This is a genomic window from Thauera sp. ZXT1-4, from assembly GCF_052598215.2.
On record NZ_JBQWSN020000004.1, the window covers coordinates 56,987 to 114,048 of the forward strand.

General features: G+C 67.0%; 51 protein-coding genes and 1 riboswitch (2 of these 52 running past the window's edge). Of the genes, 25 read left to right on the plus strand and 26 right to left on the minus strand.

The features are described from left to right. Together queF and ACUH78_RS04880 are read right to left on the minus strand one after the other, a co-directional pair. Window positions 1-571, minus strand: the 5' portion of a protein-coding gene (queF, locus tag ACUH78_RS04875; protein WP_445332856.1) for an NADPH-dependent 7-cyano-7-deazaguanine reductase QueF. The gene continues 275 nt to the left of window position 1, outside the view; 571 of the gene's 846 nt are visible here — the first part of the coding sequence; its start codon is at window positions 569-571; its stop codon lies beyond the left edge, outside the window. Further along, a complete protein-coding gene (locus tag ACUH78_RS04880) occupies window positions 568-2,100 on the minus strand; it encodes a cobyric acid synthase (RefSeq protein ID WP_445332857.1) in 1,533 nt (510 codons plus the stop codon). The genes queF and ACUH78_RS04880 overlap by 4 nt, the downstream gene beginning before the upstream one ends. A gap of 81 nt (window positions 2,101-2,181) precedes the next feature. On the opposite strand from ACUH78_RS04880, the gene cbiB reads away from it, so the two are divergent. The 4 genes from cbiB to ACUH78_RS04900 all read left to right on the plus strand — a co-directional run bounded on the left by cbiB (window position 2,182) and on the right by ACUH78_RS04900 (window position 6,291). Then, window positions 2,182-3,156 carry an adenosylcobinamide-phosphate synthase CbiB gene (cbiB, locus tag ACUH78_RS04885; RefSeq protein ID WP_445332858.1) on the plus strand — a complete coding sequence of 325 codons (975 nt, stop codon included), beginning with the start codon at window positions 2,182-2,184 and terminating at the stop codon, window positions 3,154-3,156. Further along, complete coding sequence (cobD, locus tag ACUH78_RS04890) at window positions 3,149-4,138, plus strand: threonine-phosphate decarboxylase CobD (protein ID WP_445332859.1); 990 nt, start codon at window positions 3,149-3,151, stop codon at window positions 4,136-4,138. The genes cbiB and cobD overlap by 8 nt, the downstream gene beginning before the upstream one ends. A gap of 2 nt (window positions 4,139-4,140) precedes the next feature. After that, entirely contained in the window at window positions 4,141-5,070 is a 930-nt protein-coding gene (locus tag ACUH78_RS04895) for a cobalamin-binding protein (protein ID WP_435750896.1), read from the plus strand. Between the two features lie 174 nt (window positions 5,071-5,244). Then, window positions 5,245-6,291, plus strand: coding sequence for an MBL fold metallo-hydrolase (locus tag ACUH78_RS04900; protein ID WP_445332860.1), 1,047 nt, complete (start codon window positions 5,245-5,247; stop codon window positions 6,289-6,291). A 24-nt stretch (window positions 6,292-6,315) separates the two neighbouring features. On the opposite strand, the gene ACUH78_RS04905 is transcribed toward ACUH78_RS04900, so the two are convergent. Further along, window positions 6,316-7,464 carry a M48 family metallopeptidase gene (locus ACUH78_RS04905; protein ID WP_445332861.1) on the minus strand — a complete coding sequence of 383 codons (1,149 nt, stop codon included), beginning with the start codon at window positions 7,462-7,464 and terminating at the stop codon, window positions 6,316-6,318. 272 nt (window positions 7,465-7,736) lie between these two features. Between ACUH78_RS04905 and ACUH78_RS04910 the strand changes: the two genes are divergently transcribed. Then, complete coding sequence (locus tag ACUH78_RS04910; RefSeq protein WP_445332862.1) at window positions 7,737-9,188, plus strand: DEAD/DEAH box helicase; 1,452 nt, start codon at window positions 7,737-7,739, stop codon at window positions 9,186-9,188. 184 nt (window positions 9,189-9,372) lie between these two features. Then, window positions 9,373-10,671 carry an acetyl-CoA hydrolase/transferase family protein gene (locus ACUH78_RS04915; protein ID WP_445332863.1) on the plus strand — a complete coding sequence of 433 codons (1,299 nt, stop codon included), beginning with the start codon at window positions 9,373-9,375 and terminating at the stop codon, window positions 10,669-10,671. Window positions 10,672-10,729: 58 nt separating this feature from the next. Here the strand turns inward: ACUH78_RS04915 and ACUH78_RS04920 are convergent, their stop codons facing one another. From ACUH78_RS04920 to ACUH78_RS04930, 3 genes are all read right to left on the minus strand, one after another. After that, window positions 10,730-11,164 carry a CBS domain-containing protein gene (locus ACUH78_RS04920; RefSeq protein WP_418364561.1) on the minus strand — a complete coding sequence of 145 codons (435 nt, stop codon included), beginning with the start codon at window positions 11,162-11,164 and terminating at the stop codon, window positions 10,730-10,732. Between the two features lie 185 nt (window positions 11,165-11,349). Then, window positions 11,350-12,240 (minus strand): archaetidylserine decarboxylase, encoded by an 891-nt coding sequence (gene asd, locus ACUH78_RS04925; protein ID WP_418364560.1) that lies wholly within the window; start codon window positions 12,238-12,240, stop codon window positions 11,350-11,352. A 135-nt stretch (window positions 12,241-12,375) separates the two neighbouring features. After that, window positions 12,376-12,981: a LysE/ArgO family amino acid transporter gene (locus tag ACUH78_RS04930; protein WP_418364559.1), complete on the minus strand. Its 606-nt coding sequence runs from the start codon at window positions 12,979-12,981 to the stop codon at window positions 12,376-12,378. A gap of 155 nt (window positions 12,982-13,136) precedes the next feature. Here ACUH78_RS04930 and ACUH78_RS04935 point away from each other — a divergent pair, with 155 nt between their 5' ends. Next, window positions 13,137-14,036 carry a LysR family transcriptional regulator ArgP gene (locus tag ACUH78_RS04935; protein ID WP_418364558.1) on the plus strand — a complete coding sequence of 300 codons (900 nt, stop codon included), beginning with the start codon at window positions 13,137-13,139 and terminating at the stop codon, window positions 14,034-14,036. A gap of 33 nt (window positions 14,037-14,069) precedes the next feature. Here ACUH78_RS04935 and ACUH78_RS04940 read toward each other — a convergent pair whose 3' ends face one another. The 6 genes from ACUH78_RS04940 to ACUH78_RS04965 form a co-directional block, all read right to left on the minus strand. Next, window positions 14,070-15,419: a cobyrinic acid a,c-diamide synthase CobB gene (locus tag ACUH78_RS04940; protein WP_435750944.1), complete on the minus strand. Its 1,350-nt coding sequence runs from the start codon at window positions 15,417-15,419 to the stop codon at window positions 14,070-14,072. Between the two features lie 32 nt (window positions 15,420-15,451). Then, entirely contained in the window at window positions 15,452-16,300 is an 849-nt protein-coding gene (gene cobA, locus ACUH78_RS04945; RefSeq protein WP_418364556.1) for a uroporphyrinogen-III C-methyltransferase, read from the minus strand. Window positions 16,301-16,302: 2 nt separating this feature from the next. After that, on the minus strand, window positions 16,303-16,911 hold the full coding sequence (gene cobO, locus ACUH78_RS04950; RefSeq protein ID WP_435750945.1) for a cob(I)yrinic acid a,c-diamide adenosyltransferase: 609 nt from the start codon (window positions 16,909-16,911) through the stop codon (window positions 16,303-16,305). Window positions 16,912-17,065: 154 nt separating this feature from the next. Next, window positions 17,066-17,875, minus strand: coding sequence for an ABC transporter ATP-binding protein (locus tag ACUH78_RS04955; RefSeq protein WP_435750915.1), 810 nt, complete (start codon window positions 17,873-17,875; stop codon window positions 17,066-17,068). Further along, a complete protein-coding gene (locus tag ACUH78_RS04960; protein WP_445332864.1) occupies window positions 17,872-18,858 on the minus strand; it encodes a FecCD family ABC transporter permease in 987 nt (328 codons plus the stop codon). Before ACUH78_RS04960 ends, ACUH78_RS04955 begins: the two co-directional genes overlap by 4 nt. Window positions 18,859-18,909: 51 nt before the next feature. Further along, complete coding sequence (locus ACUH78_RS04965) at window positions 18,910-20,748, minus strand: TonB-dependent receptor domain-containing protein (RefSeq protein ID WP_445332865.1); 1,839 nt, start codon at window positions 20,746-20,748, stop codon at window positions 18,910-18,912. A gap of 132 nt (window positions 20,749-20,880) precedes the next feature. Continuing rightward, window positions 20,881-21,116, minus strand: a riboswitch (cobalamin riboswitch). A gap of 91 nt (window positions 21,117-21,207) precedes the next feature. Between ACUH78_RS04965 and cobU the strand changes: the two genes are divergently transcribed. The 10 genes from cobU (at window position 21,208) to ACUH78_RS05015 (ending at window position 30,362) form a co-directional block, all read left to right on the plus strand. Beyond that, complete coding sequence (gene cobU / locus ACUH78_RS04970; RefSeq protein WP_445332866.1) at window positions 21,208-21,756, plus strand: bifunctional adenosylcobinamide kinase/adenosylcobinamide-phosphate guanylyltransferase; 549 nt, start codon at window positions 21,208-21,210, stop codon at window positions 21,754-21,756. A gap of 107 nt (window positions 21,757-21,863) precedes the next feature. Beyond that, window positions 21,864-22,922, plus strand: a complete 1,059-nt coding sequence (cobT, locus tag ACUH78_RS04975; RefSeq protein ID WP_445332867.1) for a nicotinate-nucleotide--dimethylbenzimidazole phosphoribosyltransferase — start codon at window positions 21,864-21,866, stop codon at window positions 22,920-22,922. Window positions 22,923-22,958: 36 nt separating this feature from the next. After that, a complete protein-coding gene (locus tag ACUH78_RS04980) occupies window positions 22,959-23,738 on the plus strand; it encodes an adenosylcobinamide-GDP ribazoletransferase (RefSeq protein WP_445332868.1) in 780 nt (259 codons plus the stop codon). An 8-nt stretch (window positions 23,739-23,746) separates the two neighbouring features. Further along, on the plus strand, window positions 23,747-24,325 hold the full coding sequence (gene cobC, locus ACUH78_RS04985) for an alpha-ribazole phosphatase family protein (protein WP_445332869.1): 579 nt from the start codon (window positions 23,747-23,749) through the stop codon (window positions 24,323-24,325). 13 nt (window positions 24,326-24,338) lie between these two features. Further along, complete coding sequence (locus ACUH78_RS04990) at window positions 24,339-25,241, plus strand: mitochondrial fission ELM1 family protein (protein ID WP_445332870.1); 903 nt, start codon at window positions 24,339-24,341, stop codon at window positions 25,239-25,241. A gap of 88 nt (window positions 25,242-25,329) precedes the next feature. Next, window positions 25,330-26,484, plus strand: coding sequence for a glycosyltransferase family 4 protein (locus tag ACUH78_RS04995; RefSeq protein ID WP_445332871.1), 1,155 nt, complete (start codon window positions 25,330-25,332; stop codon window positions 26,482-26,484). After that, window positions 26,481-27,689 (plus strand): O-antigen ligase family protein, encoded by a 1,209-nt coding sequence (locus ACUH78_RS05000; protein WP_445332872.1) that lies wholly within the window; start codon window positions 26,481-26,483, stop codon window positions 27,687-27,689. Before ACUH78_RS04995 ends, ACUH78_RS05000 begins: the two co-directional genes overlap by 4 nt. After that, window positions 27,686-28,456 (plus strand): hypothetical protein, encoded by a 771-nt coding sequence (locus ACUH78_RS05005; protein WP_445332873.1) that lies wholly within the window; start codon window positions 27,686-27,688, stop codon window positions 28,454-28,456. Before ACUH78_RS05000 ends, ACUH78_RS05005 begins: the two co-directional genes overlap by 4 nt. After that, entirely contained in the window at window positions 28,453-29,280 is an 828-nt protein-coding gene (locus tag ACUH78_RS05010; RefSeq protein ID WP_445332874.1) for a glycosyltransferase family 25 protein, read from the plus strand. Before ACUH78_RS05005 ends, ACUH78_RS05010 begins: the two co-directional genes overlap by 4 nt. A gap of 20 nt (window positions 29,281-29,300) precedes the next feature. Continuing rightward, a complete protein-coding gene (locus ACUH78_RS05015; protein WP_445332875.1) occupies window positions 29,301-30,362 on the plus strand; it encodes a glycosyltransferase family 10 domain-containing protein in 1,062 nt (353 codons plus the stop codon). A gap of 6 nt (window positions 30,363-30,368) precedes the next feature. On the opposite strand, the gene ACUH78_RS05020 is transcribed toward ACUH78_RS05015, so the two are convergent. Continuing rightward, the gene (locus tag ACUH78_RS05020) at window positions 30,369-31,436 is read right to left on the minus strand and encodes a glycosyltransferase family 10 domain-containing protein (RefSeq protein WP_510497551.1); all 1,068 of its coding nucleotides are present in this window, start codon (window positions 31,434-31,436) and stop codon (window positions 30,369-30,371) included. Window positions 31,437-31,510: 74 nt separating this feature from the next. Here ACUH78_RS05020 and gmd point away from each other — a divergent pair, with 74 nt between their 5' ends. The 3 genes from gmd to ACUH78_RS05035 all read left to right on the plus strand — a co-directional run bounded on the left by gmd (window position 31,511) and on the right by ACUH78_RS05035 (window position 35,726). Next, on the plus strand, window positions 31,511-32,632 hold the full coding sequence (gene gmd / locus ACUH78_RS05025) for a GDP-mannose 4,6-dehydratase (protein ID WP_445332877.1): 1,122 nt from the start codon (window positions 31,511-31,513) through the stop codon (window positions 32,630-32,632). 59 nt (window positions 32,633-32,691) lie between these two features. Then, on the plus strand, window positions 32,692-33,660 hold the full coding sequence (gene fcl, locus ACUH78_RS05030; protein ID WP_445332878.1) for a GDP-L-fucose synthase: 969 nt from the start codon (window positions 32,692-32,694) through the stop codon (window positions 33,658-33,660). Window positions 33,661-33,728: 68 nt separating this feature from the next. Beyond that, window positions 33,729-35,726 carry an acyltransferase family protein gene (locus ACUH78_RS05035; RefSeq protein WP_445332879.1) on the plus strand — a complete coding sequence of 666 codons (1,998 nt, stop codon included), beginning with the start codon at window positions 33,729-33,731 and terminating at the stop codon, window positions 35,724-35,726. Window positions 35,727-35,778: 52 nt separating this feature from the next. Here ACUH78_RS05035 and ACUH78_RS05040 read toward each other — a convergent pair whose 3' ends face one another. Continuing rightward, window positions 35,779-36,183, minus strand: coding sequence for a divergent PAP2 family protein (locus tag ACUH78_RS05040; protein WP_445332880.1), 405 nt, complete (start codon window positions 36,181-36,183; stop codon window positions 35,779-35,781). A 2-nt stretch (window positions 36,184-36,185) separates the two neighbouring features. Next, window positions 36,186-37,010 (minus strand): decaprenyl-phosphate phosphoribosyltransferase, encoded by an 825-nt coding sequence (locus ACUH78_RS05045; protein WP_445332881.1) that lies wholly within the window; start codon window positions 37,008-37,010, stop codon window positions 36,186-36,188. 89 nt (window positions 37,011-37,099) lie between these two features. On the opposite strand from ACUH78_RS05045, the gene ACUH78_RS05050 reads away from it, so the two are divergent. From ACUH78_RS05050 to ACUH78_RS05060, 3 genes are read left to right on the plus strand one after another with little or no spacing between them, the layout of a single operon-like run. Continuing rightward, window positions 37,100-37,513, plus strand: a complete 414-nt coding sequence (locus ACUH78_RS05050) for a GtrA family protein (RefSeq protein ID WP_445332882.1) — start codon at window positions 37,100-37,102, stop codon at window positions 37,511-37,513. Then, window positions 37,510-38,811, plus strand: a complete 1,302-nt coding sequence (locus ACUH78_RS05055) for an FAD-binding oxidoreductase (RefSeq protein WP_445332883.1) — start codon at window positions 37,510-37,512, stop codon at window positions 38,809-38,811. Before ACUH78_RS05050 ends, ACUH78_RS05055 begins: the two co-directional genes overlap by 4 nt. Then, a complete protein-coding gene (locus ACUH78_RS05060; RefSeq protein WP_445332884.1) occupies window positions 38,812-39,564 on the plus strand; it encodes an SDR family NAD(P)-dependent oxidoreductase in 753 nt (250 codons plus the stop codon). On the opposite strand, the gene ACUH78_RS05065 is transcribed toward ACUH78_RS05060, so the two are convergent. After that, window positions 39,561-42,659 carry a glycosyltransferase gene (locus ACUH78_RS05065; protein ID WP_445332885.1) on the minus strand — a complete coding sequence of 1,033 codons (3,099 nt, stop codon included), beginning with the start codon at window positions 42,657-42,659 and terminating at the stop codon, window positions 39,561-39,563. The genes ACUH78_RS05060 and ACUH78_RS05065 overlap by 4 nt on opposite strands. Before the next feature lie 170 nt (window positions 42,660-42,829). Here ACUH78_RS05065 and ACUH78_RS05070 point away from each other — a divergent pair, with 170 nt between their 5' ends. Next, entirely contained in the window at window positions 42,830-45,280 is a 2,451-nt protein-coding gene (locus ACUH78_RS05070; protein WP_445332886.1) for a hypothetical protein, read from the plus strand. On the opposite strand, the gene ACUH78_RS05075 is transcribed toward ACUH78_RS05070, so the two are convergent. The 3 genes from ACUH78_RS05075 to ACUH78_RS05085 form a co-directional block, all read right to left on the minus strand. Continuing rightward, the gene (locus ACUH78_RS05075; protein WP_445332887.1) at window positions 45,277-45,804 is read right to left on the minus strand and encodes a hypothetical protein; all 528 of its coding nucleotides are present in this window, start codon (window positions 45,802-45,804) and stop codon (window positions 45,277-45,279) included. The genes ACUH78_RS05070 and ACUH78_RS05075 overlap by 4 nt on opposite strands. A 100-nt stretch (window positions 45,805-45,904) precedes the next feature. Next, complete coding sequence (locus tag ACUH78_RS05080) at window positions 45,905-46,834, minus strand: polysaccharide deacetylase family protein (protein ID WP_445332888.1); 930 nt, start codon at window positions 46,832-46,834, stop codon at window positions 45,905-45,907. Window positions 46,835-46,848: 14 nt separating this feature from the next. Next, the gene (locus ACUH78_RS05085; RefSeq protein ID WP_445332889.1) at window positions 46,849-48,132 is read right to left on the minus strand and encodes a class I SAM-dependent methyltransferase; all 1,284 of its coding nucleotides are present in this window, start codon (window positions 48,130-48,132) and stop codon (window positions 46,849-46,851) included. 131 nt (window positions 48,133-48,263) lie between these two features. Here ACUH78_RS05085 and ACUH78_RS05090 point away from each other — a divergent pair, with 131 nt between their 5' ends. Then, window positions 48,264-49,130, plus strand: coding sequence for an SAM-dependent methyltransferase (locus tag ACUH78_RS05090; protein ID WP_445332890.1), 867 nt, complete (start codon window positions 48,264-48,266; stop codon window positions 49,128-49,130). A 16-nt stretch (window positions 49,131-49,146) separates the two neighbouring features. Here the strand turns inward: ACUH78_RS05090 and ACUH78_RS05095 are convergent, their stop codons facing one another. From ACUH78_RS05095 to gspD, 7 genes are all read right to left on the minus strand, one after another. Further along, on the minus strand, window positions 49,147-51,003 hold the full coding sequence (locus ACUH78_RS05095) for an LTA synthase family protein (RefSeq protein ID WP_445332891.1): 1,857 nt from the start codon (window positions 51,001-51,003) through the stop codon (window positions 49,147-49,149). After that, on the minus strand, window positions 50,970-52,151 hold the full coding sequence (locus ACUH78_RS05100; protein ID WP_445332892.1) for an ABC transporter ATP-binding protein: 1,182 nt from the start codon (window positions 52,149-52,151) through the stop codon (window positions 50,970-50,972). Before ACUH78_RS05100 ends, ACUH78_RS05095 begins: the two co-directional genes overlap by 34 nt. After that, window positions 52,151-52,933, minus strand: coding sequence for an ABC transporter permease (locus ACUH78_RS05105; protein ID WP_445332893.1), 783 nt, complete (start codon window positions 52,931-52,933; stop codon window positions 52,151-52,153). Before ACUH78_RS05105 ends, ACUH78_RS05100 begins: the two co-directional genes overlap by 1 nt. A 20-nt stretch (window positions 52,934-52,953) precedes the next feature. Next, window positions 52,954-53,859 (minus strand): peptidylprolyl isomerase, encoded by a 906-nt coding sequence (locus tag ACUH78_RS05110; RefSeq protein ID WP_445332894.1) that lies wholly within the window; start codon window positions 53,857-53,859, stop codon window positions 52,954-52,956. A 120-nt stretch (window positions 53,860-53,979) separates the two neighbouring features. Next, entirely contained in the window at window positions 53,980-55,659 is a 1,680-nt protein-coding gene (locus tag ACUH78_RS05115) for a hypothetical protein (RefSeq protein ID WP_445332895.1), read from the minus strand. 238 nt (window positions 55,660-55,897) lie between these two features. After that, the gene (locus ACUH78_RS05120) at window positions 55,898-56,314 is read right to left on the minus strand and encodes a hypothetical protein (protein ID WP_445332896.1); all 417 of its coding nucleotides are present in this window, start codon (window positions 56,312-56,314) and stop codon (window positions 55,898-55,900) included. Beyond that, window positions 56,311-57,062, minus strand: partial view of a type II secretion system secretin GspD gene (gspD, locus tag ACUH78_RS05125; RefSeq protein ID WP_445332897.1) — the 3' end only. Its footprint extends 1,570 nt past the window's final position; 752 of the gene's 2,322 nt are visible here — the last part of the coding sequence; the start codon falls outside the window, past its right edge; the stop codon is at window positions 56,311-56,313. The genes ACUH78_RS05120 and gspD overlap by 4 nt, the downstream gene beginning before the upstream one ends.

A 57,062-nucleotide genomic window follows, 5' to 3' on the forward strand; every position in this document is an offset into this window, starting at 1 on the left:
TGACGAGGCAGTTCGACTTGAGCAGATGGGAGTACAGCGTCTCCTCCACCTCATGCCCGCCCGCGCGCAACAACTCGGGCGCAGGCAGGTAACGGTCAATGTCGATGTCGAGGGTGTCTAGACAGACCCCCTGCGGATACCCGAAGCGGCGCAAGGGCTGTTCGCTCAACGGACTCAGCCGCACACCCACCAGGGCCCCGGCCGCGGCCGAAAGGTCCTGCGCGATGAGTTGGCGCACCGCTTCCACGTCGGCAAAGCGCTGCTGGTTGAAGGCGTTCAGATAGAGCTTCAGCGACTTCGACTCGATCAGCCGCGGCGACGAGGCCGGCACACGGAACTCGCCGAGCGCGACCACCGGCTTGCCTCGTGAATCGAGCCAGGACAATTCGTACGCGTTCCACAGATCCTCGCCGACGAAGGGCAGCGCTTCGGCACTCAGGCCCAGTTCATCCCGCTTGAGCTGGCGCTCGATCGGGAACAACAACTCGGGGGCATACGTGTCGCGATAGGCGACCGCCTGGCCAAGCAGCGAGGTTTCGGCGCCGTGCCGGCGCGTGTTTTCAGTGTTCATGCTGGCCTCGATACTCGGGATAAAGATCCGTCGAACAGGGCATGGAGATCGACGCTCTGCTCGACCGCGTCGGCGAGCCGGTCGAGATCGGCCTCGCGGCGCGCGCCGAGGTCGACGAACTGCACCTTCTCCAGGCCCGCCCATTGCAGCAGGGCTGACAGCGCAGCCGGCGCCTCGAACAGCCCGTGCAGATAGGTGCCGAGCACCTGTCCGTCGGGCGAGAGCGCGCCGTCCGGGCGTTGTCCGCCCGCGTCCTGCAGCACCAGCGCCGGCCGCTCGAGCGCCGGCCCTGCGCTGACGCCCATATGGATCTCGTAGCCCACGACCGGAGCGGCGCCTCGCGCGACATCCGGCCCGAGGGCCGCCACACCCTCAAGCGCAGCCAGCTGTCCTGAGACATTGCGCAGCTGCTTCTCCGGTGCGAGCTCGGTGCGCATGTCGAGCAGACCCAGCCCGTCCACGCTGCCGGCACTGCCTTCGATCCCCAGCGGATCGGCGAGTTCGCCGCCGAGCATCTGGAAGCCGCCACAGATGCCGATCAGCCGCCCGCCGTACCGCAGATGCCGGCGGATCGCGGCCTCCCAGCCCTGCGCACGCAGCCAGGCGAGGTCGGCCTGCACGCTCTTGGAGCCCGGAAGCACAATCAGGTCCGCAGGCGGGATCGCCTGCCCCGGCCCCACCCAGCGGAAGTCCACCTGCGGATGCAGCCGCAGAGGGTCGAGGTCGGTGTGGTTGGAGATGCGCGGATACGCAGGCGCGATCACGCGCAGCGCATCCTCGCCTGCACGCACGTCGGTCGCGGCATCGGCGAGCGCGTCCTCCGCATCGAGGAACAGCCCATGCAGATAGGGCATCACGCCGAACACCTTGCGCCCGGTGCGAGCCTCGAGCCAGTCGAGTCCGGACTGCAGCAGGCCGATGTCACCGCGGAAGCGGTTGATGACGAAGCCCTTCACCCGCGCCTGCTCCGAGGGGGAAAGAAGTTCCAGCGTGCCCACCAGATGCGCGAACACACCGCCGCGATCGATGTCGGCGACCAGCACCACCGGCACGTCCGCGGCTTCGGCGAAGCCCATGTTGGCGATATCACGATCGCGAAGGTTGATTTCGGCCGGACTGCCGGCGCCCTCGACCAGTACCGCATCGTAGGCAGCGCACAGGCGCCCCCAACTCTGCATCACCGCGCCCATCGCGGTCGGCTTGTAGGCGTGATAGTCGCGTGCCGACAGGTTGGCGACGGCGCGGCCATGGAGGATGACCTGGGCGCCGATGTCGGTCGAAGGCTTGAGCAGGACCGGGTTGAAGTCGGTATGCGGCGCCACGCCGGCCGCCAGGGCCTGCAGCGCCTGGGCACGGCCGATCTCGCCACCGTCGACGGTGACGGCGGAGTTGAGCGCCATGTTCTGCGGCTTGAACGGCGCCACCCGCAGCCCGCGCCGGCGCAGGCAACGGGCCAGCCCGGCGACCAGCGTGCTCTTGCCGGCGTCCGAGGTGGTGCCCTGTACCATCAGCGTGATCGGGGAGGACATCGCGTAGAATCCGCTTCCTTGCAAAAGGGCCGGATTATCGCCGATTCGCGTCCTTTCTCGTACCTGCCGGATCGCTACCCGATGGAACTCTCCCTCCCCCTCGTCCTCGCCCTCAAGATGGCTGCCGGCCTGCTTGCCGATCGCGCCTTCGGCGAGGTGCGGCGCCTGCACCCGCTGATCGGCTTCGGGCACTGGGCAAGCCGGGCCGAGCGAGCGTGCCGCAGGCTTGCCTACGGTGCCAACGAGACGGGCACCCGCCTTGCGGGGCTGCTCGCCTGGTCGCTCGCGGTGCTGCCCTGGCTGGCGCTCGCGCTGTGGCTGCGCAGCCTGCACCCGCAGGCGCACTGGGCCGTGGATGTAGCCCTGCTCTACTTTGCGCTCGGCGGGCGCAGCCTGGCCGAACATGCACGCGCAGTCGCCACCCCGCTCGCAAACGGTGACCTGCAGGCAGCACGGACGCGCGTGGGCTGGATCGTGAGCCGCGACACGCAGGCCCTGGACGCGCAGGGCGTCGCCAAGGCCGCCACCGAGTCCGTGCTCGAAAACGGCAACGACGCGGTCTTCGGCGCGCTGTTCTGGTTTGTGCTTGCGGGCGGCGCGGGCGCGCTGCTGTTCCGCCTGGCGAACACGCTGGACGCGATGTGGGGCTACCGCACGCCGCGCTTCCTGCACTTCGGCTGGGCTGCGGCCAAGTTGGACGATGCGCTCAACCTCGCTCCGGCCCGGCTGACCGCCCTTACCTACGCCGTGCTCGGCCACACGCGCGAGGCGCTGGCCTGCTGGCGCACGCAGGCGCCGCAATGGGACAGCCCCAACGCCGGCCCGGTGATGGCGGCCGGCGCGGGCGCGCTGGGCGTGCGCCTGGGCGGTACGGCGACCTACCACGGACATGAGGAGCACCGCCCGGTGCTCGGCACCGGGCGCGAGGCCGGCCCGGCCAGCATCCTCGGCGCGGTGTCGCTGGTCCGGCGCGGGGCCTGGCTGTGGCTCGCCGTGCTGTGCATCGCCGGCCTGTCGCTGGGCCTGCTATCGGCCGCGGGCGCCGCCCATGCTTGAGCACGGAGGACGCCTGCGCCACGCCGCAGCCCGGTATGGCATCCCGCTCGCCGACTGGCTCGACCTGTCCACCGGCATCCACCCGGTCGGCTACCCGGTGCCGGCGATTCCCGCCTCGGCCTGGCAGCGCCTGCCCGAAGACGACGACGGCCTGGAGGCGGCGGCGGCGGCCTACTACGGCAGCACTGCGCTGCTTCCGGTGGCAGGCTCCCAGCCGGCAATCCAGGCACTGCCCGCCGTGCTGGGCGGCGAGCGCGTGAGTCTGCTCGCCCCTGGCTACGCCGAACATGCCCATGCCTGGCGCACGCGAACACCACGCGCGGTGGACGCCACCGCGCTCGACGCCGCCGTTGAACGCAGCGACATCGTCGTGCTGGTGCAGCCCAACAACCCCACCGGCGAGCATTTCCCGCGCGAGCGCCTGCTCGACTGGCATGCACACCTCGCCCGGCGCGGCGGCTGGCTGGTGGTGGACGAGGCCTTCATCGACACCACGCCGGAGCGCAGCCTGGCACCGCTGGCGGGACAGCCGGGGCTGGTCGTGCTGCGCTCGCTGGGCAAGTTCTTCGGCCTTGCGGGCGCTCGCGTAGGCTTCGTGTTCGCGCCCACCGAAATCCGCGACGCACTGGCCGAACAGCTCGGCCCGTGGACGCTCTCGGGCCCGGCACGCTGGGTGGCCCGCCATGCGCTGGCCGACACCGCCTGGCAGGCCAGCGCACGCACGGCCCTGGGCGCGGCAGGCCAGCGCCTGCACCGCCTGCTCACCGAACACGGTCTACGCCCGCAAGGTCCGGCCCTGTTCCAGCGGGTCTGCACCCCGCACGCCGCAGCACTGCATGCCGCCTTCGCCCGCCGCGGCATCCTGCTGCGCCAGTTCGACGATCCGCCCGCGCTACGTTTCGGCCTGCCCGCAGACGAGTCCGGATGGCAGCGCCTGCAGGCCGCGCTCGAAGCCTGTCTCCCGCACCCCATGGATGAATGACCATGCACGACACCCGCTCCGCCCTCACTGTCCTCGCGCTCGCTTCCACATTGCTTTGCGGCACACTGCTGCCGGCATCCACGCATGCGGGGATTGTGCTGACCGACGATGCCGGGCGCGAGATCACCCTGCCCGCACCGGCGCAACGGATCGTGAGTCTGGCACCGCACGTTACCGAGGTGTTGTTTGCCGCCGGCGCCGGTGACAAGGTGGTCGGCGTGGTCGCATACAGCGACTACCCGGAGGCGGCAAAATCCCTGCCTCAGGTTGGTGGCTACACCCAGATCGACCTCGAGGCGATCGCTGCCCTGCGCCCGGACCTCATCATCGGCTGGCAAAGCGGCAACCGCGAAGGTCACCTCGCCAGGCTGGAGGCGCTCGGCGTTCCGGTATACCTGAACGAACCACGCAGCCTGAAGGACGTCGCCCGCAGCCTGGAGCAGTTCGGCCGCCTGGCCGGCACCGAGGCGGCAGCCGAAGCTTCCGCAAGTGCGTTCCGCGCCCGCCACGCCGAGCTCTCGGCGCACTACACCCGCCGCCCGAAGGTACGCACCTTCTACCAGATCTGGGACCGCCCGCTGATGACGGTGAACGACGAGCACCTGATCGCCGACGTGATCCGCCTGTGCGGCGGCGAGAACGTGTTCGGCAGCCTGTCGCAGCTCGCACCCACGATCAGCGTGGAAGCGGTCCTCGCCGCCAATCCGGAAGTGATCGTTGCCAGCGGGATGGGTGAGGCGCGACCGGAGTGGCTCAGCCAATGGTCACGCTGGCCACAGCTCGAAGCCGCCACGCGCGACAACCTTTTCTTCATCCGCCCGGACCACATCCAGCGACACACCCCGCGCATCCTCGACGGCGCAAGCCGCCTGTGCGATCAGCTCGAGCAGGCCCGCGCGCGCAGGCCGGCCGGCAGCGCGCGAGGGAACTGAGCGCTCGAGGTCCGGGCCGCACACGCGCCCGCCCGATCCTTGCTGCGGGCGCACGCCCCCGCTCTCCGCACTTCTCCACGCTCCTCCGCGCAAGCAGAATCACACCCCCGGCAGCGTGCGCGCATCGGTTTTCGTTAATATTCTCCTCACACCCCACAAGAGGAGGAGACGACCATGCGCACCCCAGACGCCCCACGCCCCGGCGTTCCACTGTCCCGGCGCCAGATGATCAAGCTCGGCCTCGGCGCCGCCGCCCTCGCCGGCATCGGCACCCAGTGGGCGCCGATCACCGCCTTCGCGAAGGAGTTGAACGACTTCATTCGCGGCCCGGCGGTTCCCGACATCCAGCCGACACAGCTTTCCGAGCATGTGTGGATGATCTGGGCGAAGGACGGCTTTCCCACGCCCGAGAACCAGGGGATGATGAGCAACGTCACCTTCGTCGTAACGCACGAGGGGGTGGTGATGATCGACCCGGGGGGCTCGGTACAGATCGGCGAGATGGCCCTGCGCATGATCCGCACCGTGACCGACAAGCCAGTCGTGGCGATCTTCAACACCCACTACCACGGCGACCACTGGCTGGCCAACCACGCCTTCGTAGACGCTTTCGGCGCAGATCTGCCGATCTACGCTCACCCGCGGAGCCGGCGCGAGATCGAGGGCGTGCAGGGCAGCATGTGGCAGAGCATGCTGGAAAGATGGACCAACCAGGCCACCGCCGGCACGCGTATCGTCGCACCCAACCGCGACACCGTTCATGGCGACCACTTCCGCTTCGGCGACGTCACGCTGCGCGTCCATCATTACGGCGTCGCGCACACGCCCGGCGACATCTGCGTGCAGGTGGTGGAGGACGCACTCACCCATGTGGGCGACGTCGCCATGGACCGGCGCATCGCCAACATGGACGACGGCTCCTACGTCGGCACCTTCCATTTCTATGACGAGCTGGAGCGCAATGCCCCCTCGCGCATCTGGGTACCCGGCCACGGGCACGCGAGCGGGGAGGTGCTGGCGTGGAACCGCGAATTATTCGAGGGCATCTACGAGAACTGCCTGCACGCGGTGGAGGAAATGGCCGGCATGGAGGAAGCCAGGGAGCGCGTGCTGCAGGATCCGCGCGTCGCGGGCAAGGCAGCCGAGACCGCGGGCTTCGAGGGCAACATCGGCAAGTACGTCAGCCTCGCCTACCTCGAGGCCGAACGCGCAGCCTTCTGAGCCGCCTCACAAGCGGAGGAACGTTCAGTCGCGCGGCTCGTCCGCCCCGCCACGACCCGCCACCATGGGGTGGCGCTTGCAGCGCACCAGTTCGTCCCAGGCCCGGTCGAACACGCGGGCCAGGCCAGGAAGGGCTCCGCCGAGGTATTGGTCGGCGGCCGTGCCCGGTCTGGTCGCCGGCCCCTGACCAGCAAACCGGAGCGCCCGCAGGCGGCGACGCAAGCTGGGATGGAACGGGTCGGGGCGGCATTCGCCGTCACCCACGGCCTGCGCACACGCCAGCGCCACGCATGGATATGCCGTGGCAAATCCGCACCCCATCTCACGATACGGACGCAGCGCGGACGAGCACCCTGCCACCCGCAAGGCTTGGTGCCGAGGCCAGTAGTCATGATGCAGGAAGTGGGCCTTTCGGCTCAACTCCACCAGCGTCTGCCCCACCAACTCGGCGCCGACCAGGCGTGCCGCGACACTGTCGGCCTCGAGCTCCTCCACACGCGCGAGCCGGAGCATGTGCCGGCAATAACCATCGATACGGGACTCCAGCCAGCGCAGCCTCGCCGGCAGATTCAGCGCGAGCGCATCGAGGATGCGCATCCACCATGCCCTCAGGAAGGCCCCCCAGCCGCACCAGCCCAGACGCTGCGCGGCAATGTGGCCCAGTTCATGCGCAAGCACGGCACCAAACTGCATCGGTGACAGACCATGGACGAGTGGAAGCCCGATCTGCAGTTCGGTTCGCAACCTGCCACCGAGCCCAAGGCTCGGTCTCTGCACCACCGCAGCGTTGATGTCTTCGGTGATGCGCAGATGGTGAAGCGGAGGAATGCCAGCGCGTTCGGAGAGCTCATCGACCAGGCGAAAGAGCTCCTCGGCCGACTGGCGCGTAAGCGGTACGCCCTCGGCGCGGGGTGCGAGCCGCAGCATCGCCCCCAACCCCCATGAGGCCAACCAGGCGAGCACCAGCCCCACGGCGACCCAGGCCAGCGTCCGCAGCGGAAGTCCATGGTCGATCGCCTGCAGCGCAGCGCCTGCGCTTGCCGCCGCGAGCCATGCCGCAAGACCCACCGCGCCGAGCAGCAACGCAATCCCGGACAGCGAAACCAGGGCGAGACGGATGGCCATCCGCTCGCGCAGGCGAAGGACGCTCGGACGGGGCAGGAATGCGCTCATGGCGGCTGCCGGACACGTTGAAGGAGGTCGAATTGTAACCAAAGCGCAATATTCATGCGCATGGTATCGAACCCTTGCGAAAGAGCGCCGAAAGGCCTCGCATATCGCCGCCCAAGCGCTTATAGTGGCGCCTCGCTGCAGTGCACCAGTCGATGCAGCGTTTCCTGAAACGATCCATGCGGCCCGCGCCTTCCGCGTGCAGCCAGCCGGATCTCTTCCCGCAGCCCGGATTGGTGCCGCTCGAACGCGGCGGGCTCGCGCCGGACCATCGAATGAATCCCGAAGTGACTTTCGCCAGCCTCGCGCTGGCCGAACCCATCCTGCGCGCCATCGGCGAGGCGGGCTACACCCACCCGACGCCCATCCAGGCACAGGCCATTCCCGAGGTGCTGTCCGGCCGCGACCTGCTCGCTGCGGCGCAGACAGGCACCGGCAAGACCGCCGGCTTCACGCTGCCGCTGCTGCACATGCTGGCCGCCACCCACACCCACCCGCATCCGCCCGGTCGCCCGCGCTGCCTGATCCTTACCCCCACACGCGAGCTCGCCGCCCAGGTGGAAGAGTCGGTCAAGACCTACGGCAAGCACCTGCCACTGACCTCGCTGGTCATGTTCGGTGGCGTCAACATCAACCCGCAGATCACGGCACTGAAGAAGCGTGTCGACATCCTCGTCGCCACCCCGGGGCGCCTGCTCGACCATGTCGGCCAGCGCACGCTCGACCTCTCGGGCGTCGAGTTTCTGGTGCTGGACGAAGCCGACCGCATGCTCGACATGGGCTTCATCCGCGACATTCGCAAGGTGCTCGCGCTGCTGCCGAAGAAGCGCCAGAACCTGCTGTTCTCGGCCACGTTCTCCGACGAGATCCGCCAACTCACCCAAGGCCTGCTGCACGACCCCGCCACCGTCGAGGTGGCGCCGCGTAACACGACGGCAGAGCGCGTCGACCAGGCGGTCTACATGGTCGGCCAGAAGCAGAAGCGCGAGCTGCTCGCGCATCTGATCAAGGAAAAGCAGTGGTTCCAGGCGCTGGTATTCACCCGCACCAAACACGGCGCCAACAAGCTCGCCGAGTACCTCACCAAGCACGGCATCGAGTCCGCGGCCATCCACGGCAACAAGAGTCAGGCTGCTCGCACCCGCGCGCTCGCGCAGTTCAAGGACGGCTCGCTGCCGGTGCTGGTCGCCACCGACATCGCCGCGCGCGGCCTGGACATCGACCAGTTGCCACAGGTGGTCAACTTCGAGCTTCCCAACGTGCCCGAGGACTACGTGCACCGCATCGGCCGCACGGGCCGCGCTGGCGCCGCAGGGCATGCAATCTCGCTGGTCGACCGGGAAGAGGCCAACCTGCTCACCGCGATCGAGCGCCTGATCAAGCGCCGCATCGACCGCGCCGTGGCCGAGGACTTCGTGCCCAGCGCCGGCGGCGAGGCCGCGCATGACGCCGACCACGCCCGCCCCCCCATGCCGCGCCGCGGTGGAGGTCGCCCCGGCCAAGGCAGAAGTGGAGGCAAAGCGCAGGGCAACGGCAGCAGCCGTGGAAGCACGCCTGCGGGCCGCAGTGCTGTTGCGGCGAAGCCGGATGCCCGTCCGCAACAACAACGGTCCCGCAACGACGCCGATGGCAATCGCAACGCGGCAAACCCGCCGCGCCGCGCCGACACCCGGTCCGCTCAACGCCCTGCGCTGTTCGCCGCAAAGCCGGGCAACGGCAACCGCTGAACCTGCCCGAACGCACTCTGCGCCCAAGCGCTCGCGCTTTCCGAACCGCCGCACCGAAAACTTCGGTCGGCGGTTTTTTGTTGCTGGTCGGCCCACGGGGGCACACCCTACCTCCATACGCACCGGTATGGGCAGGACGTATAATCCATGACCACAGCACAACAACAGATACCGGAGCACGATCATGACCGAAGCGCAGGCCCTCTACGACAACAAGCGCATGACGCCCACCGACGCTGCGAACCTGATCCGCAACGGTGACACCATCGTCGTGCCCACCGGCGTGGGCGAGCCGCCCGCACTGCTGCACGCCCTTTCGGAGCGCCGCCACGAACTGCGCGACGTCGCGGTGAGCCAGATCCTGCCGCTGCGCAGGTTCGCCTACTTCGACCCGGACACGCGCGCGAACGTGCGTCACGACGCCTACTTCTTCGGCGGCGCATCCCGCCCGGGCGGCCAGGCGGGCTGGATAGACTACGTGCCGGCCTATTTCTCCGAGCTGCCAATGTTGCTCGACCGCGGCCTGCTGCCGGCCGAGGTGGTCGTGTCGATGGCCTCGCCGATGGACGAGCACGGCTATTTCAGCCTGTCGCTCGCGCCCGACTACACCATGGCGGCAGTCCGCCGCGCACGCGTAGTGCTGCTCGAGGTGAATCCGAACGTACCCTTCGCCAACGGTGACTGCCTGGTGCACGTCTCCCAGGTCGCGGGCATCGTGGAGAGCGAGGACGCGCTGTTCGAAGTCGGCCTGCCCGAGATCGGCTCGGTGCAGGAAGCGATCGGCAAATACGTCGCTGACCTGATCGACGACGGTGCCACGCTGCAGATCGGCTACGGCGGCATTCCGGACGCGGTGGTGATGCAGCTCAAGCACAAGCACGACCTCGGCATCCACACCGAGATGCTCGGCGACGGCATCCTGTCGCTGATCGAAGCCGGCGCGGTCACCAACCGCAGGAAGACCTTCATGCCGGGCAGGACGGTGGCCACCTTCGCGCTCGGCTCGCACCGCCTGTACCGCACCATGCACCGCAACCCTGGCATCGAGATGCATCCGGTGGATTTCACCAACGACCCCTACGTCGCCGCGCGCAACGACAATCTGTGCGCGATCAACGCCACCATGCAGATCGACCTGATCGGCCAGTGTGGCTCGGAGAGCCTGGGCCACCTGCCCTACTCCGGCACTGGCGGCCAGGTGGATTTCGTGCGCGCAGCCAACCGCTCGAAGGGCGGCAAGGCCTTCATCGTGCTGCCGTCCACCGCGAAAGGCGGCACCGTGTCACGCATCGCGCCGGTGCTGTCGCCTGGCACGCACGTCACCACGAGCAAGAACGACATCAACTACGTGGTGACCGAGTACGGCGTGGCGCAATTGCGCGGCAAGACCGCGAAACAGCGCGCCGAAGCGCTGATCGGCATCGCGCATCCGGACTTCCGCGGCGAACTCCGGGAAGCTGCGCGAAAGATGAGTCTGCTGTAAGCCCTCGAGCGGGGAGCACGAATCGAGCACCCCGCCCTGTGGGCGCGGGATTGCCTGCTCAGAGAATGATCGTGATCTCCTCGCGGCGCACCAGCTCGGCGCCGAAGGTCAGCGCGTCGAGCTGCAGCGCGTCGCGTGCGGTCACGATGCCGAGCGGGTGGCGGCTGGCGTCGATGATCGGCACATGGCGCACACCGTTCTCGTACATCAGGTGCAGCGCATGACCGAAAGGCTTGTCCTCGGTCAGCGTCACAGGGTTGTGCGTCATGACTTCGCCCACCGGCGTGATGTCGGCATCGATGCCGGCCGCCAGCACACGAAAGGCGGCGTCACGCTCGGTAAAGATGCCGGTGAGCACCCCATGCTCGGTGACCACGGCCGCGCTGCGCTGCAGCGCATCCATCTGGCGCACCACCTCGCGCACCGGGGTTTCGGCGGGCACGCTGACGAAGGGACGATCGGAAAGAATCTGATGGATCGGACGGCTTGGCATGATCTGTCTCCTGATGCTTGTCGTTGGACTGCACGGAACCCCAAGCTTCAATCGTGCCAGCTTCGAGCCGCCGCACCTGGCTCTCCAGTCGGAAGCCAAGCGGCTGTTCTAGCGCATCTTTATCTCAGCATCGTGACAGCGGGGCACGCGCGCTGCGGCGTGCGCCCACCGCATCACCGTCCCCATCAGGGTGCATCGCCCCTCTCGCCTGCACCATCCCCGGGCATCGCGGCTTTCGCGCGCGCCATCGGCTCGCCCATGCGCACTGACGCACCCGGCGCCCAGTCGGCACCGAAACGCAGCACGTCCTTCGGGAACAGCATCACCACCGTCGAACCCAGCAGGAAGCGGCCCATCTCGGCCCCCATCTCCAGCACCACCGCGCCTTCTGCATAGCTGCGCTTTTCGATCGTCGGCTGGCGCGGCGGATTGACCACCCCATGCCAGACAGTCGCCATGCTGCCGACCACCGTTGCGCCCACCAGCACCATCACGAAGGGACCGAACGCACCCTCGAACACGCACACCACGCGCTCATTGCGTGCGAACAACCCCGGCACGCCGCGTGCGGTCGCCGGATTCACCGAAAACAGCTCGCCCGGCACGTAGATCATCTGCGTGAGCCGGCCGGCGCAGGGCATGTGGATGCGATGGTAGTCGCGCGGAGACAGGTAGATCGTGGCGAAGTCGCCGTTCTCGAAGCGCTCGGCCAGCGCGCGGTCACCGCCGACCAGGGCGGTGGTGGAATAGAAGTGGCCCTTGGCCTGGAAGAGCTGGTCGAACTCGATCGGCCCGAACTGGCTGATCGCGCCGTCCACCGGGCAGACGAAATCCGCATCCGCCAGCGGCCGCACACCCTCGCGCAGCGGCCGGGTGAAGAACGCGTTGAAACTCGGGTAGCTGGCCGGATCCGGATTGGCCGCCTCGGCCATGTTCACGCCGTAGCGCTTCACGAACCAGCGGACCACCGCAGTCGTCGCCGCGCCCCCCTCGAGACCGGCGAACTTGCCGGCAAGCTGGGTGAGCAGGCGTTTGGGCAGCGCATATTGAAGCGCAACGGTGAGACGTTCGGACACGGCAGGATCCTGAATGATGTGCGGGCGATTCACGCGTGGGACGCGATTATACCGGCCACGTTCCTGCACACCGGCAATGAAACACCCTGTCGCGATTGGCCTGGTGATCGCAGCGGCGCCGACGATGCCGCATCCTCACGCCAGCAACAAGGAGGCCGCAATGCCCCACAGCATCAGCGCGACCAACGCATCCAGCACGCGCCAGGCCACCGGCTTGGCGAACAGGGGGGCAAGCAGGCGGGCGCCGTAGCCAAGCAGAACGAACCAGACGATGGACGCCGTGATCGCACCGGCTGCGAAGAGCGGGCGCAGATCCTCGGCCTGCTGGCTGCCGATCGAACCGAGCAGCACCACGGTGTCGAGGTACGCATGCGGGTTGAGCAGGCTGAAGCCGGCAGCTGCGAGCAGGGCCTGCCCGCGCGACATGCGCTTGTGCTCGGCGAAGTCCATCACCCGCCCGCCGCGCAGCGCCGAGACCAGCGAGCGGCCGCCATACCACAGCAGGAAGGCCGCACCGCCATAGCGTGCCACCGCCATCAAGTCGGGGTTGGCGACGAAAAGTCCGCCCAGGCCGGCGATGCCCACGCCGATCAGCAGCATGTCGCACAGGGCCGACACGCTCACCGTCAGCAGCACGTGCTCGCCCCGCAGCCCCTGGCGCAGCACATGGGCGTTCTGCGCGCCGATCGCCATGATCAGGCCGAGAGTGAGGATGAAACCGTTGAGGTAGACGTTGCTCATGAGGCATTCCGTTGTTGTTTTCAGCGCGGCGACAGACACCCGCACAGGCGCAGGCTTGTGCACGAATGTCGCAGGAACGATCGCTGAAACGATAGGCGCAACTCAGCGCTTCATTAAGTAGAATCGATTAATTTCACTTTCAAGCAAAATTCCTAATGATCGACCACCGCCTGCTTGCCTTCGAGGCCGTGCTGCAGGAAGGCAGCTTCGAGCGCGCCGCGCGGCGCCTGGCACTCACCCAGTCCGCGGTGTCGCAGCGGGTGAAACTGCTCGAGGCCGAGTTCGGCCAGGTGCTGCTGGTGCGCAGCAAGCCGGTGCGGCCAACACCTGCGGGACGCCGCCTGCTGCCCTATCTCGCGCAGTTGCGACTGATGGAGGCCGAAGCACGCAGGGCGCTCGCGCCGCGCCAGACCCACGGCCCCCTGCGCCTGGCGGTGGGCGTCAATGCCGATTCGCTGGCAACCTGGTTCATCAGCGCCGTCGCCGAGGTGGTCAAGGACGAGGGCATCGTGCTCGAATGCGTGGTGGATGATCAGGACCACACCCACGCGCTGCTCGCCGACGGCGAGGTGCTGGGCTGCGTCTCCACCCGCGCCGACCCAATGCGCGGCTGCGCCGCCCAGCGGCTGGGCACCATGCCCTACCTGTGCGCGGGCGCGCCCGGGTTCCGCGCACGCTGGTTCCCGCGCGGCCTGACGCGGACGGCACTGTCGAAGGCGCCCGCGATCGTGTTTGGTCGTCATGACGACATGCACGAAGCCTTCCTGCAGCGCCACTTCGGCCTGGACGCCGGACAATATCCGCACCACGTCGTACCCTCCTCCGAGGGTTTCATGGCCTTCGCAGTCGCGGGGCTCGGCTACGGCTTCATCCCCGAGATCCAGGCGCGCGGGCATCTGGCACGCGGCGAACTCGTGGACCTGGCGCCAGAGCGCGAGGACGTGGTGCTTTACTGGCACCACTGGCAGGTGCAGTCGCCGGTGATGGCGAGCCTCGCGAACGCGATCGCCGACGCCGCCGGCACGGCCTTGCGGCCTCCCCCCGCCAACGGCTAGACGCCGCCGGCAACCGCATCGGCGCGTGCGCGATCAGCCGCCGAACAGGCCCGCCGCCACCAACGGATTCGAGGGAAACCAGAAATGCACGTACGAGGCGGTGATCGAGCCGCAACGATAGATCGCCTCGCCCTCCCCACCCTCAGGTCGTTGCGCATGGAGCCAGGGCGCCAGTGGGGTCTCCGTTTTCGAGTAGTGGAAGGTGTGGCCGGTGATCCGGCCCTGCGGCAGATCGACCTGCTGCATGCCCAGCGCGGCAAGCCGCTTCTGCATCACCGCGCGGCCGGGCAGCAGGCCGCCAAAGCCATGCGCAGCGCCGGCCTTGTCGACGACGGTCTCGAGCAGGCTCATCAACCCGCCGCACTCCGCAAGCACCGGCCTGCCGGCAGCAACGTGTGCGCGCAGACTCGCCCAGAAGCGCGTATTCGCGGCCAGCCTCTCGCCGTGGAGTTCCGGGTAACCGCCTGGCAGCCACACCGCATCGCAGCGCGCCGGCAGCGTCTCGCCGGCCAGCGGCGAAAAGAAGGCGAGTTCCGCGCCCAGCGCAAGCAGCGTGTCCACGTTGGCCGGGTAGATGAAGCCATAGGCCGCATCGCGCGCAATTGCGATGTGCTTGCCGCCGAGCAGGGGCGGAACTGCCGGCGCGGAGACCGCAGGAAACTCAACCGCCGGCGGCAGTTCGGCGGCGCCCGTGGCCTGAAGGTGGTCGGCCAGGAGGTCGAGCCGCTCGCCCAGGTCGGTGATCTCGTCGGCCTGCAGCAGGCCGAGATGACGCTCCGGCAGCGCCGCGTCCGCGTCGCGCATCACAGCACCGAACCAGCGCATGCCCTCGGGCAGCGAAGCACGCAGCATTTCGGCATGGCGCGCGCTGCCAACATGGTTGGCAAGCACACCGGCAAAGGGCAGACCGGGCAGGTAGTGCGCCAGTCCGTAGGCCACGGCGCCGAAGGTCTGCGCCATCGCACGCGCATCGATCACCGCCATCACCGGGATGCCGAAACGGCGCGCGATGTCTGCACCCGAGGGGGTGCCGTCGTAGAGGCCCATCACGCCTTCGACCAGGATCAGGTCGCACTCGCGCGCAGCGGCGTGCAGCCGCCAGGCGATATCGGTTTCGCCGCACATGCCGAGATCAACGTTGTGTACCGGTGCGCCGCTTGCCACCGCGTGAATCTGCGGATCGAGGAAATCCGGCCCGCACTTGAACACCCGCACCCGCCTGCCCAAGCGGGCGTGCAGGCGGGCGAGCGCGGCGGTGACGGTGGTCTTGCCCTGGCCGGAGGCGGGTGCAGCGACAAAGAGCGCCGGGCACTGGACGGCCCCAGCCCCGCCACGAGCATGGGAACCGTCCGGCGCGCGATCTCCCCGCGCGGCGGGGCTCATCGCCTCATCACGGCTGGGCGCGCCCACGGCACTCAAGCCTCGCCCTTCCCATGCACCACCGCGCAACCAGCGTGCGGTAACGGCGAGGCCTTGGGCTGGTCTTCCGGTTCGAACCACGCGAGCTTGGGGTAGAGCCCGACGACGCTGCCGACCACTGTCAGCGAGGGCGGGCGCACCCCCTCTTCCAGCACGCGCTGCGGCAGGGTGGCGAGGTCGGCCACCACCACGCGCTGGGCGTGGGTGGTACCGCGCTCGATCACGCCCGCGGGCGTGCTCGGCGACAAGCCGTGCGCAATGAACTGCGCACAGATGTCGGCCAGGCGCGAGATACCCATGTAGATCACCACGGTCTGTTGCGGGCGCGCGAGCATCGGCCAGTCCAGATCGAGCTTGCCCTCCTTGAGGAAGCCAGTGGCGAACACCACCGACTGCGCATGCTCGCGATGCGTCAGCGGAATGCCCGCATAGGCGGCGACACCTGCCGCCGCAGTGACACCGGGAATCACTTCGACATGGATGCCGGCATCCACCAGCAGCTCCATCTCCTCGCCCCCACGACCAAAGATGAAAGGGTCGCCGCCCTTCAGGCGCACCACCCGCTTACCTTGCTTCGCCAGCTTGAGCAGCAGCAGATTGATCTCGTCCTGCGGCAGCGAATGGTCGGCGGCTTTCTTGCCGACATAGATGCGCTCGGCTTCGATCGGCGCAAGGTCGAGAATGGCCGGACTGACGAGGTTGTCGTAGACGATCGCATCCGCGCCCGCGACCAGGCGCGCGCCACGCAAGGTGAACAGCTCCGGGTCCCCCGGACCTGCGCCCACCAGGTAGACACAGCCCGGCAGGGGGCCGGGACGATGAACCGCGAGATCGGGAACTGCCATGCTTACCACTCCATGCCGGGCATTGCCTTCACCCCTGCGGAGAAGGCGTGCTTGACCGGCGCCATGTCGGTGACGGTGTCGGCGGCCTCGGCCAACGCGAGCGGCGCCCCGCGGCCGGTGACCACCACGTGCTGCATCGGCGGGCGGGCGCGCAGATCGGCAAGCACCCGCTCGAGGTCGAGATACTGGTACTTCAGCGCGATATTCAGCTCATCCAGCACCACGAGGCCGAAGACCGGATTCTGAAGCATTTCGCGCGCCACCGCCCAGGCTGCTTCAGCCGCAGCGACGTCGCGGGCGCGGTCCTGCGTTTCCCAGGTGAAACCCTCGCCCATCACGTGCCAGCGCACCCCCGGCTGCTTGCGGAAAAAGGCCTCCTCGCCGGTATCCGACCGCCCCTTGATGAACTGCACCACCCCCACCTGCATGCCATGGCCAAGCGCGCGCGCCACCAGGCCAAACGCAGCGCTGGATTTGCCCTTGCCGTTGCCGGTATTGACCAGCAGCACGCCACGCTCCGCCTGCGCGGTGGCGATCTTCTCATCGACAACGTTCTTCTTGCGCACCATGCGGGCGTTGTGGCGGGTGTCACGGTCGGGGGACTGGGTCATGTGGTTGTTCTCCTGTTCGTAGTCGGTGAGCCCGGCAGCAACGACGGACACGCCGCGAGCGGGTCGCAAAGCATCTGGCCGGGTCGTTGTCGGTATGGTCGATAAACATGGAAGATCGGGAATACCGATCGGGGTTCTGGGCCAGCGCCTGCGCTCAATCCGGCAAAAATACCGCCCGCCCCGCGTGCTCGATCCGCCGCAGCGGGTGGCCGAAGGCCTGGCCGAGCAGGTCGGCACGCAGCACGGTGTCGCGATCGCCGGCGATCACCCCCCCGCGGCCGTCGAGCAGGATGATGTGGTCGGCGTAGCGTGCGGCGAGGTTGATGTCGTGCAGCACCAGCACACTGCCGCGCCCGGCGCCCTGCTCGCGCACCAGACGCTGGAAGAGTTCGAGTGTGGCAATCTGGTGATGCAGATCGAGGTGATTGAGCGGCTCGTCGAGCAGGAACAGGCGCGGCGCCTGCGTGAGCAGGGTGGCGATCGCCACACGCTGGCGCTCGCCACCGGACAGCGTCTGCACGTCCCGCTGCTCGAAGCCCGTCAGTTCCACCGCCTCCAGCGCCCTGCGCGCGATCGCCACATCCTGCGGCCCCTCCCAGCCCCAGCGCCCAAGGTGAGGATGGCGCCCAACGAGTACGGTCTCGAGCACACCCGCGGCAAAAGGGTCGGGTTGCTGCTGGGCGAGCAGGCCGCGAAAACGTGCCGCCTCCAGCGTCGGCCAGGCGGCGTAGGGCAGGCCGCCGATGCGCACCTCGCCCACCGTGGGTTCGCGCAGCCCGGCCAGCGTGTGCAGCAGCGTGGTCTTGCCAGCGCCGTTGGGGCCGAGCAGCACCAGGCATTCACCCGCGGCCAGGCTGAGGCTGAACTCGCAGCATAGCCATCGCTCGCCCACCTTGAGCGCGAGGCGTTCGGCCTCGAGCAGCGGAGCCGCATCCTCCGGCAGGGGGCGACGGGCAGCGTTCATCGTGTGCTGCGCGGGCTGCGCGAGAGCAGGAACAGGAAGACCGGCACGCCGATCAGCGCGGTGAGCACGCCCACCGGCAACTGCTGCGGTGCCATCACGGTGCGCGCAGCGGTGTCGGCCAGGGTCAGCAGGGTGCCCCCCGCGAGCGCCGCAGCGGGGATCAGCACACGCTGGTCGTTGCCCAGCGCGAGCCGCACCAGGTGCGGCACGATCAGGCCGACGAAGCCCACCGAGCCGACCAGCGTCACCGCGGTCGCAGTCAGCAGCGAAGCGAGCACGTACAGCGCGATGCGCAGATGCCCCACCTGTACGCCCAGCGCCCGCGCGGAGAGTTCACCGCGGGCGAGCACGTTGAGGTCGCGCGCAAACGGCAACACGACCACCAGCGCCAGCGCCAGCACCAGCAGCGCCGGCCACGGCCGCGCTGCTGCGCTCGCATCGCCCATCATCCAGAACAGCATGGACATCACGCGTGTGTCAGGCGCGAGCGCAAGCATCAGCGAGACCGCGGCGCCACAGCCAGCCGCGACGATGACGCCTGTCAGCAACAGCCGCGTCTGCGTCCAGCTGCCGTCACCGTGTGCCAGACCGAAGACCACGAGCATCGCGGTGAGCGCGCCGACGAAGGCGGAGGCGTCCACCCAGAACGCAGCCGCCCCGAGCGTGATCGCCCCCAGCGCACCCACCGCCGCGCCGCCCGAAATGCCGAGGATGTAGGGGTCGGCCAGCGGGTTGCGCAACAAGACCTGCATGAGGGCACCCGCGGTGGCGAGCAGGCCACCGCAGGCGAAGGCAGCAAGGGCGCGGGGGAGGCGGAGTTCGCGGATCACGGTCGCATTCATACCGTCCGCGCCGGTAAGCGCACCCAGTACGTCGGCTGTCCCCACCGGCAGCCCCCCGGCGACGAGCGCCAGGAGCAGCGCAAGCGCCCCCGCCAGCAGCAGGACCACGGTGATCGCCAGCGGCGATCGCGTGCGGCGCATGGCTGGACTCACGCGCGACTCCCCACGTAGCGCGATTGCAGGCATCGGCGATCAGTGCATGGCGTAGCGCAGTGCCACAAAGACGCTCCGGCCCTGTGTTCCGTACCCCTTGGCAAGTTCGTAGTCCTTGTCGAGCAGGTTGTTGGCGCGAACTTCCACACTCCAGTCAGGCGCCACGGCGTAGTGCACGTACGCATCGACCAGGCCATAGCCCCCCAGGCGACCGGCAGGGGCATTGGGCACCCGATCATAACGCTGCCCTTTCCCATTCCACTCCACGCCCCAGGTCCATGCGCCTGCAAGCCTTTCCAGCGCAAGCGCACCGCTGATGCGCGCGCGACGGCCGAGCTCGTCGCCGGTTTGCCGATCCTCCGCATCGAGCAGGTCGACGCTGGCACGCACGCGATACTTCCCGAGCATGGCACCCAGGCTCGCTTCCACCCCCTCGATGTCTGCCCGGCCGACGTTCGCCGCCACACCGCTGCTCCAATCGATCAGGTTTCGGATGCGATTGTTGAAATAGGTCAGCCCCAGGCTGAGGTCATTGCGCTCCCAGGCCACACCGATCTCGCGATTGAGCGCCTCCTCCGGCTTGAGCGCCGGATTCCCACCGAAGCAGCCCCACATCGGATAGCACTCTACGGGGTAATAGAGATCATTGAAGGTCGGCGCCTTGAACGCATTGCCGATGCTTGCATGGACGCGCCACTCCGGCGTGATCTCGTAGCCGTAGGCCGCTGTTCCGGTGGTCTTGCTGCCGAACTGGGAATTTCGGTCGTGACGTGCATTGAGTTGCACGCGGTGGCGATCGAACTCGCCGCCCCAGCCGAGCAGGAAGGCGTTCATATGGCGCCGGGTCCTCTCGTAGTGGGTCGTCGTCTGCACGCGCTGCTGCAGGAACTCGTAGGCCGCCATCAAGGAGCCGCCACCGAGCGCAATATCGTGCTGCCAGCTCAATTGACGCTGTGTCGTGTCGAAGCGGGAACGCGCGCCGGCATTCGACTGGTTCTCGAGCGCATCGACGCCATGGCCGAAACGCAGGGTGCTGACCCAATCGGACGAATGCTGCTTGCGCAGATACATGCCATAGGATTCCGTGCGCTTGTCCAGATAGGAATCGAAGGGCTGGGCTGCGTCGTACCAGTTGCGCATGTCGGAATACAGCACATTGGCACCGATTTCGTCGTTGCCGCCCAGGTCCAGCGCCAGCGAAGCGCTGAGGTAATCCTCGCGGAAACCGTCGTCGTCGCGGTCGTTCACGGAAAGCACCGGCGTGCGCGCATTGAAGCCGTCGCTGCGCTCATGCCCAGCGGTCACGCTATAGCGCAGGACACCCGCACCGCCAGCCAGCGTGGCGCTGGCTTCACGTGCGCCGTCGCTGCCGGCACCCACGCGCACCGAGGGGTGGAAGCCCTCCTTGCCCTTGCGGGTGAACACCTGGATCACGCCGCCCAGCGCATCCGCACCATAAAGTGCGCTGCCGGGGCCGCGCAGGATCTCGATGCGCTCAACGATCTCGAGCGGGATGGTTTCCAGCACCGGCGAGCCGCTGGTCGCCGAGCCGATGCGGACACCGTCCACAAGCAACAGCGTATGCCCGGCGTTGGCGCCGCGAATATAGACGCTTCCGCTCGATCCAGGGCCGCCATTGCGTGCCATCTGCACCCCCGGCCGCGACGCCAGCAGGCCGAGCAGGCTCGAATGACCGGCACGGGCAATCTCGTCACGTTCGATCACGTCGACGCTCGCGAGCGCGGCATCTGCACTGACCGGCTGACGGGTGGCCGTGACGACCACATGGCCCAACTGGGCATCGGCGGCATGAACGGCCGGCAGGGTGAAACAGCACAGCGCGCCCACCGAAGCGAGCGCGGAGAAGCGGATATTCATCGTAGGGCTCTCCCTTCGCCACACCGCGCGTCCCCGCACGCCATGGCAACTTCACATGGACGCACCACGAGGCAGGTAGAACCGAAGAGAGCAAGACAAACCGCGCCCGTCGCCGCCACCCCGCGGCACATCCGCCATTCCGCGTTCCGGCCGGTCTCCGGGCTCGTGCGCTGTGCCGGCCTGATGGCCGGACGGGTGAGTCGCCTTCCCGGGAATGTTCCCAGTGGCTGCAGGACACACCTTGCGCGCACTTACCGTTGCGGGGGCAGCACAGGCATTGCGGCCTCGTTTGCGAAGGGCCGCGCACCTGTTTCCCGTTTAACCCTGGGCGAGATACGCCCGCGGGCACCGATAACGCGTTGCCCCTTTCGGGGCAGTGGGGGCGGATGATACCGTACGAGGCGGTATCGTGCACTGCAAAAAGAATCCGCACGACGAGCGGAAGACCAAACCACGACAATGACATGTGAACTCATCCTCGGCGGCGCACGCTCCGGCAAGAGCCGGGAAGCCGAACGGCGCGCAGCCGGATCCGGACTTGCGGTGACGGTGATCGCCACCGCCGAAGCCCTCGACGACGAAATGGCCGCGCGCATCCGCCGCCACCAGGCCGACCGCCCCGCGGGCTGGCGTACGGTGGAGGCGCCCGTGGCGCTGGCCGATGCACTGCGCCGCGAAGCCGCACCCGATCGCTGTCTGGTGGTGGACTGCCTGACGCTGTGGGTCACCAACCTGCTGATCGACGCCGGGCACCTGCCCCCCGGAGCCGCCGCCGACGAACTGCCGCGCTTTCGCCGCGAGCGCGAGAGACTGCTCGCCACCTTGCCCGCATTGCCCGGCCGAATTCTCCTCGTCGCCAACGAGGTTGGGCTGGGGCTGGTGCCCGAAACCCAGCTTGGCAGGCTGTTTCGCGACGAGGCCGGACGGCTCAACCAGGCAGTGGCCACCCTATGCAAACGGGTTGTCTTCGTCGCCGCTGGACTGCCGCTGGTGCTGAAGCAGGGCTAAACTGCGAGCCGCACGACATCCAGGACGGCCGCGTGTGCTGCACTCCATGCGGCTGCGTAGCCCCCGTCCACGATGAACATCTCGTCCAACCGACCAAGCTTGTCACCATGAAACCTTTCACCATCGTTCCGCCCGACCCGCTGCTGTCCGCCGCGCTGCAACACAAGATCGACCGCAAGACCAAGCCGCTCGGCGCGCTCGGGCGCCTGGAGCCGCTCGCACACCAGATCGGCCTCATCCAGCAGACGCTCACACCCGAGATCCGCCAGCCGCACATGGTGGTATTCGCCGGGGACCATGGCGCGGCCAAGGCGGGCGTATCGGCCTTTCCGCAGGACGTCACCTGGCAGATGGTAGAGAACTTTCTCGCCGGCGGCGCCGCGATCAACGTGTTCAGCAAGCAGATGGGCTGGGGGCTCGCCGTGGTCGATGCCGGGGTGAATCACGATTTCGGCAAACGCACCGGACTGATCGACGCGAAGATCGCGCCGGGCACCGCGAACTACATCGAACAGCCGGCAATGACGCCCGGCCAGCGCGACGCCGCCCTGCAGCGCGGCCGTGAACTCGCCCATGCGCTGGCGGACAACGGCTGCAACTGTGTCGCCTTCGGCGAGATGGGCATCGGCAACACGGCCTCGGCCTCGCTGATCACCCACTGCCTGGTGGGCGCGGCCCGCGACGGCGATCTGTACAGCGTGACCGGGCGCGGCACCGGGCTGGACGACGCCGGGCTGATCCGCAAGCGCCAGTTGCTGTCGCGGGCGCTCGAACGCGGCGGCCGACACCACGACGGGCTGGAGGTGCTGGCCCAGTACGGCGGCTTCGAGATTGCGATGATGGCCGGTGCAATGCTCGGTGCAGCGGAAAGGCGGATGCTGATCCTGGTTGATGGGTTCATCGTCACCTCCGCCCTGCTGGCTGCACATGCCATCGCCTGCAACGTGCTGTCTTACTGCATATTCGGCCACCGCTCGCAGGAGCCGGGGCACCGCGTGCAGCTCGACTATCTCGACGCCCAACCGCTGATGGAGCTCGACCTGCGCCTCGGCGAAGGCACGGGCGCCGCTCTCGCCCTGCCGCTGGTGCAGGCCGCGGTCAACTTCCTCAACGACATGGCGAGCTTCGAGTCAGCCGGGGTGAGCGACCAGGGCCCGGCGACCTAAGCGCGAAAACGGTTTTCACGCCCCCGGAACGCGGCCATGCGCGAGCAGCTCGCCCGCTTCTTCACCGCGCTGGGCTATTTCACCCGGCTACCCGTGCCCGCCTGGGTGGAATGGGTGCCGGAACGGCTCGCGCACGCCGCCGCATGGCTGCCGCTGGTGGGCTGGGTGGTGGGATGCGCCGGCGCCGCAGCGCTGCTCGTGCTCGCCTCTCTGTTGCCGGCGAGCCTCGCGGTCATTCTTTCGATGGCGCTCACTGTTCGCCTGACCGGTGCCCTGCATGAAGACGGCTTTGCCGACGCCTGTGACGGCCTCGGTGGCGGCTGGGAGAAGGCACAGATCCTCGCGATCATGAAGGACTCGCGCATCGGCAGCTACGGCGCCATCGCCATCGTGCTGATGCTGCTGGCCAAGGCCGCAGCACTGATCGAGCTCGCTGCCATCTCGCCCACGACAGCCGCCGCCGCGTTGATCGCCGCGCACGCGCTGTCGCGCCTGGCCGCGGTCGGCGTGCTGCACGCCCTGCCCTACGCACGTGAGGACGACAGTGCCAAGGCGCGGACCGTGGCGAAGCGGCTGCCGCGCGCCGAGTTGGCATTCGCAACGGTCTTCGGCCTGCTGCCCCTGGCAGGGCTCGGCCTCGCGCCCGCGGCCGGGTCGCTGATCCTCGCCGCACTGGTCACGCTCTGGCTCGCCCGCCTCTTCCAGCGCCGCCTGGGCGGCCACACCGGCGACCTGCTCGGCGCGGTGCAGCAGGCGGCGGAGCTGGCGTGCTATATCGGGGTGCTCACCGCCATCGGCACCCCCTTGGCCACCTGAAACCGCGCATGCAACTTCACCTCATCCGCCACCCCCGCCCCGCTGTCGAGCCCGGCACCTGCTACGGGCAGACCGATCTGGGCCTGGCCGAATGCCCTGCCGAGGTCGCCGCCCGCCTGCGGCCGCTGCTGCCGGAAAGCTTCGCGCTGCACGCCAGCCCGCTCGCGCGTGCGCGCCTGCTCGCGGAGGCACTTGGAACGCCGCACCTCGACGACCGGCTCAAGGAGATTCATTTCGGCGAGTGGGAAGGCCGCAGCTTTGCCGACATCGGCAGCGCCATCGACGCCTGGGCCGCCGACCCGCTCGGCTTTCGCGCGCCAGGCGGCGAGTCGCCGCGTGAGATGGCGGCACGCGTGCTGCAATGGCTGGACGAGATCAGGCAAGAATCTGGAAATAGGGTATTTCCAGGCACGGCGCCCGAACACCTCGTCGTCATAGCCCACGGCGGCCCGCTGCGCGTCATCGCGGGCCACCTCCTCGGCCTGCCGCCCGAGCGCTGGCTGGGACTGGACTTCGGCTGCGGACAGGTGACACGCATCGACATGGAAAGCTGGGGCGTGGTGTTGAAGTGGTTCAACCGCGGATGAAGGTGAAGCCCCGATGACTTCCCTCTGGCTCATCACCGACAACAAGCCCGGCCATCGCAGCCAGCTGCAGGGGCTGGCGCAGGCGCTGGCGTCGCGCACGGCGGTCGAGGCGCACTGGATCGACGCCCCGGCCGGGCACAGCGCGCTGTGGCAGTGGCTGGGCGGCCACTTCCCGGCGGGCGCAGGACTGCCCGACCCGGATTTCATCCTTGTCGCCGGCCATCGCACCCACCTCGCCGGCCTTGCCGCACGACGCGCGCGCGGCGGCAAGCTCATCGCGCTGATGCGGCCCAGCCTGCCACTGGGCTGGTTCGACCTGTGCGTGATCCCGCAGCACGATCATCCGCCCGAGCGTGCCAACATCATCGCCACCCGCGGCGTGCTCAACACCGCCCACCCCAGCCGCGAGCGCGAAGTCGACAAGGGTCTGTTCCTGATCGGCGGGCCGTCCAAGCACCACGGCTGGAACAGTGCCGGCCTGCTCGCGCAAATCGACGCCATCCTCGCCGCCACACCAGGGATGCGCTGGACGCTGACCACCTCGCGCCGCACGCCGGCCGACACCGAGTCGGCACTGCTCGCCCTGCGCGAACGCGGCGTGGACGTACGCCCGGTGCGCGACACACCGTCCGGCTGGGCGATGGAACAGGTTGCGCGCAGTGCGCAGGCCTGGGTCACGGAGGACAGCGTCTCGATGGTGTACGAGAGCCTCACCGCCGGCGCAGCCACCGGGCTACTCTCGGTGCCGCGGCAGGGCGAAACGCGGATCACCGCAGGGGTGGCGCAACTGCAGCGCGAGGGCTTCGTCACCCCGTTTGCGGATTGGGAGCGGAAGGCCCGGTTACTCGTTCCGCAGACTCGCCTGTGCGAAGCCGATCGTGTGGCCGGGCTCATGCTGTCGCGCTGGCCGGGGTAGCCGCCGCGCTCAACCTGCATCCAGCGCGCAGGTACAATCGCGCCATGCCCGACGCCAACGAACACTCCGCACATATGCGGCCTTCGCGATGAAACCCCTGAAGGTCCTTCAACTCCTCCCCGCCCTCGACAGCGGCGGCGTCGAGCGCGGCACGCTGGAGATTGCGCGCGCATTGGTTTCGGCCGGGCATGAATCGGTGGTGCTGTCGAAAGGCGGGCGGCTGGTCGAGCAGCTGCAGCGCGAAGGCTCGCGCCACATCGCGCGCGACCTCGGGCGCAAGTCGCCGACCACCTTCCTGCAGTACCGCGCGCTGCGCAGACTTTTCGAGCAGGAGCGCTTCGACATCATCCACGCCCGCTCGCGCCTGCCCGCCTGGGTGGCTTGGCTCGCCTGGCGCGGCATGCCGGCGCACACCCGGCCGCACTTCGTCACCACCGTGCATGGCATGCACTCGGTGAGCCGCTACAGCGCCATCATGTGCGCTGGCGAGCACGTGATCGCGGTCAGCGACACGGTGCGCAACTACATCCGCACGCATTACCCGCCGTCGCGCTGGCCGCACCTCACCGATGACCGCATCACGGTGATCCCGCGCGGCATCGACCCGACGGAATTTCCGCGCGACTACCAGCCGTCGGACGAGTGGCTGGCGCGTTTCCACGCCGAGTTTCCGCAGATCGGCCAACGCAAGGTGCTGACGCTGCCGGGGCGGCTCACGCGGCTGAAGGGACATCACGACTTCATCACCCTCATCGGCAAGCTGGTCGCGGACGGACTGGACGTAATCGGGCTGATCGTCGGCGGCGATGACCCGAAGCGGCCGGGCTACGCGAAGGAGATTCGCGAACGCGTGCAGGCGGAAGGGCTGGGTGAGCGCATCGTGTTTACCGGGCATCGAAGCGACGTCCGCGAAATCTATGCGATCTCGGACTGCGTGCTGAGCTTGTCGAGCACACCGGAGTCGTTCGGGCGCACGGTGCTGGAGCCGCTGGCGATGGGGCGGCCGGTGGTGGGGTATGCGCATGGCGGGGTGGCAGAGATTCTGCGGGGGTTGTTCCCGCAGGGGGCCGTGGCGAAGGGGGATGTGGACGGCGCTGCAAAGCGCATTGATGCCGTTCTCACCGGTCACGCTGACTCCGCTCGAACCGCTCACCAGTTCAGCCTTGCTCAAATGCAGGCAGCCACGCTATTGCTCTACGCCAACATTGCAAGCAACCCTCAATTGCTCAGTAGCACTCAATGACCAGCCTCTACGACAACCGACGGGGCGCTACCCACGCCAATCTCGCCGTCGCCGCCCTGCTGGCAATCTTTTTCTTCAGCACCGCCGCCAAGTGGGCCACGACGCACATCGCGGGCGCCCTCATCGCTCTTGGACTCCTCGCCGCGCGGCGCGACTTCTGGCTATCGCCGCCGGCCCGTGCCTACACCGCCGTCAGCCTGATGTGGCTGCTCCCGGTGATCGGCGCAACCGCACTGCAGCACGCGCAGGACCTTGTGACCGCGACCCTATGGAGTAAACAAGCGACCCTGATCCTCCGGATCCTTGGAATCGGTCTCGGCATCTTGTTCATACTGCACAAGAGGTGGATAAGCCTGCGTCAGCTCACGATCATCGCCATGGGTTGTCTGCTAATCCACGGCCTCATCGGTATCGGCCAGTGGGCGCTTCATCCGGATACGGGGCTCGCCGCCTGGCGAACAATACGGATCGAGGGAATCGTAGGCAACCCCAATCCATACAGCTTCTACATGGCCCTGGGACTCGTGCTGAGCGCTGCCTTGTTGCATGATGACAGCACAACGAAACACCAGCGGTTGGCATTGTGGGCCTCTGCCGCCGTTTTCGTGCTCGGGATCGCAGGCAGTGGCTCACGTGGTGCAGTTCTCACCGCTACGGCTGGCATCGTAGTGCTTTTCCCGCCCACCACACCTCGTCGAATCGGCGCCTACTTTCTTACCCTAGGCTCGCTGGTCGTTGCCTATCTAACTAGCGGCTGGCATGACATCGACACTTACAGTGATGGCACCCGTGTCGCGGCACTGCGATTCAGCCTCGAGGCCATCTCCCAGCGCCCACTGGGCGGCTGGGGCTTCGGCTCCTACATTCACATTCCGGGGCATAGCGGCATCAACGCGCCACACAACATGCTGGCGGACTTGGCGCTGAGCAGCGGCATCCCCTCACTGGCCGCGTTCATGGGCTCACTCTTACTTGTCGGCTATCGACTGCTTCAGAGCCGGACATCACATGCACACACACTGCTGGCCCTGCTGACCTGTGCAGTTGTTGCCGGCACGCTCGAGTATTCGCTCCTCAGTTCCACTCACTTCCGCGGCCCCTGGGTGTTGCTCGTGGCGCTCACGTGCTATGCGACCAACCCGACACAAGGCCGCTGCGCCCTCTCCTCCGCAACCAGCCACTCAAAAGGAGCGCCTGCCTCGTGACTGCAAATCCGGCCCCGGTCAATATCCTCTGCCTTAAGTGGGGTACCCGCTATGGTCCTCACTACGTCAACACACTCTTCCGTTCGGTAGAAAGGAATCTCGACCGGCCGTTCCTGTTCCACTGCTGCACCGACGACCCGACCGGCCTTGACCCTGCGATCCGGATCATTCCGTTCCCTGAGAACCCGGGGGTAAAGCGAGGCTGGCCGGATATTCTCGTCAAGCTCATGGTACTGAAGGACGGCTTCGGAGACCTGCAAGGCCCAACCTTGTTCTTGGATGTCGACCTCATCATTCTGGGCAAGCTCGATTGCTTCTTCGACTACAAGCCCGGCGAGTACTGCATCATCCACAACTGGGTCAGCCGCCGCAAAGCGCTGCTTGGGCGTCGCCCGGCGGTAGGTAACTCCTCCGTGTTCCGCTTCGATGCCGGCAAGTCGAACGACGTCTATGCAACTTTCGTTCGCGAAATGGCCCATGCCGAAGACCGCCGCCAGTTCAACACTGAACAGGCCTTCCTCACGCATGCAATGCGGGAGGTTAACTGGTGGCCGGAAGAGTGGGTTCAAAGCTACAAGTGGAACTGCCGCCCCATCTTTCCGCTCAATCTGTTCGTCACCCCCACAGTCGCGCCCAACTGCCGCATTCTTGTCTTCCATGGACGCCCCGACCCTGACGAGGCCATCAAGGGCTTTTCAGACGGCAAGCCGCATCACTACACCCGCCCGGCTCCCTGGCTTGCACAGTACTGGAGCGACAAAGCATGATCGGGCCGCGCCCGCTTGCCGACGGGGTGCTTGTGATCAACCTCGACGAACGCAGCGATCGCTGGCAGCAGTTCACCAGTGAATCCCAGCCACTGCTCGGCTCGCTTCACGCCGAACGCATTCCGGCAGTCAAGGGCGTTGAACTGGTCGGCTTTGGCGAAGCGCCCTTCTTTCGGGGCCGCAAGCGTGACCGTACCTGGGCCGGGCGCGCGGGTTGCACGCTTTCTCACCGAGCAGCTATCGAAACGGCTCGAGATGCGGGCTGGCAGCGCGTGCTCATCCTTGAGGACGACGTTGAGATCGAAGCCGATTTCTCAAACCTCATCTCCCCTCTTAGCGAAGCGCTCGAGCGGGTCGACTGGGGCGTGTGCTACCTCGGTTTCACCGACCCGATCAGCCCATTCCAAGAGCATGCAAGGCTCACGGACCGCTACGCCCTAGCCCAAGTCTATGGCTGCAACACAACGCACGCCTACCTCGTACACGCACGAGCCTACCCGTTCCTACTCGACGCATTACCCGATCCCGCTGGTGTCTGGCACTGGCTGACGCGAAAGCGCGCCATTGATCGCTGGTATGCCCGCACACTTTCGAGTCATATGTCGGTCCTTGCTGTTACGCCTTCAGCCATCAATCAACAGGACGGCGTCTCTGACATTACCGGGCGCGCCTACGAAAAGGCGCACACAACCTCAGTACCTGCCGGCAGGACAGGCACACACCTTCAATTCCACCTGATGCGAGCACTACGTGCCGCGCATTTCGGAATCAGCGGGGCATACGACGAAGTACGCGGGCTCATCAAACGCATTCGGGGCTTCTGACGCAGCGCCCCCTACCACGCATGAACACCCAAGAAACTCAAGAGATCCGCATCAAGCTCCTCAGCAAGTGCAGGCCCGGCGATGATGGCGAGGACTGGCTGAGGCTATTCCCCAGGCGCGAACCGGTGTGGGGCAACTGCCGATTCGTGTTCGACCGCAACGAGCGCCAGTATGACTGGCTGGTCGTCTACGACGAACTCCCATCAGTTGCCGGCGAACGCCACTCTCTCTGGACGGAAGAGTTGGCCTGCCCCTCGGCTCACACACTGCTGATCACCGTCGAGCCCTCAACGATCAAGGCGTATGGTTCGCCATACCTGCGCCAGTTCCGCTGGATCCTGAGCGCCCAGGAAGCCTGGGCACTGGGCAAGCACCGGGGGCATATCTACCAACAACCGGCCCTCACCTGGTTTTACTCCACGCTCAGTCCCAGGGGCGACTACGACTACCTGGTACAGCACCCTCCACTGCACAAGACTCGCCAGATCGCCACGGTTTGCTCATCGAAGCAGCAGAAGCACACTCTGCACCATCTGCGCTTCGCATTCACCATGGCGCTGAAACAGCGCATGCCGGAACTCGACATCTACGGCCATGGCATGCAGCCCCTGGACGAAAAAGCTGATGCACTCGATACCTACCGCTACCACTTGGCGATCGAGAACTACGCAGGCCTGCATCACTGGACGGAGAAGCTGGCGGACACCTTCCTAGGAGCCTGCCTGCCCTTCTACTACGGCTGCCCTAACGTTGCCGCCTATTTCCCCGAGGACAGCTACATCCCCATCGACATCCGGGACTACGAGAGCGCGTTCGCGATCATTGAGCGCGCCTTGACCGACAATCTCTATGAGAAAAGGCTACCAGCAATCCTCGAGAGCCGCCGGTTGGTGCTCGAGAAATACGGTCCGATCTCAACCATATGCAGGATCGTCAACGAGAAGGATACGGGCGTCCGCTATACCGAAGCCCATGGCGTCATTCAAAGTCGAAACAGGCTCAAACGGCATCCCGTTCTGGGCTCGCGCTACCTTATCGAGAAACTCTACGTCCGCGCCCGTCACAAGCTTTTCGGCCAGTGAGCCCGTTCAACGGGTTAACGCCTGCCTGAGTCGGTAAAGCAAACCGCGGGGAAAAGGCCGGAATGCCTTGTGTATGCGGACTACCACATCGGATTCGGGCGCGGCCTGGTAGAGTGCCTCCGCCCAGTGGGCGGCCCATGCAAAGGGGTTGTACTCGTCCAGCACCCGGTTCCGCGCCTGAGCAACGGCAGCTATCTCATCCGGCGTCTCCGGAGCATCCAGCAGACGTTCGATGCGGTCCGCTGCAGCCTTGAAGTCCTCGCCATCGATCGCGCAAAAAGAATCCGGCGCAAAGAACTCACCCAGATTCGGGCATCCGAGATACACCGGAAACGCCCAGCCCAGATAAGCATCAGCGAGTTTCTCGGTCCAGTAGTTGGGTGCTCGAGTGTTCTCGAGCACCAGGTGATAGCGATAGGGCAGGATCGCGTCCAACTTGTCATCCACCGGCTCGAACCCTTTCCCATAGTGGACGATGCGGTCCCCAAGGCGCTGCTTGAGTGCATCGAGCAAAGCCAGCCTGTGCCTCTGACCTGGTGTGAAGTTTGCGCTCGAACACACCACCGCGATGCGGTTCTCCTTGACAGGCCGCTGCAGCAGCTTGAGGTGGTCGTAACCAAAGCGATACGTCCGCGTCTTCAGGTCAAGTCCGACATGCCAATTGAGCCCTGGCGGACCGAGGATCAACCCAGGGTGGCGAGACATCGGGTGCGTGTCGAGTACGTGCCCGAACTGCTTGTAGAAGCCCTGCGCGTAGAGCTTCTTTTCCAGCGGCTCGCCTGCAATGAACAGCGTGTTCCGCAGTGCGCAGCGGAACGTGTCATAGGGCCTCGCGTTGGCCAGAACAACCGAAAAATCAGCCCGCCCCCCTGGCGGCGGGTTGAGCTCAAGCCTCCAGCGCCCCCAGCGCAAGCCACCTGGACTCAGCAGGTCCATCCCGGCCGGAGCGAGATCCATATTCAGGCGCAGGACAAGACCTGCCCCGCGATCGGTCGATTCACTCATCAATACAGCTGCCCCAAGACCGTGGTTTTGTTGCGTCGACAGGAGCGTGGGATAATCGCGGGCTGTCATACGTCCTCGGGCCGGATTGTAACGCACGCGCCAGCCCGCCCCCCGCGCAAGCCAACCGTCACGCCCTCCTCCCAATGACCAAGACAGCCCTCATCACCGGCATCACCGGCCAGGACGGCTCCTATCTCGCCGAATTCCTGCTCGCCAAAGGCTACGAAGTCCACGGCATCAAGCGCCGCGCCTCGAGCTTCAACACCCAGCGCATCGACCACCTCTACCAGGACCCACACACACCCAACCCGCGCATGGTCCTGCACTACGGCGACCTCACCGACTCGTCCAACCTCACCCGCATCCTGCAGCAGGTGCAGCCCGACGAGGTCTATAACCTCGGCGCGCAGTCGCATGTGGCGGTCAGCTTCGAGTCGCCCGAGTACACCGCCGACGTCGACGCCATGGGCACGCTACGCCTGCTCGAGGCCATCCGCCTGCTCGGCCTGGACAAGAAGACCCGCTTCTACCAGGCCTCCACCTCCGAGCTCTACGGCCTGGTGCAGGAGACGCCGCAGAAGGAGACCACCCCCTTCTATCCGCGCAGTCCCTACGCGGTGGCCAAGCTCTACGCCTACTGGATCACGGTGAACTACCGCGAGGCCTACGGCATGTACGCCTGCAACGGCATCCTGTTCAACCACGAGAGCCCGCGCCGCGGCGAGACCTTCGTCACGCGCAAGATCACGCGCGGTCTCGCCAACATCGCACAGGGTCTGGAAAGCTGCCTCTACATGGGCAACATGGACGCGCTGCGCGACTGGGGCCACGCCAAGGACTACGTGCGCATGCAGTGGATGATGCTGCAGCAGGATCAGCCCGAAGATTTCGTGATCGCCACCGGGGTGCAGTATTCGGTGCGCGAATTCATTCGCTGGTCGGCGGCGGAGTTGGGCATCACGCTTCGCTTCGAGGGCAAGGGCGTGGAAGAGCATGCGGTCGTCGAACGTCTTGATGGTAACAAGGCCCCAGCGCTGAAGGCGGGCGACGTCATCGTCCGCGTCGACCCACGCTACTTCCGCCCCGCCGAGGTCGAGACCCTGCTCGGCGACCCGACCAAGGCCAAGGACAAGCTCGGCTGGACGCCGGAGATCACCGTGCGGGAGATGTGCGCCGAGATGGTCGCCGAAGACCTCAAGGTGGCGCAGCGGCATGCCTTCCTGAAGGCGCACGGGCACGACGTGCCAGTCGCCACCGAAAACTGACCAACCACCTTATAGTCGCCCCCGTGGGAGCGGGTTGTGACATTACCCAATCGCAGAATATGAACCTCACCGACACCCTCTTCGTCGCTGGCCATCGCGGTATGGTCGGCTCGGCCATCGTGCGCCAGCTGCAAGCGCTGGGCTGCACCAACATCGTCACCGCCGGCCGCGACGCACTCGACCTCACCGACCAGCACGCGGTCAATGCCTTCTTCGCTGCCCATCGCATCGACCAAGTCTATCTGGCCGCGGCCAAGGTCGGCGGCATCCACGCCAACAACACCTACCCGGCCGAGTTCATCCACCAGAACCTGATGATCGAGGCCAACATCATCCACGCCGCCCACACCCATGGCGTGCGAAAGCTGATGTTCCTCGGCTCGTCGTGCATTTACCCCAAGTTCGCCGAGCAGCCGATGAAGGAAGAGGCGCTGCTCACCGGCCCGCTCGAGCCCACCAACGAGCCCTACGCCATCGCCAAGATCGCGGGCATCAAACTGTGCGAGAGCTACAACCGCCAGTACGGCCGCGACTACCGCAGCGCCATGCCCACCAACCTCTACGGCCCAGGCGACAACTTCCACCCCGAGAACAGCCATGTCATCCCCGCGCTGATGCGGCGCATCCACGAGGCCAAGCTGGCGAAGGCGCCCGAGGTGGTGATCTGGGGCAGCGGTACACCGATGCGCGAGTTCCTGCATGTCGACGACCTCGCCGAGGCAGTGGTGCATCTGCAGAACCTCCCGCAGGAACGCTACATCCGTGAGACCGAGCCGATGCGCTCGCACATCAACGTCGGCACTGGCACCGATGTGACCATTCGCGCGCTGGCCGAGGCGCTGGTCCAGGTCATTGGCTATGAGGGCAGGCTCGTCTTCGACACGACCAAGCCGGACGGCACGCCGCGCAAGCTGATGGATGTGAGCCGGCTGCTACGGTTGGGCTGGCAAGCCCGCGTCTCCTTGGTGGAGGGGCTTCGCGAGACGTATGCGTGGTTCCTGGCGAACAGCCAGACGACTCGAAGTTAGCCTCCTGCAAGCACGAGCACTGAACTGCCTTAGGCCCTGCCTATCGTCAAAAAAGATCATAGCGCACGATGCAACAGCCCCCTCGCCCCGGCGTTGACCAACATGCCGCGAGTATCCGTTATCGCCCCGATATCGACGGCATCAGGGCCCTTGCGATCGCAGCGGTCGTCGCGTTTCACTTCTTCCCCAACAGCCTGCGTGGCGGCTTCATCGGGGTGGACGTGTTCTTCGTCATCTCCGGCTTCCTGATCTCCAGCATCCTATTTCGGGGACTGGATGGCGGCCAACTGAGCTTCATGAGCTTCTATGCGCATCGGGCAAGACGGATCTTCCCGAGCCTCATCGTCGTCCTCCTCGGCACCTTCGCCTGGGGCTGGCTGGCCCTCCTGCCGGCCGACTTCGGTCAGTTGGGCAAGCATATCGCCAGTAGCGCGGCCTTCATGCAGAACATCGTGCTGCTGACCGAGACCGGATACTTCGATACCGCCTCGGACAGCAAGCCCCTGCTCCACCTCTGGTCGCTCGCCATCGAAGAGCAGTTCTACCTTCTCTATCCCGTCGTGCTCTGGGCAACATGGCGCCTCCGCCTTAGCAGGGCGGGGACGATCGCACTGCTTTGTGCGGGCTCCTTCGGCCTGATGATCTCCTTGACCGCGAGCAAGCCCGAGGCGACTTTCTTCCTGCCCTTTACCCGGTTCTGGGAACTGCTCGTCGGTGCGCTGCTCGCGATCCTGGTCGAGCGCGGCCTCCTCGACACCGACCAGCACGTCAACATGCAGCGCATGCCCGATATCCTGTCCGCATCGGGGCTGCTCCTGATCGCCACCGGCCTCCTGCTGATCCACAAGGGCGTCGCCTTCCCGGGCTGGTGGTCGCTCTTGCCCACGCTCGGCGCGGCACTTGTGATCCTCGCCGGCCCGCAAGCACGACTCAACAAGACCATCCTCGGCCACCCATGGATGGTCTCGATCGGCCTGATCAGCTACCCCTTGTACCTTTGGCACTGGCCGATCGTGTCGTTCACGCGGATGGCGGTTCAGGACACGCCCTCGGTCGCGCTACGCTGCGCCGGGCTGGCCCTCAGCGTGGCACTCGCTTACCTGACCTACCGATTTATCGAACACCCCATCCGCTTCGGCAAGCACGCCCGCGCCAGGACGCTCGCGCTCTGCCTGGTGTTGGCCGCCATCGGCGCCCTAGGCCTCGACACGCACATGCGAGACGGACGCCCCGACCGCTACCCCGAACAGGTCCGCATGCTGCTTCAGCCCGACGACTACGACACGTGGTTCGCCGGCGTACGCACCGGCCGCTGCCACCTCCAGACGGCGGACGCACACGCGCGCGACCTCGACTGCATCGAGGATACGCGCCCGCTCGTCATGCTCTGGGGCGACTCGCATGCCGCCTCGCTGTATCCCGGCCTGCGCCACCTGCAATCCGGGCGCGACTTCGGCATCGCCCAGTTCACACAGGCCGGCTGCGGCCCCGTCCTCGCGTTGCCCGTCCTGCTTCACAAGAAGAACTGCAATGCGCTCAACCTCGAGGTACTCGACGAAGCGCGTCGCCTGCAGCCAGACATACTTATCCTGCACGGTGCCTGGATGCATCCGCACTGGCCGCTCGACATCCCGACCCTCGAGGCGAAGCTGCGACAGACACTCGAGACGGTGAAGAACGCCCTGCCGCACACACGAGTCGTGGTCGTCGGCCCGGTGCCACAATGGCGCGACTCCGTGAACAAGCTCCTTTACGCACAATGGCTGCAGGACCCACTACATCGCTATCCTGCGCAGTACATGCAGTACGGTCAGCTTACCGAACTCGTCGACTACGAGCGTGCGCTCGAAGCCGTTGCGCTTGCGGCGGGCGTCCGCTTCATTTCCGCCCGTGCACCGCTGTGCACCCGCGAGGGCTGCATGACGCGCACCGCTCCGGACATCTCCGCTCCGGCGATGTACGTCGATTTCGGCCATCTCACCGCTGACGGCGCACGCGTCCTGCTCAACGCCCTGCATGACGCGCTCTTCGAGGGCGTCATGCCCGTTCCTGCACGGCCCGACTGAGTAAGACCGGCGGCAGAGGCCCGCCCTCCGACACCGGTCGCGCGCCCGGGACTCAGGCCGTCACCGCGTGGACCGCGGCCGCGACCGCGGCCCCCACCGCGATCCCCGCAAGGATCTCGAAGCGGCTATGCCCCATGCGCTCCCACAGCGCGCGATCTCCTGCAAGGGCATTGAGGGCGGCCGCCTGCTTCCCGACCTGCCGACGAAGACCATTGGCGTCGAGCACCACGATGAACGCGAGCGTCACCGCCACCCCGAACGCCGGATGGCCGACGCCCTCCCTCAGGGCAACAAGGGCGGCCATGCTCGTGACAATGGCGCTGTGGTTGCTCGGCAGCCCCCCGTAGCCGATAAGGTCGAATGCCAGGCGCCGGGCCCGGACGCAGTTGATCGCGAATTTGAGTCCGCCGGCGACCAGCCAGGCGAGCATGGGGGTGAGCGCATACGCGAGATCCATGATCAACCCTGCACCGGCCACAGGGCCCAACAGCAGGCCCCGACCCAGAGTACGACAGTGACCAACAACTGCCAGTCGGCCAGCACCGCATCCGTCGGGGACTCGCCGCCATCGAGCGCCTCCACCACGAACCAGTAGCGGAACAACCCGAAAAGCACCAGGGGCACCGTGATCACCAGCGAGGGCTTGGCCGACATCACGAACAGGCTGTAAAACAGAAGCGCACCCGTCGCCGACATTTCTGCGTAACGGTCCACAAGCGACACGGAGTACTTCTCGAGCACCTCGCGGCCGTCGGCGCCACGCTGGCTGAGTTCTTGTCTGCGCTTGACGGCCGCCAGGTAGAGCGCGAGGCACAGGGTCGTAATGAACATCCAGGAAGACACGGGCACCGCCAGCGCCATGGCGCCGGCATACACCCGCAGCACGAAACCGATGGCAATGACGAAGATATCCACCACCGGCTGGTACTTGAGGACAAACGTATAGGCCAGGTTGAGCAGCACGTAGGCTACGATGATCGTCATGACCGCGGGCGCGACGAACCAGCCGCCCAGCAGGATGGCATAGAGCCCCACAAGCAGGGTCGCGGCCGCGGGCACGGACACCTGCCCCGCAGCCAGCGGGCGTGTTCGGGACTTCGTCGGATGCAGGCGATCGCGCGCCACGTCGCGCATGTCATTGACGACGTAGGCCGCGGACGACGCCACGCAGAACAGCAGCAAGGCCCCCAGCGCACGCCCCAGCGCCTCGCTGTCGAGAAACTGCCCGGTGAATACGAGCGGGGCAAGCACGAAGCCGTTCTTGATCCACTGCTTCGGTCTCATCAACCGGACCAGGCCAACGAGCCTGGCTAGAGGAGAGCTAGCCATTACGGTACCATTCATGGCTCATTGGACGTCGGCGCGATCATTGAATGTTTGCCTCTACTAAGCTGACGATTAACTATGCGATTTTCGCACTCATCGCAACCGCGGCAAACATCGGGGCGCAAGAGATCACAATCCGCAGCTACGGCGGCCGGTTCAGCCTCCTTGGCGCACTTGTCGTCGGTACCGGTGTCGGCCTTGTGGTCAAGTACCTCCTCGACAAGCGCTACATCTTCCGATTCCGCGCCCGCGACGTCCACCACGACTCCGTGACCTTCGCGCTCTACACCGCCATGGGGCTGCTGACCACCCTCGTTTTCTGGGGGTTCGAGTTCGCTTTCCATCTCGCATTCGAGACCCGGGAGATGCGCTACGTAGGGGGCGTTCTGGGCCTGCTCATCGGCTACGTGACGAAGTACCAGCTCGACAAGCGCTATGTGTTCCGTACGGAGACCGCATGAGGCAGGTATCGTCGTGGGGGCGGCTCGACGCCCCGGCCCACCGGGTCATCCGCCTGACCGACCCAGAAAGACTGCCGGAACAGCTCCGAAGCGGACCGTTTCCAGGGCTGGCCTACGGCATGGGGCGCAGCTACGGCGACGTCTGCCTGAATCCGGACAACACGCTATGGGAGACGGCCGGTCTCGATCATTTCGTCGCCTTCGACGACCGCAGCGGCCTGCTGGTGTGCGAGGCTGGCGTGCTGCTGCGGGACATCCAGCGGCTGACCCTGCCGCGAGGCTGGATGCTGCCGGTCACCCCAGGCACGCAGTTGGTGACCGTCGGCGGCGCGATCGCCAACGACGTTCACGGCAAGAACCACCACCTGCAAGGCACCTTCGGCGAACACGTCCGGCGCCTGACCCTCGTACGCACGGACGGAACAACCCTCGAGTGCGGGCCGGACCAGCAGGCCGACTGGTTCGCCGCCACCGTGGGCGGGCTGGGCCTGACCGGCGTGATCGTGCGGGCAGAACTCCAGTTGCGAAGGGTCGCCGGGCCGTGGCTGGAAACCGAAGCTCTCCCCTTCGAAAACCTCGAGGCCTTCTTCAGCCTTGCCGACCATTCCGTCGCCGGCTGGGAACACACCGTGTCATGGATCGACTGCATGGCGAGCGGGCACACGCGCGGCGTGTTCATGCGGGGCCGGCCCAGCGCAGCCGAAGGGCGCCGCAGGCCGAGGACACGCATGCTGCGCATGCCCTTCGTCCCCCCCGTATCCCTGGTGAACGCCCTCTCGTTGCGACCGTTCAACCAGCTCTACTACCTACTCAACACACGGCGACGCGGCCGTACGCTCACGCATTACGAGCCCTTCTTTTATCCGCTCGACAACCTGCTCGACTGGAACCGGATGTATGGTCCTCGGGGCTTTTATCAGTATCAGAGCGTGGTCCCGCAGGATGCCGGCCTCGATTCGACAAAGGCCATGCTCGCGGAGATCTCCCGCGCCGGAGAGGGCTCCTTCCTGGCGGTCCTGAAGACGTTCGGCGAGCGCGCACCGATCGGAATGCTGAGTTTCCCGCAGGCCGGCGCCACCCTAGCACTCGATTTTCCCAATCGTGGCGAGCGAACACTTGCGCTCCTTGCGCGGCTCGACGCCATCGTGCTCGAAGCCCGGGGCCGCCTCTATGCGGCCAAGGACGCGCGGATGCCGCGCACGCTATTTGAAGCCGGCTATCCTCGCCTGCCCGAGTTCTTGCACTACCGCGACCCCGGCATCAGCTCCGGCCTCTCGCGACGCCTCCTGGGACACTGAATGCGCAGCACAAAGAAGATCGTCATTATCGGCGCGACTTCATCCATCGCCGAGCATTGCGCCAGGCACTGGGTGCAGGCCGAACCAGTGGATCTGAGCCTGCTCGGTCGAGATCTCGGACGACTCGACCGCATCGCGGCCGATCTCGGAGTCCGCAGCCCAGCTTCCACCATCCAGACACAACAGGCCGACTTCCTCGATCCTGCCACCATCCAGGCCACCGTGGACGCGATCGTCGCCCGGGGCTGCGTGGATATCGTCCTGATCGCCCAAGGCTCGCTACCCGACCAGCCCGCCTGCCAGGACGACCTGTCGGCCTGCAACGACGCCCTGCAAATCAACGCTATCTCCCCTGTGCTCTACGCCGAGGCCTTCGCGAAGCACCTGGCCGCCGCCGACCACGGCACACTTGTCGTCATCGGTTCGGTGGCCGGCGACCGGGGGAGAAGATCGAATTATGTCTACGGTGCCGCGAAAGGACTGGTCGCCCGGTACCTGCAGGGCCTGCAACACCGTTTCGCGAACACCGGCGTCCAGGTGGTACTGGTCAAGCCCGGCCCGACCGACACCCCGATGACCGCACACCTGAAGCGCCAGGGCGCCCGGCTCGCCCCGGTCCAGGTCGTCGCCGAACAGATCGTTGCAGCCGCAGCTGGCGGAACGTCGACCCGCTACACCCCGCGCAGGTGGCGGCTGATCATGCTCGTGATCATGCACCTGCCCGCCTTCGTGTTCAAAAAGCTCAACATCTAGCGGCCGGCCCACCCGGCCGGCATCGACGACGCCACGAAGCGCAACACTGCCTCAATGCCACCAGCCCGGACCTTGCCCGCGATGTCCGCCGGCACGCAACCGGGGTCGGCCAGCACCACGGGCAGACCGCAAGCCAGCGCATCCGCGGCGCCCCGCTCAACGTCGCCCGCAGCGCGACACCCCAAGTACAGATCGGCGCCCAGCATCCAGCGCTCGAAGCCCGCATCCTCGCGCACGAACAGGCGCCGCGCGGCCATCGGTACGCGCAAGACATCCCCCATGGCCGCGCCCCACACCGCATCGAGTTCCCCGAGCCAGAGAAAAGCGACGCCATTGCGCGCCGCGGCAACCCCCTCCGCCACGCGGGCGAAGTCCGCCAGGCCGCTGCGCGCATCGCCTCGCCCCATCCCGATCACGAGACACGTCGAGTCGGGCAGACCAAGTGCCTCCCGGCACGCGACCCGCAGCTCGGCACGCAGGCGCGCCGCTTCCTCCCCTTCACCCAAGGCGACGGCCCAGCGCCCTTGCCAGTCGCCTGCGGGTTGCCAGGCCTGCGCCGCACGGCTCGCCGCCGGCGCACCCCCGACCACAGGGGTCGGGGCCAGACTCCGTCCGCCCGGCCGGGACCGACCGCGGCGCCCACGCAGGGCGATCGCCACCCTGCGCAAGGGGGCCGTCAGCCGCCACGACGTCGATGCGCGCACCGCCGCGACCTGCTCCTCCACCTCCGACAGGCGCCGACGCAGGCTGTCGGCCTGTTCCCGCTCCGTAGCCAACGCCACCTCCAGGCTGGCGATGTAGCCCTTCAGGCCCGCATCCCCGGCACGCCATGCGCGATGCAACGCCTCGATCTCGCGCATTCGGAACCCCAGCCAGGATCGCGCCTCATGCAAGCCGGAGAACGCCCGCCACAGCAAGCCGCTCCCTCTTGCCGGCACACGTTCGGCTTCCGCCACCCCCGGCAACGCGCGGTAATCCGCCACCATCTGGGCGGCCGTCCGCGTCGGTCGGCCCCTCAGCACCGCCGATGCGGCATCCAGGCGCTGCGGGTCCGCCGCCAAGGTGCGCAACACCTCAAGGATCTCGGACGCGTTCGGCGGCACACGCCACCCCGTCACGCCCTCTTCGATTCGCTCGGCGAACGCGCCGAGATCGGTCGCCACCACCGGAATCGCCAGCGCCTGCATCTCACTCAGCGTGTAGCTGAAGGACTCAGGCAGCACCGCCGGCAGCAGCGCGCACTCGGCGCCGAATGCCGCGACGTGCGCAGCCAGTTGCGCCGGCCGATAGTCCGTCACGATCCGCACATGGGGCAAATGGGCAAAGGCAGTGCCGAACTCGCCGCACCCCAGCAAAAGCACATCGGCAAAATCCGTCAGTTCGGGCAGCAGGGCCTGCACCAGCGCCAAACCCTTATGCGGCGCCAGACGGCCCGGCACCACGACCCGCAATCGCGGCGTGCCACGCTTTACCGCCGCCGCGTTCGACAGCGGCGGCGGACAGAGCGCAAGGCCGTGCGGCACCTTGTGCCAGCGCACGGCCGCCAATGCCGGCAGCAGCGTACGGTAGCGCTCGAACACCGACTGGCTGGGCGCCGTCACAACCACGCCCGGGCCCACCAGCGCGCGCGCAAAGACCTCGCGCACGTCCATCCACGCCTGCGGCGTGGCCTGATGCCAGAACACGTTCATGGGGTTCTCGGCAAAGCAGCGGACCAGGCGCGATGCATCGCATACCTCGCAGGCTTCGCCGAACCAGCCGAACAACGCCGGACAGAAGGGAAACAGGTCGTGCAGCACGACGACGGTCGGCCGACCGCTCTCGAATGCTTCAAGGGAGTGGCCGATCAACGACGACACAACCACCACCTTCACATCGCAGGCCCCCAGCACCTCGTCGAAGACCGCGCGCCACGGTGCATGACGCGGGGCGCAGAAATCTACCGGCTGAGCCAGGTCCCAGGCCAGCAGCACCTCATCCGACACTGCCGGTTCGAGCAACTCCAGCCGCACTCCGGCATCGTTGCGCCCGGTTCGCGAACGCAGGCACAGATGACGCGCCTGCACATCGGCGCCCGCCATGTCGTGCACCCAGCGCGCGGTTCCGCCGCCCCAGCCGTGGAGCAGGTGCAGCCAGACCGGCAAGGCATCCGCCGACGCATCGCATCGACCGCTTGTCGGCCAGTCTTCCATTCCTGCAAAGCTGTGCAAGGGCGGCGCCGGCGGCAACGGCGGCATCGCTCCCCGCACCGGTTCGGCGGCACGCTCCGCGTCCAGCGCAGCCGCCTCGTCGCCGCCCTGCGCCGTGCGCGCGGCATCGATTGCCGCGCGCAACGGCTGCAGGGGATCGGCCGCGATGAAATTCCGCACGACGCGATCGTATTCGGGATGGAGCCGGCGCAGGGCTGCCGCCCCGGCCGCCATCAGTGCCTCCCGGCCCGGGCCGAAACTCACCCCACCCTTGTGGTAAACGAATACGTCCGCGCACAGCAGGTTGCGCCAGCCCGCCTTCGCGGCGCGTCGGCACAGGTCGTTCTCCTCTCCGTAGCCTCTTCCGAACGCCGCCTCATCGAGCGCCCCGATCTGCGCCACGCACGCGCGACGGACGAACATGCAGAACCCCACGCCAGTCGGAAGGTCGGCCACCACCCCGGGCAGCGTCCGAGCGAACAACGCATCGAGGGCGGCCAGCCCGAGCGTGCCCGGCACTTCGCCGGTCCAGCCCTCGTAAGGGTAGGAACAGATCGTCGCATTGTTGGAAAACGGCGTGATCGTGCCGGCATCGGGATGCGCCGACGCACAGCGCGCAATGCGTGCAAGCCAGTCACCCGCCACCTCGGTATCGCTGTTGAGCAATACGACGTCCCGCTCGGGATGCAAGGCCAGGGCGCGATTCACTGAGCCGACGAAGCCGCGATTGCGCTCATTGCGCAACAGGGTGATTCGCCCCTCTGCCGCCAGCCCGGCCAACCACGCCGACAGCGCCGGCTCGGGCGAGCAGTCATCCACCACGACCAGTTCGTGGTCCAGGCCACCGCCCGCCAGCACCGAGCCCAGGCAGCGCCGCACAAATGCCTCGCCGGCATAGACCGGCACAATCACATCGATCAAGACCCACCTTCGTAAAAGGAACCGACCCGCCCACGATCGTTCCGCCGCAGGTCGCAAACCACGGATGATACTCGCCCCCCAAACCACAGCGCCGCGCATTCGACAGTGCGCAGGCCCTTATATACACTCCCCGCGCGCTCCTTCCGTTCCTGCCAATGCCACTCCGTTTCGCCCGCGCGCTACTCCTCCTCGCCCTGCTCCTGACCGCGGTCGGCATCTTCGTACCGTTCCTGCCCACCTTTGCCCGGGACGGACTGGACGAATCCTGGATGCTGGGCATGAATGCCGCCCTCGCGCAGGGGCTCATCCCCGGCCGGGACATCGTCTTCACCCTCGGCCCCTACGCCGCCATCTACACCCGGAACTACCATCCCGGCACCGATGCCGGCATGCTTTGGGGATCGCTCTACCTGGCGCTCTCGTTCGCCTTCCTCCTGCACGGGCTGTGCCGGCAGACCCGATGGCCGCTGCGCGTGGCCACCCTGGTCGTGTTCGCTGGCCTGGCGTACTCGCGGGATGCGCTGCTGCTCTTCCTGCCGCTGCTCGCCGGCGCCTACACCTACCGGACCGCGATCCAGTCGCACCGCACCGACAGCGGCGAGCGCGCCCTGCTCGCGTCGCTCGCGCTGGCTTACGCACCGTTCGGGCTGCTGGTCATGATCAAGGGGTCCATGCTGGTCGCCTGCGTCTTCACGCAGTTGCTGTCCACCGCCCTCTTCGTCGCGTTGAAGCAACACCGGACCGCACTCGTCATCCTGCTCGCCCCCGTGCTGTCCGCGTTCGCCTGGTGGACGCTGGCCGGACTGCCTGTGGCCGCTCTGCCGGACTACTTCATCACCATCGTCCCGATCATCGCGGGCTACGGCGAAGCCATGGCCACGAACGGTCCGCTCGCGGAGGTCATTCTGTTCGTGGCGCTTTCAGGCGCCCTGCTGGCCTATCTCGCGATGGCCGAGAAGGCGCGAGGCCCAGTCGCCCTCTACCTCATCCTGTTGTTCGCCGCCGCCGCCTTCCTCGCCTTCAAGGGCGGCTACATCCGCCACGACAACCACGTCGGCCATGCCCTGCTCGCCGCCTGCCACCTGCTGCTCGCCGCCCTGCTGGCCTGTCTGCTCAGGCCTTCACGCACCGCGCTGGCGCTGCTGTGCGCAAGCCTCCTCGCCTGGCTCGGCAGCAGCGCCTTCCACGCGCTGCCGCGCCACAACCTGGCGCTCATTCCCCCGACTTTCGTGATGACCGACCATGCCCTGCTCCAGCGTCATCTGGCGGCACGCGAATGGGGCGCAGCCACCCGGCTCACCCTCGCCGCCGGGGCCCGGCACCTCGTCGAGACCACATGGTCAACCTACGCGGATGCGGCCCGGGGCCTGGCGCTGCGCCTGCAGGCACCGCACGGTCTCGAAGCGCAGCACGCGCAACACATGAACGCGCTGGCCACACAATCCGGATTCCCCCCGTTCGCCGGCAGCACGGACATCTATTCCTTCCGCCAGACGCGGCTGATCGCCTCCGGCAATCACTGGGCGCCCCGACCAGTCTTCCAGAGTTACACCGTCTACACGCCTGAGCTCGCCGAGTTGAATCGTCGACACCTCGTCGCCGACGACGCCCCGGACAACATCCTGCTGCGACTGGAGCCCATCGACCGCCGTCTCCCCGCGCTGGAAGACGGCCCGAGCTGGACCGCACTGCTCTCCCACTACCGTCCGGTCGCGTTCGTCAGCGGCTACCTGCACCTGGAAAAAAGCGCCCGCCCGGAACCGGCGCCGATGCAATCGCTTGGCACCCGGCGCCACATCCTCGGCCAACGCATCGAAGTCCCGGGCACAGCCGCCCGGCTGTTTGCCCGCATCGACGTGCGTCCGACGCTGGCCGGACGCCTCATCGGCCTGCTGTACAAGACCAGCCCGCTGAGCATCACACTCGAACTGCACAACGGCGACACGCGCCACTACCGTTTCGTCGCCGGCATGGGGCGCGCGGGCTTCGTGCTTTCGCCCTTCATCGGCAGCGCGGCCGATTTCGCCCTCCTGTACGCACCGTCCGACGCGTTGGACGGCCAACGCGTCCGGGCCATCACCCTCGATGGCGATGTCAGGCGCTGGCAGACCGATTTCGCGCTCGAGCTCGATGCGCTGCCTTCCGCCGGCATCGCGACAGCGCCGCTCCCCGGCCTGACCCTCCCACAACCGATACCGGCGAACCTGCCGGTCCACGAGGCCACTCACTGCGATGGCAACCTGGAACAGCTCAACGGGCTGCGTGCGCACTCCGCACAGGCCGTCACCGGCATGCTGCACGCGTCAGGCTGGCTCGCCCGTTCGGCCGCGCGCGGCGAGCCCGCGCGCGGCATCCAGCTCATCCTCACCGCCCCCTCGGGGGAGCGCTATCGCCTGCGCACGCAGACGGACCCGCGGCCCGACATCGCCGCCTACCTGGGCCAGCCCGAGCTCGCCGCCGGCGGCTTCATCGTCGCCGCCGACGTGCGCGGTCTGGAGGGCCCGTACACCCTGCGCATCGCACACGAGGACAATGGCATTGTTCAGCACTGTGCCGGTCCGGCCATACCGCTGCAATTCGGGCGCGGCATCACGACCGGCCACTAGAACGGGCCGTAAGCTTCGGCGCGTTCGATCCAGTACGCCTTGCCGGCGTCGTCCGGCTCGTTGCGCCAGATCACCATCAGGTGCGGCCGGCCGGTATGGCGGAACCCCACGCGCAGGTCGACCTTCTCCGCCTGCTTGTCGCCGACGTAGCCCCAGATGCCGATCAGGTCGTCGGGCAGCAAGGCAATGCTGGCGCGCAGCAGCGCTTCCGCCACACCGCCATTGGCCCGGATCAGGTCCCGGTCGCCGGACGGCATGCGCCGATACAGGCGCTCGTCAATCACCAGGCCGCCGCCCATCGCCTGTCCTTCCCAGATCTCGAAATGAACATAGCCCAAGGGCAGCAAGGTTCCATCCGTTCCCTTGTAGAACGCGACGAAGTGTTTCGGCGACCCGGGAAAGGAATCGGTCGAGAAGCGTCGGCGAAACAGCGCACCGACTAGAAAATCGGCATCGACCACTTCGACGACACGGAAGAACGCCGCAAAGTCCCGCGCCGGCGCTTCAGACTCGTCGACGCTCACCGTCACGGCCGGTGCGACCGGCACGGCGTCCGTCACCCGTGCGGGCGCAGGCGCGGTGCGCCGCAGGCACGCCTTCAAGCATGACCAAACACCCATCGTCTCAACGCTCCCCTCGTTCAACCGCGTCCAGCAAGGCCGCGAACTCGTCCGGCGTCCGCCAGTGCCAGCCGCACACGAAGCGCGGGATGTCCCACACCGGTGCAGCCGGGGACGCCGCCGAACCACCGGTACCGAACGCCGCACGGACGCCGATGCGGGCCGCATTCTGTGGAAAGTACACATCCCGCACGTAGGGCGGCACATGGCCATACGGGTAGGCGAACAAGGGCAGCGCCCGTCCCGCGCACAGGCGGTCGATCTCGACCTGGGCCTCGGCAATCTGCGCCTCGGCATCCTCGAAGGTGTTCACGTGCAGGAAGGAGCCTTTCAGGTTGTCGCGCTGGCGTACCCGTTCCAGGGTGTCGTGCACATGGTCCCAGCCATGATTGCCGATGCCCAGCACGCGACCCGCTGCGGCCGGCGCCCACCAGTCATCCTCCCACTCGCGGCGGCCCGCGCCACAGCTCACATCCAGCACCCGGCGCGCCTCGGCCGAGGCCAGTACGAAGGACACCGCCATCGGCCCTTCGCCCACCACCTCGATCTCCGCGCGCGCCAGCACCGTGTGCATCGACGGCACCAGCGCCCCGTCCGCGCCCGGCAAGTCGCGGTAGTCGTGGTCACGCCCGTCATCGAAGCTCAGGCCCACCAGCTTGCGCCCCGCCAGTTCGCGTACCGGCCGTTCGCCGCGCAGCGCCGCCACCAGCGTCGGCAGGGGCAGCACCGCGTAGCCGCGTCGCGCAAGACTGGCCAGGTCGGCCTCCAGCGCAACGTGGTCGTTACCCTCGTAGGTCGAGGTCGACATCGTCCAGCTGTGATAGCACAGCACCGGCACCCGCCAGCCCGGCTCCGCCCCTGCATCGCCGGCCTCTCCGGCCGGCGCTCGTTCAGGCGACTCGCCCCACAGGCGGCGCAACACGTTCCTCAGCATATCCGGCGTTCCACTCAATCCGATTCCGTTCCCGTACACGCCACGGCACCGTCCGCCGTCACCATCGGCTTACGGAAGCATAGCAAGGCATTGTCATCCCAGGCCCAGGTCTGGTTGACCTCCCACAAGCGGCGCACCGCATGCTCGAGTGCATCAACGCGCGCCCGTTCGGCCTGCAAGGCATCCCGCGTTGCCAGTCCCAAGCGGGCTAGTCCCCGATGCAGCCAGCCGTGCGGCGCAGGCGCGGCGGGCGGCGGCAAGGGCGGCTCCAACTCGAACGACACCACCCGGCGGCCAGGCACGCGCTGTCCGTCGTGTGCCAACGCCAGCCCGCAGGCCGCCGCCATCACCGTCACCAGATCGGGGTGGTAGAAGCGCACGTGCTCGGGGTCGCGCCAGAATCCCAGCAGCTGGCTGCGGATCGACTCGGGATCGGGAAAGACGAACACGGCCACGCCGCCGGGACGCAGCGCGGCTGCCGTACGGCGCAGCAGCAACTCCGCCGCGTCGACGGGCAAGTGCTCGATGAAGTGCGAGCAATACACGCCATCCCAGGCCGCCTCCTGTGTCGCCAGGAACGCCAGCGCATCGGCTTCCACCACCGTATGGCCGAGGCTGCGCGCGAAACGCACACTCATCGGATTGCGCTCCACGCCAGTCGCCGCCAGTCCCTGGCGCGCCAGAACCTCCAGGAACACGCCGGTACCGCACCCGAGATCGAGCACGCGCTCGCAGCCACCGAAATGCGCGGCGTAACGCGCCTGCATCGCCAGCAACAGGTTGTGATCGCGATTCCCGAACGCATAGGCCTCGTAGCCGAAGCCCGCGATCTGCGGCCCGACGGCGGGTGCCAGCGGCGCGGCACCGTCCGCGCCTTGGTCTGCCGGCACGCACGCCGGCAACCCGGGCAGCAGGGTGCGCAAGGCCGTCTCGTCTGCCGCGTCGGCGGGCGGCAGGCAGCGCGTTGCCGCGCGCAGCAGGCCCTGCAGCCAGCGCAGGGACGACGCATCGCGCGCCACCCGATGTGCCGCCGGCCATCGCAGCATCACCGGGAACCCGAGCGCCAACGCGACCCGCGCCAGCTCGGCCGACACGCCCGACAAGGCCTCGACCACCACGCCGCGCGGCTTCACGCCCAGCAGGAGACCGACAAATTCGCGCAGGGGTTCGAAGGGCGCGAAGTGCGCGCGCAGCGTCAGATCCTCGGCGCCCAGCATGAAACGGCGCACCCCGCCATCCGGCAGGTGCCAGACCATCACATTCGCATCACCGCCCGGTTCCTCGCATACTCGCAGCATCCATTCTCCTTCGCTGGCATCGCCCAGGTCCGCGCGACCGACAACGCACCGGCCCCATTCCTGTTGCTCCGCACCATGGCGGGCAATGCTACTACAATCCCGTCTTTTGCCCTGCCGCGGCACGCTCAATCATGGACACCGCCCAACTCATCGACGCAGCCTGCAGCCTGCTCGACCACGGCCAGCGCAGCCAGGCCGCCGCCTGCCTGCAGGCCGCACTGAAGCTCGCGCCCGGCAACCTCGTCGCCCACAATCTGCTCGAAGAACACGATCTCGAGGGGGCACTTGGCCGCGCCTTCGGCATCGAGGGCCGCATCCATCCGCAGGACGACATCTTCCGCTTCTTCGCCGGGCACCCCAGCTCCACCAACCCGGTGCGGGACTACCTCGCCGACGGCTGGCGCACGCTCTCCGAACTGCGCGACCTGCACGAAAGGCTGGATCGCAAGCTGGGCGCCACGCCCCGCTTCCTCGAATTCGCCAGCGGCCACGGCCGCTTCACCCGCCACCTGGTCAAGGCCCTGCCGGCCGGCAGCCTGTGCGTCTCCGACATCCTGCCCGGCAGCACCGAGTTCCTGCGCGAGACCTTCGGCATCGACGGCTTCCCCTCCTGTGCCGAGCCCGAACAGCTCGACACGCAGGGCGAGTACGACACCATCTTCGTGCTCTCGCTGTTCAGCCACCTACCCGACGGCCTGTGGCAGCGCTGGCTGGCACGGCTGTACCGCGCGCTCGCGCCCGGCGGCATGCTCATCATCACCACGCACGGCGAACATTGCGCCCGCCTTGTCGGCCTCGACCTGCCCGCAGAGGGTTATCACTTCATCCCCAGCAGCGAATCCACGCTGCTCGACCCCAGCCTGTATGGCAATACCTTCATCGCGCCCGGTTACGTGCAGGCCGCCTTGCGGCAACTCCCTGGAACACCGGCAGCGGTCGCGCATTTTCCGGCGCACTTCTGGAGCAGCCAGGACGCCTGGGTCATCCAGCGCGCCTGACGCGAGGGCGGCCGGCTCAACGCGTGCCGGCCGCCTTCGCCGCCCACGCATCCTGGTGGTGATCGCGCAGGATGCGGTAGCGGTTCAGCGTGTCCACCACCACCTGCGTCTGCGCCGCCCCAAGCCCCTCGGCCTGCACCATCCGCGTGTCGTCCCCGCGCAGGCGAATCGTGCCCGCCCCCTCGGGACAGAACACATCCACCAGGTCCCGGGTGTCTCCGCGGGCGTGGTACAGGCATCGCGGTCGGGTCTCGACCGGCGCCAGCATGTCGCGCACGCCATGCTCGCCGCAGAACTCGGTTGTCGTCGCACGATCGAGCGTCTCGAGCAGATCGGCCTGGTGGAAGGGGACGTCGACCGCCCCCGGGCGCACGCCCTTGCCCGCCCAGAAAGCCGGAATCCGCGACAACGCCGCACGGCCCAGCCGGGCATGTTCATCCGCCCCAACAGGCACCATCGCCCGGTGGTCACTGATCACCAGCAGACGACCATGATCGAAGTAACCGCGTGCCACCAGCGCGCGGTAGAAAGCGGCCGCGGTCGCATCCATGTAGCGGAATACCGCCGCCTGGTCGCGCGCGCCCGTTTCGGGATGCACATAGGGATGATGGGACGACACCGACTCGATCACCACCAGGTAGGGCTGCCGCGCCGGCGCGCGCTCGATCTCGTCCAGATGCTCGAGGGTTCGCCGGTACAGGGCCTCGTCCGAGGCAGCCTCGAAGTGCAGCCGCGGCAGGCCGTCATAGGCCGGGTGATCGTGCCCTTCGACGTGTGCGAAACCGATGTCGTGCGCCCACTCCCCCTTGCGCGTGAACGCCAGATTCCCGGTGGTCAGGAAGGAAGTATGGTAGCCCCGCGCTGCCAGCACGCGCGGCAGCGTGCGTGGCAGCCCCCACGTCGTCTCGAACGGCGTGGAGTGAAAGAAGGACTTCACCGGCGACACCAGCTCCGTCCCCGTCAGTAGCCCCATCAGGCCTTCGTTGGTCGTAAAACCCGCCGCCTGCATGCGCGTGAAGTAGGCGTTCTCGCGCGCGATCGCGTCCAGCTCGGGGGTCCAGTCGTTCATCCCGCCAAAAAGTGCGCTCTGGTAGGGCGACCAGGACTCCAGCACGAGCACGATCACATCATCGCGCTCGTTGCGGCCCGGACTGCAGTGCAACGCCGGTGGCGGCGCCGACAAGGCCGCGCTCACCGTGGCCTCGCCGTACCGCTGCGACACGCCGGTATTCAGGTTCTCCGCCAGCACGTTGCGCAGGCCCCAGTCATGCACGTACTGGCCCGGGTACATCATCTGGCCGGCGGCGATGCCGGTCACCGACAGCGCTGTCAGCAAGGCACCAAAACGCCCGCGGATGCCGCGCAGCGACGGCCAGCACAGCACCAGTAGCGCGACGGTCGCGCCGAGTGCCGCCACCAGCCACATGCGCGTGCCGGCCAGACCGGTGTTGTCGAGGTGCTTCTTCAGCACGGCCGGGTCGCCGCCGAACAGCAGGACATCACCAAAGCGCAGGCGCGCGAACAACTCGCGCGACACGACGATGTCGGCCGCATAGATCAGCAAGGCCAGCAGCGCGAGCAGGCGCAGCAGGCCGGCCAGATAAGCGCCGCGGAAACGGAAACCAAGCAGCAGCAGCAGCACGACCGCCGACAGGTAGCTCAGGTCATGCACGACAACGCTACGATGAAAGCAGCCTTCGCAGCCCACCGCCGCACCGAAGGCGCCGTCCACCTGCAGCACGCGCAGCGCCAGCAGCCATACCGTCAGCCCGATGGCGGAACCCAACAGCAGCCACCCGATGGCCTCGCGCGGCGACGGCCAATCGCGCCCCTGCAGCATCACGCGTCGAGCCAGGCGTGCGGCAGGCGGCACAATCCCATCTCGCGCGTCTGCCCGGTCACCACGAGCGAGCGCGACACCTCGTCGAACAGGCGCAATCCCTCGGCGTCCATCGCGTGGCCACGCACCGTGTAGCGCCCCGGCAGCAAGGGCAGGTCGGGCACTTCCAAAGAGAACGCAAACAAGCGGTCACCCACGGCACGCAACACATGGCCATCCATGTCCGATGACAGACCGTAGATGGACGAGCCGTCGGCCCGCACGAAACCGATCGCCACCACCGGCGGGCGGTCGTCCGGCGCGAACACCGTGCCGCTCACCACCAGCCGCCCATGCATCGGCAAGGCCAGTTCGGCGTCATCAACGCCATTGAGCTTCAGCGAGCGCACTGCATGCAGGCCGGCCGCCTGCACACCGGTGCCGGGCCGCGCCTGCGCCAGCCGCGCCTCGTGCCAGCACAGGTAATCTCGGGTCACCGCCTGGGCTTCGCCGTAGGCGCGAATCGCGCCTTCGTGAACCCAGGCCGCCTTGCTGCACAGCTTGTCGATATGGAACATGCTGTGGGAACACAGCAAAAGCGTGCCGCCATCGGCCAGGTAGGCTTCCATCCACGCCGAGCACTTGCGCTGGAAGGACTCGTCGCCCACGGCCAGCACCTCGTCGGTGATCAGGATGTCGGGGCGCACGCAGGTCGCGACCGCGAAACCGAGGCGAACCACCATGCCCGACGAATAGTGCTTGATCGGTTGGTCGATATGCTCGCCGATGTCGGCGAAGGACAGGATGTCGTCGAGTCGTGCGCGGATCTCGTCGTCGGTCAGCCCCATCAGCGAGGCCGCGAGGAACACGTTCTGGCGGCCGGTGTACTCGGGATGGAAGCCCGCACCCAGTTCCAGCAGTGCCGACACCCGGCCTTGAATCTCAACGCTGCCGCTTGACGGCCGCACCACGCCGGCAATCGTCTTCAGCAGCGTCGACTTGCCGGCGCCATTGACGCCCACCAGCCCGAGCGACTCGCCGCGCCGCACCTCCAGGCTGACATCGCGCAGGGCATGGAAAGGGTTGGCATAGGCGCGCCCCGCAAGCAGGCGGCCAATGGTGCGCAAGCGGCCACCGCCCGCGGTGTCCATCGGGTACTGCTTGCACACTTGCCGCAGGCGGATCAGCACCGCGTCCGACATCACAGGAAATCCTCGAAACGCCCGGAAAGGCGCGCGAATACCCAGCGCCCCGCCCACAACAGCCCCAGCGCCAGCGCCACCATCCCGAGCAGCGAGGCCCACCGCCATTCGCCGTGCAGCAGCGCGGCGCGCAGCGGCTCCAGAGCGTGCACCATGGGATTGACCGCCATCCACGGACGGAAGGCCTCCGGCACCATACTCATCGGATAAAGCACGGGCGTCGCATAGAAACCGAGCATGAAGAGCGGGCCCAGCATGTGGTCGACGTCCTTCAGCACCACCTGAAGTGCCGAGGTGAGCAGCGCCAGCGCCAGCGCCAGCACCGCCAGCACCGTCCAGCCTGCCAGCACCAGCGGCAGGGTACCGAGATGCAGGCTTTCGCCCCACCACAAGAGAGCCAGCAGCACCGCGCCGAAGCCGACCAGATGCACCACGAAGCTGCTCGCCACCGCCGCCATCACCAGCAGCTCGCGCGGGAACGCAACCTTGCGCACCAGGTCGGCGTTATTAACCACCGCCACCGTGCCGCGCTGCACCCCCTCCTGAAAGGCCATCCAGGGCCACAGCGCGCAGGCCACCAGAGTGACGTAGCTGTTGCCGCCGAGGTCGGGCAGCTCGACCCGGAACACCAGGCGGAACACGAAAGCGTAGATGGCCAGCAGCAGCACCGGCTGCACGAAAGCCCACAGCGCCCCGCCCAGCGTACCGGCATAGCGCGTGGCAAGCTCGCGGCGCAGGAAGCCGAGCAGCAGGCCGCGGCGGCGCCAGACGGCGGCGAACACCTCAGGCGCCCCGCGACGGCTTACGGCTTGCCCGCATCCGCTTCGGCGCGCAAGGCGTCGATGGCGCTGGTCAAGGCCGCCTCCTCGACGCGGAAGTCCTCCTCGGCGTGCAGGGCGAGCACATAGTCCAGGCGCGCCTTGTTCTTCAGGCGGGCCGCAACGCTGGCCTCGAGTTCCTCGCGCACCTCGTCGAAGCTGCGCTGGGTGGCTTCGCGGCGGGCTTCGAAGCGGATGATGTGGTAGCCGAAACGGGTCTCGACCAGATCCGACAACTGCCCCGGCTCGGTCAGGGCGAACGCGGCGTCCTCGAATTCCTTCACCATGCGGCCGCGGGCGAAGAAGCCGAGGTCGCCCCCTTTGGCGGCATTGGATTTGTCGATGGACAGCTCGGCCGCCAGCGCGGCGAAATCCTCGCCCGCCTGCAGGCGGGCAAGCACCGCTTCAGCCTGGGCACGACCCTTGTCGTCCACACAGGCACAGGCGGGCAGCAGGATGTGGCGCACATGCACCTGGTCGTCGCGCCGGAACTTCTCCGGGTAGGCGCGGTACTCCTCACGCGCCAGCGCGGCTACGGTCGCCGGGTCCACCGCGGCGTCGGCGACGCGGCGCAAGGTGGCTTCGAGCAAGACGAGATCGGCGGCCTGGCGCGCGCGCGCGGCCACCAGCGGGTCGGCATCAAGTTGCTGTGCGTGGGCACGCTCGGCCAGCACGCGACGGGTGAGCAGGTCGATGGCTAAATTGCGCGCCGAGTCGGGCTTCTGCAGCACGGCGGCACGCAGGTCCGGCCCGAGGCTCTCGAACGCAGCCTTCAATTCGGTGGTATCGACACGCTGGCCCTGATAGTGCGCCACATCAGCGGCGGCGGCAGGCAGGACCAACAGGGTGAGGCAGGAGACAAACAGGCGCATGGGGTTCAGCAGACGCATGACTTCGTCCCGTGAAAAATTCATTTACAAACGACAGAAACAACAAAGGCGGGCAAGCCCGCCTTTGTCTTTGCAAGCACCGGCAGGCCTAAACCCGCCGGACTCACGCTGGGATACGACTTAGTCCAGAACGCGCAGCGGCAGGACCTGACCGTAGTTGGTACCAGCAGCACCAGCAGCGCCGTTGAAGATGTTGATGGCGGTGAAGCCAACCAGCGGCAGGCTAGCACCCAGAGTGCCGCCATGACCAGCGGCCTCGGTATCCGCGATCGTCTTCGTGGTGGCGCCGTTCTCCTGAGCCACGGTGCTCAGCACAGCCCAACCCGCGCTGTAGTTCTGCTCGAAGCTCCAGTCGACGTTGGTCAGGCGGGCACCGATCGCACCGGTGGTACCTGCGCCGTTCTTGATCGAAACAACCGAAGTTTCGCCCTCGAGGAAGAACTGAGCAGCAACGCTCGGCTCTTGCGGCGAGGCAACGATGTCGTCCGAAGAGACAAAAGTCCGCTCTTCACGATCGAAGAAGGTGGGCGCGCCGACTTGCACCTTGTTGCTGGCCGTCAGTTCGGCGTACGGCGTCTCATTCAGACCGCCCACCAGATAGCGCTCGGTATTGATGACGCGGTTGTAATCCACGCCCTTCACTTGGGTAGCCGACGGCGTAACCAGCGTGTAGTCGTAGAAGTAGCGACGAACCGGCTGGCTCAACACGATGTCGGTCGAAGCGCCGATGCTGCTGGCAACGACGTAATCGGTGGCGACCGAACCCTTCTGCAGCAGGGTGGCAACCTCATCACGCCAGTCTTCCGGCGTACCGGCGTTAAACGGCGTGCTCATGTCGGGCATGTCGAACTGATAAACCGGATAGCCGGCACCGAGTTCCGTCGCGAAGGTGGTGCCCTTCGGCCAGAACAGACGGTCGGCCGTCACATCGGTAACATCAGTACCACCGGCGAACTGAACCGTGGTGTTGGCCTGACGGAAGTACTGAGGGGCGAGGAAGTCAGCACCAGCGACGTCTTCTCTGATGGCCGTCGCGGCAACGGTGAAGGCCTTGGAGTCCTGCACCGCGATCACGGTGGCGCTGGAGGTCAGGCTGCTCGTCGGAGCAACCATCCAACCCCACTGACCCGAAACAGCAGCGGTGGGATCGGCAGGCGTGGCGGGACGCGTTTCAACCGAGTTGTTCGCCACCAGCGAGGTACCCAGCACGTCGCAGGTCGGCACGCCGCTGCTGTTATGCTTGATTGCCTTGTACAGCGGGTTGTTCGACTTGCTGGCGCTGTAGCCATCCTCAGCAATGTTGGTCACCGCGGAACCATCGGCGCCGAAAGTGGTGGCGTCGCCGTCCAGATGGAAGGGAATGTCGGCCATCGTGAGGATCTCGACATAGCCTTCCTTCAGACGCTCGATGTCACGATCTTCGACACGAATGGTGGTGAACTGCTGACCATCCAGCTGAGCCGGCAGCGAGCACGACTTGTCGGAAGTCTTCAGCACCAGCTGGCCGTCAACGATGCCGAATGCACCGGTCCAGACGTCGCCCGGCGACAGGAAGACCTGGAAGTCCAGCGCGTCGTCCGACCACTCGGCGGCACGGAAGCGAACCTTGACCGCCTTGCCGTTCTCTAGGTCGGTGTTGGTGATGGTCATCAGGGTGTTGTAGCTGTCCTGCACGCTGTAGTAGGGCAGAACGTTGATCTGGCCAACGCCGTTGGTATTCACTTCCAGCGCAGCACTTGCAGCACCGGACATCGAACCGAGCGCCAGAGCCAGGCTAGCGGCGAGAAGATTCTTCTTCATTAAAAATAACTCCTTTGTGTCAAAACGAACAGCGTACCAAGTTAACTTAGCTCAACGTGCCCATAGAGTATTACGCTGGCTGAGGCGAAACTTAGCACAGGGAACCGGGCAAGACAATCAAGCGATACCGTGCGTCCATCTCTTTTTGTTGTTCTATCGCAACACTGTGCGGGATTGAGTTCGAGCCCAGGAACTATGCCACACACGCGCAAAAAAATGCCGTGTGGGCAATGCCCTCTCAGAGCGGCAGGTGAATGTACCACTTGCCGCCCTCGGAAATCCAGCGCTCGGTGATGCGGGTGCCCATGCTGGGGTAACCGGGCAGGAGGGGCTTGTAGTGCAGGACCAGGGTGGCCGTGCAGCTGTCGGGCTGCGGGCACTCGACCCCCGAGACCTCGACCGACTCGCGGCGGATGGTGGCGTTCTGGATACGCGCCTGGTAGGCCTCGACGCCATTTGCGGCACGATAGCCCGGCGTGGCGTACTGGTAGGCCGCCGGCCACTGGTTGGCGATGATGGCGTTCCAGCGCGCTGCGGCGCGCTCGGCGACACGCTGCTCGGCACTCTTGCCGAGGTCGGTAAGCGCGCATCCGCCGAAGAGCAGGGAAGCAAGGATCGGGGCCGCGAGCGCGGCACGGCTGAAGCGTGGCTTCATTCGGGAGTGACCTCCTGGAGGATGGGTTGAACGACGGGCGCTACCGGTGCCACCGCTTCCGTGCCGGTCAGACCGGGCAGATTGCCCGAACGGATCAGCTCGCCCAGCCGGCCCATGCGGTCGCGGATTTCCGCGCCCACTTCGCGCACGTCACGCTCGGTGCGCACAACGCGCGGCGTGATCATGACGAGCAGCTCGGTGCGGGTGGTCTGCACGTTGGTGGCGCCGAAGAGATTTCCGAACATGGGGATGTCGTGCAGAAGCGGAATGCCGGTACGGGAGTTGGTCTTGTTGTCGCGGATGAGGCCGCCGAGCACGATGGTTTCGCCGCTGCGTACGGCCACCTGGCTCGATAGCTGACGCTGCAGGAAGCTGCGCTGGCCGGTGGCGTCGTCGACCGGACCGACGTCGGTGATGGATTGCTGGATGACCATGGTGACCATGTCGCCCGCGTTGACCGTGGGGGTGACGGCCAGATCCACACCCGTGTCCTTGTACTGGATGGATTCGGTGGTGAGGTTGCCGGAATCGCTCACCGTGGTGGCCGAGCGGATCGGCTGCTGATCGCCGACCTGGATGAAGGCGGTGCGATTGTCCTGCACCATGACCGAGGGCGAAGACAGCACGTTGAGCAGGGACTTGTCGGCCAGGGCGTTGAGCACCGCGCGAATCTGCCCTTCGGCGCTGAAGATGGAATAGGAGAAGCCCGGAGCGATGGGGCCGATGGTGCCGCTTTCGTTGCCGGTCA

Excerpts from the sequence above, each read along its gene's own strand:
- ACUH78_RS04960 (WP_445332864.1), bottom strand. The coding sequence starts at position 18,858 with ATGCGCCGCACGCGATCGCCGCTGGCGATCACCGTGGTCCTGCTGCTG.
- ACUH78_RS05100 (WP_445332892.1), bottom strand. The coding sequence starts at position 52,151 with ATGTCGGACGCGGTGCTGATCCGCCTGCGGCAAGTGTGCAAGCAGTAC.
- cobO (WP_435750945.1), bottom strand. The coding sequence starts at position 16,911 with ATGACCCAGTCCCCCGACCGTGACACCCGCCACAACGCCCGCATGGTG.
- ACUH78_RS04915 (WP_445332863.1), top strand. The coding sequence starts at position 9,373 with ATGACCGAAGCGCAGGCCCTCTACGACAACAAGCGCATGACGCCCACC.
- ACUH78_RS04920 (WP_418364561.1), bottom strand. The coding sequence starts at position 11,164 with ATGCCAAGCCGTCCGATCCATCAGATTCTTTCCGATCGTCCCTTCGTC.
- cobD (WP_445332859.1), top strand. The coding sequence starts at position 3,149 with ATGCTTGAGCACGGAGGACGCCTGCGCCACGCCGCAGCCCGGTATGGC.
- ACUH78_RS05115 (WP_445332895.1), bottom strand. The coding sequence starts at position 55,659 with ATGAAGAAGAATCTTCTCGCCGCTAGCCTGGCTCTGGCGCTCGGTTCG.
- ACUH78_RS05040 (WP_445332880.1), bottom strand. The coding sequence starts at position 36,183 with ATGGATCTCGCGTATGCGCTCACCCCCATGCTCGCCTGGCTGGTCGCC.
- ACUH78_RS05050 (WP_445332882.1), top strand. The coding sequence starts at position 37,100 with ATGTTTGCCTCTACTAAGCTGACGATTAACTATGCGATTTTCGCACTC.
- cobC (WP_445332869.1), top strand. The coding sequence starts at position 23,747 with ATGCAACTTCACCTCATCCGCCACCCCCGCCCCGCTGTCGAGCCCGGC.
- ACUH78_RS05090 (WP_445332890.1), top strand. The coding sequence starts at position 48,264 with ATGGACACCGCCCAACTCATCGACGCAGCCTGCAGCCTGCTCGACCAC.
- ACUH78_RS04980 (WP_445332868.1), top strand. The coding sequence starts at position 22,959 with ATGCGCGAGCAGCTCGCCCGCTTCTTCACCGCGCTGGGCTATTTCACC.
- ACUH78_RS04880 (WP_445332857.1), bottom strand. The coding sequence starts at position 2,100 with ATGTCCTCCCCGATCACGCTGATGGTACAGGGCACCACCTCGGACGCC.
- ACUH78_RS05015 (WP_445332875.1), top strand. The coding sequence starts at position 29,301 with ATGAACACCCAAGAAACTCAAGAGATCCGCATCAAGCTCCTCAGCAAG.
- ACUH78_RS05085 (WP_445332889.1), bottom strand. The coding sequence starts at position 48,132 with ATGCTGCGAGTATGCGAGGAACCGGGCGGTGATGCGAATGTGATGGTC.
- ACUH78_RS04905 (WP_445332861.1), bottom strand. The coding sequence starts at position 7,464 with ATGAGCGCATTCCTGCCCCGTCCGAGCGTCCTTCGCCTGCGCGAGCGG.
- ACUH78_RS04965 (WP_445332865.1), bottom strand. The coding sequence starts at position 20,748 with ATGAATATCCGCTTCTCCGCGCTCGCTTCGGTGGGCGCGCTGTGCTGT.
- ACUH78_RS04900 (WP_445332860.1), top strand. The coding sequence starts at position 5,245 with ATGCGCACCCCAGACGCCCCACGCCCCGGCGTTCCACTGTCCCGGCGC.
- ACUH78_RS05035 (WP_445332879.1), top strand. The coding sequence starts at position 33,729 with ATGCAACAGCCCCCTCGCCCCGGCGTTGACCAACATGCCGCGAGTATC.
- cbiB (WP_445332858.1), top strand. The coding sequence starts at position 2,182 with ATGGAACTCTCCCTCCCCCTCGTCCTCGCCCTCAAGATGGCTGCCGGC.
- cobA (WP_418364556.1), bottom strand. The coding sequence starts at position 16,300 with ATGGCAGTTCCCGATCTCGCGGTTCATCGTCCCGGCCCCCTGCCGGGC.
- fcl (WP_445332878.1), top strand. The coding sequence starts at position 32,692 with ATGAACCTCACCGACACCCTCTTCGTCGCTGGCCATCGCGGTATGGTC.
- ACUH78_RS05020 (WP_510497551.1), bottom strand. The coding sequence starts at position 31,436 with ATGACAGCCCGCGATTATCCCACGCTCCTGTCGACGCAACAAAACCAC.
- cobT (WP_445332867.1), top strand. The coding sequence starts at position 21,864 with ATGAAACCTTTCACCATCGTTCCGCCCGACCCGCTGCTGTCCGCCGCG.
- ACUH78_RS04910 (WP_445332862.1), top strand. The coding sequence starts at position 7,737 with ATGAATCCCGAAGTGACTTTCGCCAGCCTCGCGCTGGCCGAACCCATC.
- cobU (WP_445332866.1), top strand. The coding sequence starts at position 21,208 with ATGACATGTGAACTCATCCTCGGCGGCGCACGCTCCGGCAAGAGCCGG.
- ACUH78_RS04955 (WP_435750915.1), bottom strand. The coding sequence starts at position 17,875 with ATGAACGCTGCCCGTCGCCCCCTGCCGGAGGATGCGGCTCCGCTGCTC.
- ACUH78_RS05045 (WP_445332881.1), bottom strand. The coding sequence starts at position 37,010 with ATGAGACCGAAGCAGTGGATCAAGAACGGCTTCGTGCTTGCCCCGCTC.
- ACUH78_RS04990 (WP_445332870.1), top strand. The coding sequence starts at position 24,339 with ATGACTTCCCTCTGGCTCATCACCGACAACAAGCCCGGCCATCGCAGC.
- ACUH78_RS04995 (WP_445332871.1), top strand. The coding sequence starts at position 25,330 with ATGAAACCCCTGAAGGTCCTTCAACTCCTCCCCGCCCTCGACAGCGGC.
- gmd (WP_445332877.1), top strand. The coding sequence starts at position 31,511 with ATGACCAAGACAGCCCTCATCACCGGCATCACCGGCCAGGACGGCTCC.
- ACUH78_RS04940 (WP_435750944.1), bottom strand. The coding sequence starts at position 15,419 with ATGAGCCCCGCCGCGCGGGGAGATCGCGCGCCGGACGGTTCCCATGCT.
- ACUH78_RS05000 (WP_445332872.1), top strand. The coding sequence starts at position 26,481 with ATGACCAGCCTCTACGACAACCGACGGGGCGCTACCCACGCCAATCTC.
- ACUH78_RS05120 (WP_445332896.1), bottom strand. The coding sequence starts at position 56,314 with ATGAAGCCACGCTTCAGCCGTGCCGCGCTCGCGGCCCCGATCCTTGCT.
- ACUH78_RS05070 (WP_445332886.1), top strand. The coding sequence starts at position 42,830 with ATGCCACTCCGTTTCGCCCGCGCGCTACTCCTCCTCGCCCTGCTCCTG.
- ACUH78_RS04935 (WP_418364558.1), top strand. The coding sequence starts at position 13,137 with ATGATCGACCACCGCCTGCTTGCCTTCGAGGCCGTGCTGCAGGAAGGC.
- ACUH78_RS05110 (WP_445332894.1), bottom strand. The coding sequence starts at position 53,859 with ATGCGTCTGCTGAACCCCATGCGCCTGTTTGTCTCCTGCCTCACCCTG.
- ACUH78_RS05080 (WP_445332888.1), bottom strand. The coding sequence starts at position 46,834 with ATGCTGAGGAACGTGTTGCGCCGCCTGTGGGGCGAGTCGCCTGAACGA.
- ACUH78_RS04895 (WP_435750896.1), top strand. The coding sequence starts at position 4,141 with ATGCACGACACCCGCTCCGCCCTCACTGTCCTCGCGCTCGCTTCCACA.
- ACUH78_RS05060 (WP_445332884.1), top strand. The coding sequence starts at position 38,812 with ATGCGCAGCACAAAGAAGATCGTCATTATCGGCGCGACTTCATCCATC.
- ACUH78_RS05010 (WP_445332874.1), top strand. The coding sequence starts at position 28,453 with ATGATCGGGCCGCGCCCGCTTGCCGACGGGGTGCTTGTGATCAACCTC.
- ACUH78_RS04930 (WP_418364559.1), bottom strand. The coding sequence starts at position 12,981 with ATGAGCAACGTCTACCTCAACGGTTTCATCCTCACTCTCGGCCTGATC.
- ACUH78_RS05055 (WP_445332883.1), top strand. The coding sequence starts at position 37,510 with ATGAGGCAGGTATCGTCGTGGGGGCGGCTCGACGCCCCGGCCCACCGG.